The sequence below is a fragment of the Flavobacterium kingsejongi genome (assembly GCF_003076475.1).
In the GTDB taxonomy this organism is placed as follows: domain Bacteria; phylum Bacteroidota; class Bacteroidia; order Flavobacteriales; family Flavobacteriaceae; genus Flavobacterium; species Flavobacterium kingsejongi.
On the sequence record NZ_CP020919.1, the window covers coordinates 2,075,483 to 2,133,153 of the forward strand.

Consider the following 57,671-nt stretch of genomic DNA (forward strand, 5'->3'; position numbering starts at 1 on the left):
GGTATGCCACACGGTTCTTATTCCGATTGACTGCAATACTACATTCCGAAAAATGGATTCAGCATTATAACACTTTACAACAAATCACCTTTCGGAATAATCCTACAGTTAAGGGGTATAGGGAACTTTTGGAGAAAGAGAAATTTAACCTTCTCTTTTTCACACACCAACGCCCACCTTTTATTGCGCCATTGGTCTATCAGGCAGAACAGTTAAAAATAAAAACATGTTCTTTTATTTTTAGCTGGGATAATTTAGCCTCAAAAGGAAGAATGGCGGCTAATTTTGATTATTTTCTGGTATGGAGTACTTTGATGCAACAGGAACTGCAGGAATTTTATTCCAGTGTAAAAATTGAAAATATAAAAGTAGTGGGAACGCCTCAATTTGAACCCTATGTGCTGGAACGGTACCATAGCTCTAAAGAATATTTTTACACCCGATTTAGTATAAATCCGTTAAAAAAGACAATCTGTTTTAGCTGTGGAGATAGTTCGACCAGCCGGAATGATGAATTATATATTACCTGCATTGCCAGAGCAATCCAAAATAAAACCTTACCTGATGTCAATCTGATTGTACGCACATCACCTGCGGAGGATCCCATCCGTTTTTCAGAAATCGTAGCTCAATTTCCTTTTATACAATGGAATTACCCACAATGGAATTTATCCCGTACCGGACATCAGGAATCCTGGTCACAACGTATTCCTTCGGAACAGGACAGTAAGGATTTACGAAGCCTTTTAGAATATTCAGACCTTAATATTAATATGTTATCAACTATGAGCCTGGATTTTATGCAGTTTGATAAGCCTGTTATTAATACCGTTTTCGGGAATGTGGCGAATGGGTTATACAATGACCAACGGTTTTTGGAGTATGCCCATATTATAAATGTGATCAACAGCAATGCGACACGTATTGTAAAAAATGTAACCGAACTTATAGATGCCATAAAAATGGATTTGGAAGTACCGGAATTAAAGCAGAAAGAGCGGACAGCATTAGTAAAACTGCAGGTTGGGGCGCCACTATTGAATACCGGGAAACGAATCGCGACAACTTTATTACAATGGGTGTAGAACGAAAAAAAATAGCCATACTCTGCAATTATCGCCTTTTACCGGACAGGATTGGTGGTATGGATTACTTTTTTTGGCTATTCGATCAGGAATGTAGTGTAAATATGATTGATGTAGATTGGTTTTTCCCCAATGCAGCCCAACATGGAGCCTATAGCAAGATGAATATTATAGCCACTGGCAATGAACCGGAACGATTTTTTATAGCGTATTGTAAAGAACAATCAACTGCCTATACACATGTCATTACTCATTTCATAGCATTATGTACTCCTTTTTTTAAGGAAGTAAAACAACTTACGAAAGCCCGGATTATTGGCGTAGATCATAATCCAAGGCCGGTTGGAGGTTATCCTTTAAGAAAGAAGGTGGAGAAACGAATAAAAGGATTCCTGTTTTCCAGATACATTGATTGTTTTGTTGGAGTTTCGGAATATACAGTTCAAGAACTTACTAAGGATTTTGGACCACAATTATCCCGTAAAACAATTCGAATATACAATGGTGTTTTGATTGACGGTATTAAAAAACATCAGTATCGTAGCGAGCAAGAACCCTTATTTATGGTAGCTTCCCATTTAAGGGAATCCAAAGGGATTCAGGATCTGATAGAAGCTGTTGTATTTCTGCCAGATACTGTGAAAGCGAAATTGAAAATAGACGTATATGGTGATGGACCTTATGGAGCTGTGTTACGTAAAAAAGTGCAGTCCCACAAATTAGATGCTATTTTTTGTTTTAAAGGCAATAGCCCCGATCTTAAATCAACTTATTGTCTTTATGATTATATGTTACAACCCACTCACATGGAGTGTTTTAGCCTGTCAATTTTGGAGAGCCTCGCAGCAAATGTACCCGTTATCACTACAAATGTAGGTGGTAATGAGGAAGTTATCGAAAGTGGAAAAAATGGCTTTGTATATACCGTAAAAGACATAGTAGCTTTAAAAGAGCTGCTTTTAGATTTATTTTCAGGAGAAAAAAGGATTACAATTGATACAAGATCATTAATTGAAGAAGGCTTTTCACTGGAATTAATGGTAAAAAACCACTTTAAACTACTCTCATGAAGATAGCGTTTCTCACTCCCGAATACCCCCATGCTTTGACTACTAAATCCGGAGGCATTGGTACCAGTATTGCAAACCTTGGAAAAGCACTCGCTGCATTGGGCCATGAGATACTCGTAATTGTTTATGGACAAAAAGAAGATACTGAGTTTATGGATCAGGAGGTTCAGGTACATGCAGTAAAAAATATAAAAATGAAAGGCCTGTCCTGGTATTTTACCCGTAAAAAGATTCAAAACAGGATCAATAAATTGGTCCAAGAAAATAAGATTGATATTGTCGAAGCCCCGGACTGGACCGGAATAACTTCTTTTATGAAATTACAGTGTCCTTTGGTCATTCGGGAGAATGGTTCTGATACCTATTTTTGCTATCTTGATAACAGAAAAGTAAAGTGGATCAATAAATTACACGAGCGAAAAGCATTAAAAAATGCAGATGGAATAATTTCTGTAAGTCATTTTACCGGTGAGCTTACGGATGCACTAATGGGACTAAAAAGTGATTTTACGGTGATTCCGAACGGGATTGATGCAAGACTGTTTCATAAAAGAAATATACAGAGTTCCGATACTTTAGCAATATTATACTTTGGAAGCCTCATTCGTAAAAAGGGGCTATTGGAATTACCCGCGATTTTTAATCAGGTCATTGTTCAGTTTCCAAATGCAACACTAAAGTTAATCGGTAAGGATGTTCCAGATATTATTTCTGGAAACCCTTCTACCTGGGCTATGATGCAACCTTTATTTTCAAAGGAAGCTTTAAAGCAGGTGACCTATTTGGGGGGTGTTGAATATAGTGAGATAAAATCTCATATAGAAGATGCTGCAGTTTGTGTCTTTCCGTCTTTTGCAGAAGCATTCCCGGTTTCCTGGCTTGAGGCCATGGCGATGAAAAAGGCGATTGTTGCTTCCAATATAGGATGGGCCACAGAAATGATAACGGATGGGCAGACTGGTTTTTTGGTTCATCCGACCGATCATCACGATTTCGCAGCAAAAATAGTGCGATTGTTGGAAGAGCCTGAACTTCGATTTCAGTTTGGGGAATCTGCCCGAAAAAAAATAGAAGAAGATTTTGACAATATTGTAATAGCCAGGAAAAGCATCCTATTGTATGAATCCATCCTGAATAAAAGGAAATGAGTTTTATGTTAAAAGAATACCGTACAACAAGTGGCGAAATTATTTTATATAATGGGAACCCAAATTTCGAGCACTTAGAAACGCTGATACAAGGTCCGGGAGATATATGGCATAGTTCCTGGGAGCAAGGCTATAAAAATGCCTTTCCTGAAATTGTCTATCAATCAGCAACGTTTTGGTATATCAATGATTTTAATGATCTTGATGAAGCAGTAAGCTGGAGAATCAATCCGTACCAATTTTGTATTCGGAAGTCAGTTTGGAATCTCCTTGGAGGTTTTGATGCTGATTTTGAAAGCCTGCAGGCACAAGCCTTATTTTTGGGATATATGGCAGTACGATACAAGGGCGCTGTTCCTTTGTATGTAAAAGGACTTTTCCAGGATCAGTCAAAGGATGCTGTAGTGGTTTCAGCAAAAGACCGTTATGTTTTTTACCGAAAAAGCTTTAAAACCAGTCATTCCCTTTTTATGTTGTATCGTAAGGGATGGTGGAAATTAAGCGAATGGCGTGCTTTTAACTATACCAGGAATAAAGCAAGGCTATTGCCTAAAAAAACTGTAGTTCCGCCCAGGGAATTACAAGGCATAGTAGGAAAGCCAAAAGTGAGTTATATCATCCCAACAATGTCCCGTCAGGATTTTACATTGCAGTTACTGAAAGACTTAAAAAAACAAACTTATGGTGTTGATGAGGTAATTATTGTAGATGCTACACCAGAGGAAGCAAGAGAGAAATCGTATTATAATTCGGAAGATTATGATTTCCGTTTGATAGTGCAATGGCAGGAAACGAAAGGAAGCTGCCGTGCCCGAAATGAAGCAATCGCCCATTGTAATGGGGATTATATTGTTTTTGGTGATGATGATATCCGGATTCCACCTGATTTTATAGAAAATCATATTCGGTTATTACAAACCTATAATGCCGGAGCTTGCAACGGACTGGATATACGTGCAGATCATCAGCAACAGACATTGGAAGATTTGCAGCAAAAACTCATAAAATTCGACGAACAGCGATGGATTTCCGGAGCTTCACAGAGTTTTAGCAATGCTAATTCTTGTGTCAAAAAAGAATATGTAAATCTGCTAAAAGGCAATGACATTAATTTTGATGGTGGTTATGGGGAAGATAGTGACTTTGGCTTGTCATTAAGCAAATTAGGGGTAACAGTCATGCATAACCCGTTTTCTGCGAACCTGCATCTCAAACCTCCAGTAGGAGGCTATCGCAGTTGGGGTGAACAGGCAAAGATTATCGGAAAGAAGCGAAAAAAACAACCCTGGGAATTGGACACGCCGGTAAAATGGATACGCCCTGTTCCGAGTCCTACGATTATGTATATGATCCTGAAACAATTTACACCACAACAGGTGCAAGAATACAAACAAAAATATTTTATACTTTATCTGTTCAAAGGATCCAAGTGGAAGCTGCCACTACGAATAATCAGATTACCCTATCGCTTATTACAATTTCGGAAATCGGTATTTTATGCCCGTAAATTAATGCAGCTTGGCATACGGATAAAATAATCATTTCAGAAGGATACACCTGTGCTGAAAAGCACTCCACAAATATAAAAGTATAGGATGGTACTGATAGCTGTAGCACCGCTATAAAATTAGTTCGATAGTGGGTGAAGGTTGCCAAAATGGCACGATCCTGATGCAAATTTCTTATATTTGTTCACCAACCTAAAGCAATGAAATTTTCCCTGATTATCTGTACGTATATGCGTCCCGATCCATTACTGAAATTATTACATTCAGTTCGGGAACAATCCGTATATCCAGATCAGATCGTGATTGTAGATGGATCAACAGATTTAGAAACAACAGATAGATTAGCCAAAAATGATTTTGAAAAGGTAGACTATTTTTTAGTACAACCTGAAGAGCGGGGACTAACAAAGCAAAGGAACTTTGGGATTGCCCAAACTGCTGGCGATACAACTATTATCTGTTTTTTGGATGATGATATCATTTTAGAGAAAGACTATTTCAAAAGACTTCTGCAAACCTATGAAGATTTTCCCGAAGCATTAGGTGTTGGGGGGTACATAAATAATGAAGTACATTGGGAAAAAACAGCAGAACGTTATAGCTCCAATAAACAGGAGTTTCATTATGACGGCTGGAAGCGCAAAGACGGCAGTCGTTTTGTATTGCGTAAAAAAATAGGCCTGGATAGCGATCGTCCACCCGGTTTTGCTCCGGATTTCTCCCATGGAAGAAGTGTTAGTTTTTTACCCCCATCAGGTAAAATATACGAAGTAGAGCAGCTAATGGGTGGTGTATCTTCCTTTCGCAAAACAGTATTTGACAGCTTGCAGTTTTCGGAATATTTCGAAGGCTATGGATTGTATGAAGATGCTGATTTTTCATTGCGTGTTGCGAAGAAGGGTAAACTGTATCTGAATACCAATGCCGTATTGGCCCATTACCATAATGCATCCGGAAGGCCCAATCAATACCAATATGGAAAGATGGTTGTGCGCAACGGATGGTATGTCTGGCGCGTTAAAAATCCAAAACCTTCGTTGAGTTCTAAATTAAAGTGGCATGCTATAACAGCACTGCTCACAGCAATACGATTTACCAATATCCTCACGACAAAGCAAAAAAAAGAAGCTTTTACAGAAGCCTTAGGCAGGACAGTAGGTTGGTGGAGCCTGATTATCAGCAAGCCGCAATAATACCTGCGTATAAAAACAAAAAATAGAGATGAAGTTTACTATTATTACACATGTGCCACACGTTCTGGAAAATAAGCAGTATTATGCTTATGGACCGTATGTGAATGAGATGAACCTCTGGTTAAAGCATGTGGATGAGGTAATAGTATGTGCTCCGGTAAGTTCAACGCTAAGAAATCCTATTGATTGTGCCTATGAGCAGGAAAACCTAAGTCTGGTAACACTTCAGGATTTTGATATAAAGTCACTAAGCGGGATAGTAAAAACAATGCTAAAAATTCCCCAAAACATGCTTCATATCTACCGAGCAATGAAAAGGGCAGACCATATACACCTGAGATGTCCCGGAAATATGGGTTTATTGGGATGTATAGTGCAGATTTTATTTCCGAAGAAACCAAAAACCGCAAAATATGCAGGGAATTGGGATCCCAATAGTAAACAGCCCTTTAGCTATAAGCTTCAGAAATGGATCTTGTCCAATACTTTTCTCACTCGAAACATGAAAGTATTGGTCTATGGAGAATGGGCTGGACAAACTGCCAATATTTATCCTTTTTTTACCGCGACTTATTCCGAAGCCGATAAGCAGCCTATCATAGAAAAGAATTTGGGGGGTAAGATAAAATGCCTTTTTGTAGGAACTTTATCAGAAGGCAAAAGACCATTATATGCAGCCGAGATGGTAGCTTCCTTGCTTCAGTCCGGTTATGATGTGACCCTGGATTACTATGGGGAAGGAGACCAAAAGATAATTTTGGAAAATTATAGTACGGCACATAATTTAGAAAGACAAATCAGGCTGCATGGAAATCAGCCTAAAGCGATTATAGAGCACGCTTATCGGGAAGCTCATTTTTTAATACTTCCTTCCAAAAGTGAGGGCTGGCCTAAAGTAATAGCAGAAGCTATGTTCTGGGGATGTTTACCCGTTGCTACTTCAGTATCCTGTGTGCCATTTATGCTGAATCACGGAAACGGGGGGATTTTGTTGACGCTTTCATTAAAGCGGGATAAGGCGAGGTTGCAAAACTATCTTTCGAATCCGGCACTATACCGGCAGCAGGTACTATCCGCTTCGGAATGGTCCAGAAAATATACTACTGATTTTTTTGAGCAGGAAATTAAAGTACTTTTACGCCCATGAGAATAGTACAGTTAATCGACTCTTTGGAACCTGGTGGAGCTGAACGTATGGCGGTAAATTATGCTAATATGCTCAGTGAAACAATTGCTTTTTCAAGTTTAGTAACAACACGGCAGGAGGGGGCTTTGAAAGAAGAGCTGCTGCCTGGAGTTTTTTATCTATTTCTAAAGAAGAAACACACTTTTGATTTTGGAGCTGTATTTCGACTACGGCATTTCATTAAAAAACATAAAATAGCGTTGATTCATGCCCATAGTTCCTCTTTTTTTATGGCAGTGATGACTAAACTGATTTATCCACGGGTAAAAATAATTTGGCATGATCATTATGGTAATAGTAATTTTCTCGAACAACGAAATGCCTCGGTTCTAAAATGGGCTTCTATTTTTTTTGCCGGTATCATTTCAGTAAATAAAGCATTGAAAAATTGGTCAATAGCACAATTACATTGCAATCAAATAGGTGTTCTCCCTAATTTCGTAGTAGAAGAAAAAGTTGGCGTTGTAGAAAATACACTAAAAGGAACCGATGGGAAGAGAATTATAATGGTTGCTAACCTCAGGCCACAAAAAGATCATTTTTTTTTGATTGCCATTGCCGATACATTACGAAAGTATGATCCGGATTGGTCATTTCATCTCATAGGGAAAGACTTTGAAGATGCCTATGCTGACAGAATTAAAAAGGAAATTCGGGATAAGAAACTCGAAAATAGTATATTTATATATGGTGCTCAAAATAAAACTGCAGTTAGTGTTGCAGCTTCCGATATTGCAATATTAACTTCAGAATCAGAAGGATTGCCTTTGGCTCTTTTGGAATACGGTATCCATAGTAAAGCGGTAATTTGTACGGATGTAGGTGATGTTAGTGATGTGATCCATTCTGGAAAAAATGGATATTTAGTTCCTCATGGTGATATTCCTACTTTTGTTAAGCGGTTAATAGAATTAATGGAAGATGTAGAGAGCCGGAGGAATTTTGGGCTACAGCTTCATAAAGAAGTGATTAATAACTATTCAGTTTCGGCAGTGTTTCAATCTTATGTTGATTTTATTACACCTATAGTAGATAATCAGGCGAATGCAAAATAGAAAACTTACATATATTGCTTTAGTAATCATTCATATCCTACTGGCGGGTATACTTTTTACAATTCCAGTAGTATCTAAACTGTACAGCATCTTAATTGTTGTTGCAGGAATAGCTGTGGTAGTAAAATCATCCAATAGGAATAATGAAGTCTTATATGTTGCTGCCTATCTTATAGGATCTGAAGTATTCCTAAGGATGACTGGCGGGAACTTTCTGAATGAATTTACGAAGTATTCTGTCCTGTTATTTATGGTATTAGGGATGTTTTATAGCGGTTTCTCAAAAAATAGCATGCCCTATTGGTTCTATTTAGTACTCCTTATTTCCGGTATTGTAGTGTCTTCTACGACCCTTAACCTGGAAACCGATATCAGGAAAGCTATTGCTTTTAATATTTCAGGGCCGGTATGTCTTGGCGTATCTGCGATTTACTGTTATCGTAGGAAAGTAACGTTGAAGCAACTGAATAATATCATAATGGCTTGTGCTCTGCCAATTCTGAGTACTGCAGTATATTTGTTTCTGTACACGCCCAGTATAAAAGAGGTAGTAATAGGAACAGCTTCCAACTTTGAGACCTCAGGTGGCTTTGGGCCGAATCAGGTGGCGACGATCTTAGGACTGGGGATCTTTTTATTTTTTGTACAAATTATACTCAATTCTTCGTCCCGTAAAATCAATATCATCAATGGGCTTATTTTAGGATTAGTTGCTTATCGGGCGATTGTGACTTTTTCACGTGGGGGAGTAATCACCGGGATTGCGATGATAATATTGCTCCTGGGCGTTTTGTATTTCTTTTCCAATGGGAAAGGTAAATTTAAAGTCGGCATTATAGTTACCTTTAGTGTTATTGCAGCTTTAGGCATATGGACCTATTCCTCGTTACAAACGAGAGGGCTGATTGAAAAAAGATACTCAAATGAAGATGCTATGGGTAGGGCCAAAGAAAGCCAGTTATCGGGTAGGGAAGAATTATTTGAAACGGAAATTCAGATGTTTTTAGACCATCCCTTATTGGGTATTGGTGTAGGGAAAAATAAAGAATACCGGATGCAGCTTACCGGAATTGAAGCGGCATCACACAGTGAAATGACACGGATGCTGGCAGAACATGGGAGCTTGGGTATGCTGGCATTACTCATCCTTCTTTTTACGCCTTTAGTGTTATATCTCGATAATCAGCAGCACATTTACCTGTTGTCTTTTTTTATTTTCTGGCTTCTCACCATTAATCATGCAGCAATGCGTATTGCGGCACCAGCATTTATATATGCACTTTCACTTCTAAAAGTCACTGCGGTTGAAGAAACTACTTTACATAGGGAATAAATTAGCGCAGCATGGTGCAACGCCTACAACCATCGATACGCTTGGAACACTTTTTGAAAAAGAAGGTTACAGTGTAAAGTATGCTTCCACTTACAGGAATAAGGTGTTGCGCCTTGGCGATATGGTAGGGCAGGTTTTTCGGAATAGGAATACTGTTGATTATGTACTTATTGATACCTATAGTACGACTAATTTTTGGTACGCTATACTTGTAGGCCAACTTTGCAGGATGCTGTCACTGAACTATATCCCATTACTCCATGGAGGGAACCTACCCAAGCGATTGGAGCAAAATCCAAAGTGGTGCCAATTGTTTTTTGGAAGAGCGTACCGAATCGTCGCACCTTCAAAATACCTTTTAACAGCTTTTAAATTAAAAGGATTTCCTTGTGAACCTATTCCCAATAGTGTAGAAGTAAATGACTATCCGTTTCAAAAGCGGGAACATATTAGGGCTAAAGTATTGTGGGTACGTTCTTTTGCCAAAATTTACAATCCAGGGATGGCTGTCACCGTAATTCATCAGCTAAAAAAAGAATATCCGGACGCCGAACTATGTATGATCGGGCCGGATAAAGACGGTTCATTAGTGGAAATACAGCAATATGCACAGGAGTTAGGGGTGACCATTGATTTTCCGGGTATGCTTTCTAAAAAAGAATGGATAACGCGTGCAAAGGAATATGATGTTTTTATCAATACCAGCAATTTTGACAATATGCCGGTAAGCCTCATTGAGGCGATGTGTTTGGGCCTACCTGTAGTGAGTACTGATGTAGGTGGGATTTCATATTTGATACATCATGGTGTTAATGGATTGACAGTTCCTGCAAACGATGCCGATGCGATGACAGCTGCAATACAACTATTGATCGGGGACTCGCAACAGGCTCAAGCGATTATTACAACAGCATACTTAGATGCTCAGCAGTACAATTGGGAGTGTATCAGGGATAAATGGTTCGAAATTTTACAGTAAAACCCCCTCTATTTTTCGATAAATAGCTAAATTGCGCTACTATTAAGCTACTATCCCCCTATGTATTCTAAAAAGAAAATTCATTTTGAAATTTCAGAACGAAAGGTTCTTCTCAGAATTTTTGATGTCGTATTTGTCCTGTTGGCATTGTATGGTATTGGTAATCTGTTTGACTTCGATTATTTCAATATTTCAGCAACCAATTTTTACTGGACAATTGTACTGGCATTGTACATTACATTATTTGGGTCTGTTTTCGAAATTTACAATCTTCAGGTCGCAAGTAATCAATTTCAGGTGGTCAAAGGAATTATCCTCACCGCTTCTACAACCGTATTGATTTACCTGTTAACACCAATGTTCACACCGGTACTTCCTTCAAACAGGCTCCAAATCTTATATTTCTTTTTTGCCGTTACCGGGGCATTATTGGCCTGGCGTATTTTTTATGCCGGCTTTCTGGCCTCAACGCGATTTGAAAAGAAAGCAGTCCTGGTCTGCGATAAAAATCAACTGACGGAATTGGTTAATGCACTTGCAAAAGAAGATCCACATTATAAAATTATTGGCTATGTAAACTCCGATTCTGATTCGCAATCAGAAGAAGTAGTAAAATTGAAAAGTATACTTCCGGAAAAGCTGGGCCATTTTGTCAAAAAAAATCAGATTTCTGAAATTGTCATCGCTTCCCAAAAAACGGATGGCATTACGACCATACTGTATTCCCAACTTTTACACCTGTTGGAAAATGGGATTACCATACGCGAGTATACACAGCTTTATGAAACAATAGCCCATCGTATTCCCGTGCAATTTGTATCCCGTGATTTTTACCGGTATTTCCCTTTCAGCAGGAACAATCACAATAAATTATACCTCAGTAGTATCAGGGTGATGGAAGTGCTGACATCCATAATAGGATTAATTGTGGGGGCAGTTCTTGTTCCTTTTATCTGGTTTGGCAATAAGATCAATAATAACGGGCCTTTATTTTATACCCAGGAAAGAGTCGGTAAGAATGGGGTGGTATTTCAGATTTATAAATTCAGGACCATGATCCAAAATGCTGAGAATGGGAAAGAAGCCATATTTGCGATCCAGAATGATGTACGTATTACCCCATTTGGAAAGTTCATGCGTAAAGCCAGGATAGACGAATTCCCACAGTTCCTGAATATTTTAAAAGGGGATATGGGGGTTATTGGGCCACGTCCCGAAAGGCCATTTTTTGTAAAGCAACTAGCAAAAGTAATGCCCTTTTATGAAACCCGGCATGTCATAAAACCCGGACTTACCGGATGGGCACAGGTAAATTATTCCTATGGGGAAAGCATAGAAGAAAGCCTGGTAAAGCTGCAATATGATCTTTATTATATCAAACACCGGAGTATATTCCTGGACACCAATATCATCATTAAAACACTAAGTACCGTAGTATTCTATCGGGGCCAGTAATAGGAAGGTGATTTTTTCCGTCTTGTAATCCCAAAGAGGAAAAGTACAATCATGACCGGAAGCGCCGCATAAGCAATATAATCCCCGAAGCGGACGTAGAATGTCTTTACATCATTCAGGTGAACCAGGCCGCGTAAAGCTGTCTTCTCATTATACTGTGTACGGCTGATAATATCTCCTTTCTGATTGATAAAAGCCGAAATTCCGGTATTGGCACTTCGTGCGATATCACGTCGTGTTTCTATCGCCCGCAGTTGGGCCAGGCTTAAATGCTGTTTATGGCCCTGGGTATCACTCCACCACGCATCGTTCGTGATGATGGCTAAAAATTGCGCATTATTTTTTACATATCCCGTTACATATTCTCCATAAACCGATTCATAGCAAATTACAGGCGCTACTTTCGTTCCATCATCACCCGTGAAAACACTGCGTTCTTTTTGGGTAGTTTTTGTAGAAATTGTACCACCCAAATCAATCATCAGGTTACCAATCAAAGGTTCTAATATTGGTTTATACGGTAAGTTTTCTATTCCTACAACCAGTTTCGACTTCAGGTACTTTTGATACGCGGGATTGCGATTGATAAAAAGAGCCGCATTATAATTGTTGACCCATAAATTGTCCCGGACAAAGTTGGAGGATGGTGTAACCTCTTTCGAATCGTAGACCAGGTCATAAGAATCAATTCCCCAAAGGAATTGCGCTTTAGGATGCAGGTAAATGTAATCCCGGAGCAAAGACCGTACTTCTGAATATTCAAAATTACCAAAAGGGAGATTTTGTGCTAAAACAGTTTCGGGTGCCAGTATGTATTCGGTATTCGGCGTAATCAGGGAATCCGTTTGCTGCAACAGTCCACGTGCTACTTCCAGATTGGGAATCGCATATTTCTCTTTATAGGGATCTACATTCGGCTGCAATACGATTACTTCTTTTGTTTTTCCGGTACTATGATAAGTGGTATACATCCATAACGAAAGCACTAAAGGGATACTGATGATTAGAATGAATTGGGCTGTTTTACGGCTTAGGTTTTGCACTAAGGCATAAAAACCAAAAGCATTGGCAATCCAAATCCAGAGCGTTCCTCCAAAAGTCCCTGTAAATTCATACCATTGTACCCATTGAGGATAATCGGAGAATACATTTCCTAAATTCAGCCATGGCCAGGAGAAATCCCAGATCAGGTGAAGTTTCTCAAAACAAATCCATAAGGTAATAAGAAATATCAGGCTCAGGATCTGGTTCACCCGTTTGGCGATACTATGATACAGCAGGAAAAGGAGGCTCATCAGTAGGGTATTGACCAGATTTGCAAAAAGCATTCCGAAAAGATCGGCATTAATCAGCCACCAGGTCGTGATCAGGTTCCAAATCAGGAAAGCCCAGTAGGCATTTGCCCACACCCGTAGTTTCTTTTGGGTTCCGGATACACGGATGTTCTGCTCCGCCATTAATAGCGGTATAAAAGCAATAAATATAAGGAGTGGAAAGCCATAGGTAGGCCAACTTGCAGCCAGCAATAGTCCCGTGAGGGTTGCAGAAAGAAATGTATTTTTAAATAATTTCATTGTAGGTACGGATTGATCGGGTAGATTTAGCGCCTAAAGATACCCAAATCAACTTTAAGAGAAAAAATATTCGAGTATAATGCCACACTTTGGTCACCAATATCGGTTAAAGCATAATCAATTTCGATGCCTTTGTATTTGAATCCCAAACCAATATTGGGTTGAAAGCCTACTTTTTTAGTATTGTCGAGCTGTACGACATTTTGGAAATTCCCAACTCCGGCACGCAGGAACACCAAGTCCAGGTAGCCCCCTTCAAAGCCTATAGCAGGATCGATACTCACGGCATTCGTAGAAATGATATCATTGGTTCGCGCAAATCGCATGTTGAGGTTGGCAGCGGCCAATAAGCTATAATCGTAATGGAAGATGAATTTTTTGGACATTCCCAGTTGTGCTTTTGGCAATGTTATCTCTGTCGTTTCCGGCAATTCCTGGTTCTCACCCGGAACAGCATCTTTAATTTTATTGTAAGCCGCTTCGTTGATATTCCAGACATTGTATGTCGTGGTGATATCGCGGAGCATTAATCCAAATTTCCAGTCATTACGTTCAAACTGGACGCCAACGTCAAATCCAAATCCCCACGAGCTGGCAAAATCTCCGATGATCCTACGAATCACTTTGGCGTTTACACCATAATTCAGGCCTTCCAGCGGAAGTTTACGCGCATAGGAAAAGGTGATGCCGTAATCGGCGGTAGAAAAAAGGCTAATCCGGTTATAATCGATATTGCCCTGGCTGTCGATTAATTCTGTAGTATTCAGGATATCATCCACCCCAAAACGAATGATCGAAATCCCAAAAGCGCTGCGGTCATCAATCGGTTTCGCAAAAGCCACATAATCATATTTGGCAATATTGGCAAAATAGCTGGCGTGCATCAATGATAACTGGGAGTCTTCCAATGCAGTTAGTCCTGCAGGATTCCAATAGGCAGAATTTACATCCCCGGTACTTGCGGTTACTGCATTGGCCATTCCCAAAGCAGCTGCATCCACACCGATATTCATAAATTCATTGGAATATTTACGTACTGCCTGCCCGTAAACTGCAGAAATACCGAAAAACAGAACGACAAAGGAAATTTTTTTCAAGACCAATTATTTTATACAAATATTAAATAAAATTCTGAGATATTAAACTCTCTTTTAGGTTAACTTATTGTGCAATGTGGTTCTGGGACGGCAAATTAGAATATAAAAAAGAAGGGAAGCACCACTTTTGGTATTTTTAGGCCTCTATACCGGCTGCTTTCCCAAATCTCCCGGAGAAAAACCGGGAGGATTTTCCATTGCATCCGGGCTAATAATCGACCATTGCATTCTATTCAACCGCAGAAAGCGCAAAACTTATGAGTGGCGGGATTTCAAAAGTGCCGTAAAAATTAATACCTTTGCCGGACAAAAACAGATCATGAAAATAAAAGCACAAATCCCAAATATTATTACACTTCTCAACCTTTTTTGCGGATGTATCGCGTTGGTTTTTGCCTTCAGGCTTAATTTTGAGTATGCTTTTTATTTTGTATCCCTTGGGATATTCCTCGATTTTTTTGATGGTTTTTTCGCGCGTCTCCTAAAGGTACAGAGTGCTTTAGGCCTGCAGCTGGATTCCCTGGCCGATATGGTGACCAGCGGCGTCGTGCCGGGAACCGCAATGTTTTTTCTTTTAGCACACAGCCAAAATCCGGGATATGGTTTTTTTCAGCCCGATTTCACGGGTTCTTTACTACCGTTTTTAGGATTTATCATTACGATGGGATCCTGTTACCGCCTGGCAAACTTCAACGTAGATACGCGCCAGACGAGTTCCTTTATCGGGCTTCCAACTCCGGCGAACGCTTTGTTTATCTTGAGTCTTCCCCTGATCGTTGCCTACAACGAATATCCAGTTGTCACAGCCGCACTTTCCAATCAGTGGGTACTGCTTTTTATCACGGCTTTGAGTGCTTATATCCTGAATGCGGAAATTCCTTTATTCGCCTTAAAAATCAAATCCTTTGACCTGAAGAGTAACCTGTTGCAAATTGTTTTTATCCTGATTTCATTGGGATTGATTATTTTCTTTCGTTTTTTAGGAATTCCATTATTGATTATTGTATACATTCTCATGTCGGTCATCAACAATGCCACCCAAAAAGATTAGTCAGGGTACATGAAAAAAATAGTTCCAGCAAAGAAATCCACAGCCAGGCGGCGTAAACCGGCTCCCAAAAAAAGCAAAACCATCCTGACCCTGAAAAGAGTCGGGTATGGCATAATTGTGTTTGTAGTGTTGGGACTTATTGCAGTAGGCTATCATTACCGGGACGGACTGGCCTATTATTTAAGTTACAAAACCGATAAAGTACTCAAAGCTGAAAAAGAAGAAAAGCGCATTTCCGATGTGAGGATTTATGAAGTGTTGAGTAAGCATGATACGAAAGTTATAGGTTTTGATGTGTCTCAGTATCAGGGGAAAATAAAGTGGGATTCTGTAAAAAGCATCAATGATAATTTTAACCTTGGTTTTGTGTTCATCAGGGCTACTGCCGGGAAAAATGCAGCCGATACGCGTTTTGAAGAAAACTGGAAAGCTGCAGGAAAAACGAATATGGTTCGGGGTGCCTATCATTATTATCGGCCTAATGAAAACTCCATTGAACAGGCCGAAAATTTTATCCGTACCGTACGACTCCGTAAAGGAGATTTACCGCCAGTACTCGATATTGAGCAATTACCCAAAAACCAATCCCTGGACAGCCTGAAAAAAGGGCTGGGCAAATGGCTGAAAAGAGTAGAGAAGGCTTACGGCACAAAACCCATAATTTATTCCGGAGAAAGTTATTACAGCGATTTTCTGGAAGAAGAATTCAGTGAATATACCTTTTGGATCGCCAATTATAATTTTTTCGTAGAAAGGATCAAAGACGAATGGTTATTCTGGCAGTTTACAGAAAAAGCTTCCGTAAATGGTATCAAAGGGAATGTAGACGTGAATATCTTCAACGGTACCGAAAACCAGCTTCGAAATATTACTATCGAATAAGGATTGTAAATGATACAAAAAAGCCTTGTATTCTAATAGAAGCAAGGCTTTTTGTAGGCTATTATGATTTTTAAAAATCGAGTTTTTTCTTACGCAATTCGAAATTCTGTCCCAGGTATACTTTTCGAACCATTTCATCCTGAACGAGGTCTTCCGGTATTCCTGCTTTTAGGATCCCTCCTTCAAACATCAGGTACGTCTTATCTGTAATTGCCAGGGTTTCCTGTACGTTGTGATCGGTAATCAGGATTCCAATGTTTTTATTTTTCAATTGGGCAACAATCCTTTGGATATCTTCCACTGCCACCGGGTCAACCCCTGCGAAAGGTTCATCGAGAAGGATGAATTTTGGGTCGGTAGCCAGTGCTCTTGCAATTTCGGTACGTCTTCGTTCCCCACCCGAAAGTAAATCCCCACGATTGGTGCGGATATGTTCCAGGCTGAATTCAGCAATCAGGGATTCCATTTTGGCAATTTGTTCCGCTTTGGATAATTTGGTGAGTTGCAATACACTTAAGATATTATCTTCGATACTTAGTTTCCGGAATACCGATGCCTCCTGTGCCAGGTAGCCAATACCATGTTGGGCCCTTTTATACATCGGATAATCGGTAATATCTATATTGTCCAGGTAGATGTGGCCACTGTTGGGTTTTACCAATCCTACAATCATGTAAAAGGAAGTTGTTTTTCCCGCGCCATTTGGACCTAAAAGTCCTACAATCTCGCCTTGGTTTACTTCTACAGAAATACCCTTTACAACACTGCGCCCTTTATAGGTTTTAACTAAATTATCAGCTCTTAAGATCATATATTCTTTTTAAAAAAATGAAAATAGCAATTTGTAAGTTTCGGAAGACCCGTAATTAGAAATTGCTATTTGCGTTTCCGTTATTATACGGATTCTGTATTGTTTTCGAGAGCATCCCAAAATTCGTAAGCTCTTCTTAAATGAGGAATTACAATAGTACCACCCACAAGTGTAGCGATCCCTAATGCTTCCATTACCTGTTCTTTTGTGAGCCCGATTTTATAACTCGTTTCCAGGTGGTATTTGATACAGTCATCGCAACGCAGTACAGCAGAAGCGACAAGACCCAAAAGTTCTTTTGTTTTTACATCCAGCGCCCCTTCTGTGTAGGCATTCGTGTCCAGATTGAAAATGCGCTTGATGATTTTATTATTGTCTCCAAGAATTTTATCATTCATTTCCTGGCGATAGTCGTTGAATTCTTTAACTAAATTACTCATTTGCTGTTATTATTTCTTCTTTTGGTTCTTTTCGTCTTACCCATTTCACGATAAAAATACTAATTTCATATAACAATACAATCGGAATGGTTACAATGGTCTGGCTTACTACGTCCGGAGGAGTAATAATGGCCGCGATGATCAGGATGATAACGTACGATATTTTACGGTATTTGCGCAGAAAAGCGGCAGATACTACACCCAGTTTCGCCATGAAATACATCAGGATCGGAAGTTCAAAAACCAATCCACATGCTAATGAAGAAGTCTTGATTAGTCCGATATAGGAATCGAGGTCAAAATCATTGTGTACTTCCTTACTGATGGAGTACGTTCCTAGGAAGTTCACGGATAAAGGAGCGATCAGGAAATAGCCGAACAATACACCGACAAAGAAAAGGAATGAAGCAACAATGATGAATGTTCTCGCATTTTTACGTTCGTTTTCATAAAGTGCAGGCGATATAAATTTCCAGAATTCAAAAAGGATGTAAGGGAAACTTATTATAAATCCGGCGGTTATAGCGGTCCACATATCGGCATTAAACTGGCCTCCCATGGTTCTACTCTGTACCGTAAAAGGCATTTCTGTAATGCACATGCTTTCGTCCATATTGAACATTTTTGCCAGATCACAGAAAAAACGATAGGTGATGAAATTAGGGTCTTTAGGGCCAAAAATAATTTTGTCGAAAATAAAATCATTAAAAAAATACGCGACAAGACCACAAATTAATATAGCAATTGTGCTGCGGATAAATAACCATCGTAAGTCCTCGAGATGATCCAGGAAAGACATCTCATTTATGTTTTTTTTCGCCATTATACTATTCCTTCTTTTAAAATATCATGTAAATGCAATACGCCAATGTATTGATTATTTTCCAAAACAACGAGCTGTGTGATCGCAAAATTTTCCAAAATATTCAAAGCATCGACTACCATCGCATCCGATTGAATTGTTTTTGGATTTTTTGTCATGATGTCACGGGCTGTCAAATCACTGAATGAATCCCTTTCGTTGAGCATTCTTCGGATGTCTCCATCTGTGATAATACCTACTACTTCATTGTTGTCTACTACAGCGGTTACACCGAGACGTTTTTCAGAAATTTCAAAAATAGCAGATTTGATACTGGAAGAAGGTAAAACTTCCGGCTTGTGGGACAAGTCAAGCATGTCTTTCACACGAAGCAGTAATTTTTTACCCAAAGCACCACCTGGATGGTATTTTGCAAAATCTTCACTCTTGAAATCCCGTAGTTCCATCAGGCATACTGCGATAGCATCTCCAATAACCAATTGGGCGGTTGTGCTGTTTGTTGGTGCTAAGTTTAACGGACAAGCCTCCTTTTCTACATACGCATTTAATACATAGTCGGATTCTTTTCCCAAAAAAGAAGCTGTATTTCCTGTAATCGCGATCAGGGGATTACCAAATCTTTTCAATAACGGGACCAAAACTTTAATTTCCGGGCTGTTTCCGCTTTTGGAAATACAAATTACAGTGTCTCCGGGCTGAACCATTCCGAGATCACCATGAATCGCTTCAGAGGCATGGAGGAATAGGGAGGGAGTACCAGTAGAATTAAGGGTTGCCACAATTTTCTGGGCAATTATAGCGCTCTTTCCAATTCCGGTAACCACAAGCCTGCCCTTGGATTCGAAGATGATAGTTACAGCTTTTGCAAAGTCATCAGTGACGAGATCCGCCAGTTTGGCGATAGCATGGCTTTCCTCAAGAATTGTCTTTTTTGCAGTAGCTATAAGGTTTTCGTAGTTTGTCAAAACAGATTTTTTATTATAGTTGTGAATATTAAAGAATTTCGTATCTTTATATAATGCAAATTTATGTAAAATACCCTTAATATAAAGAATGAAATCTGTCGAAATTGACTTACACAAAGAGTTAAAAAAGTATTTTGGCTTTAGCCAGTTCAAAGGACTGCAAGAAGATGTTATAAAAAGCATTATCACCGGAAACAATACTTTTGTGATTATGCCTACTGGTGGTGGAAAATCACTTTGTTATCAATTACCCGCACTTATCTTGGATGGAACAGCAATTGTAGTTTCTCCCCTAATTGCATTAATGAAAAATCAGGTTGATGCAATACGAAGCCTATCGTCAGAAAATGGAATTGCCCATGTATTGAATTCATCGCTTACCAAAACAGAAATTGCCCAGGTTAAGAAAGACATTACCTCCGGACTTACAAAACTTTTGTATGTAGCCCCGGAATCCCTTACAAAAGAAGAATATGTCACTTTTTTAAAAGGAGTGCCATTGTCATTTGTAGCGATTGATGAGGCGCATTGTATCTCGGAATGGGGACACGATTTTCGTCCCGAATACAGGAATCTAAGGAGTATTATTAAGCAGTTAGGCGATATACCAATTATCGGGCTGACCGCTACTGCCACGCCTAAAGTGCAGGAAGATATATTGAAAAACCTCGATATGCCCAATGCGAATACTTTTAAGGCATCATTCAACAGGCCCAATTTATATTATGAAATAAAAACAAAAACGAAAAATGTCGAATCGGATATCATTCGTTTTATAAAACAGCATAAAGGAAAATCAGGCGTTATTTATTGCCTGAGCAGAAAAAAAGTAGAAGAAATTGCACATGTGTTACAAGTGAATGGCATTAGTGCTGTTCCATACCATGCCGGATTGGATGCTAAAACCAGAGCCAGACATCAGGATATGTTCCTGATGGAAGATGTGGATGTGGTGGTAGCAACCATTGCTTTCGGGATGGGGATCGATAAACCGGATGTACGGTTTGTGATTCACCATGATATCCCAAAATCACTCGAAAGTTATTATCAGGAAACCGGTAGGGCTGGACGTGATGGTGGGGAAGGGCATTGCCTGGCTTACTATTCGTACAAGGATATCGAGAAATTGGAAAAATTCATGTCCGGTAAACCGGTTGCAGAACAGGAGATCGGTTATGCATTATTGCAGGAAGTAGTAGCCTACGCAGAAACATCCATGTCCAGAAGAAAATTTATACTTCATTATTTCGGGGAAGAATTTGATGGAGAAAACGGTGATGGTGCCGATATGGATGATAATGTACGGAACCCAAAGAAAAAAGTAGAAGCAAAAGAGCAGGTACGCATACTTTTGGAAACGGTGAAGCAAACCAAGCAACTATACAAACCAAAAGAAATTATTTTTACCTTAACCGGTAAAGTTAATGCTGTTATAAAAGCACATAAAACCGATACGCAGCAATTTTTTGGTGCAGGAAAAGACCATGATGATAAATACTGGATGGCTTTAATACGACAGGTATTAGTTGATGGTATGCTGTCTAAGGATATTGAAACGTATGGCGTTGTAAAACTGACCCCCAAAGGAGAGGAATTCATTAAGAATCCACAATCTTTTTTGATGTCGGAAGATCACGAATACAATGAGACGGAAGATGAAGCTATCGTTACGGCTGCTAAATCATCCGGAACTGCCGACGAACAATTGATGGTATACCTGAAAGACCTTCGTAAAAAAGTAGCAAAAAAACTTGGTGTGCCCCCGTTTGTGGTATTCCAGGATCCTTCACTCGAAGACATGGCGCTTAAATATCCGGTTTCTATAGAAGAACTTGGAAATGTTCACGGTGTTGGGGAAGGAAAAGCAAAGAAATACGGAAAAGATTTTGTAGACCTGATCTCAAAATATGTAGAAGAAAACGATATTGTCCGTCCCGACGATTTAGTAGTCAAGTCAACAGGGGCGAATTCTGCACTTAAGTTGTATATTATCCAGAATATTGACCGCAAATTGCCGTTGAATGATATTGCTTCTGCAAAAGGATTGCAAATGGATGCTCTTTTAAAGGAAATGGAGCAAATCGTATACTCGGGAACAAAACTGAATATAAAATATTGGATAGATGATTTGCTGGATGAAGATCAGCAGGAGGAAATTCATGACTATTTTATGGAATCAGAGTCCGATAATATTAAGGATGCCCTTAAGGAGTTTGATGGCGAATATGATTTTGACGAATTACGGCTGATGCGTATTAAATTCATCAGTGAAGTAGCAAATTAAATAAAAAATAAAAACCGGTTTCTGACCGGTTTTTTTATGCTTACTCTTCATATAGTTCCCCGCGATGCGGCTTTAGTGCATCACGTACCGGGATCATTTCAGCATCTGTAACAACCATGTAGGCAATAGCATACATGTCATTAAGTACTTCATGCCCTGTAATGTTTAAGGGGAGTTTTTCAATTGCGATAAATTCTTTAAGGTGGATTTCATGGTGTTCTGCGGTTTTTGCTGCAGCAGGCCCCCGGAAATCCCAAATGAGTTTTATTTGTCTGGACATAAGATAAAGTTCAAAATTAAGAAAGACAAAGTTACAAAGTTTATGAACCTTAGCCTGCAAAAACAAAGATCTAAAATGTAAATTGCTATTTTTGCAAAAAAAAATAAGATATGCCAAGAGAGATACAATTACAAGCTGCGCCTGAAGTAGCGGCCAAACCGGAGCTGTTAGCAGCACATGTCGCAAAATTATTTCAGGTCAGTGTCTCCGAAATTAACCATGTCGTAATATTGAAGCGCTCGATTGATGCACGCCAAAAAGCGATAAAAGTAAACCTCAAAGTAGCGGTATATCTCAATGAGGAATATAAAGAAGAAAATATAGCATTGCCTACCTATAAGGATGTTTCTAATGCACAGGAAATTATCGTGGTTGGTGCGGGTCCGGCAGGATTATTTGCAGGATTAAGGCTGATTGAACTTGGATTAAAGCCTGTGATTATTGAGCGTGGTAAAAATGTAAGGGATCGAAGACGTGACCTGAAAGCGATTAACCGCGATCATATTGTAAACGAAGATTCCAATTATTGCTATGGTGAAGGTGGTGCAGGAACCTACTCTGATGGAAAATTATATACCCGTTCCAAAAAGCGAGGTGATGTGGATCGTATCCTGGAACTCTTTGTAGGTTTTGGAGCTTCGAAAGATATTCTAATTGAAGCGCATCCCCACATAGGAACAAATAAACTGCCTAAAATAATCAGTGATATTCGGGAGAAAATTATCGAATTCGGGGGTAAAGTCCTTTTTGATACCCGGGTAACGGATATATTGGTTAAGAATAATGAGATAGAAGGTGTCGTTACTCAGAATGGGGATACGATACATTCAAAAAAGATTATCCTGGCCACGGGACACTCCGCCCGTGATATTTTTGAACTTTTAGACCGTAAAAAAATACATATTGAGGCCAAGCCATTTGCCATTGGTGTACGTGCCGAACATCCACAGTCTTTAATCGACAGTATTCAGTACAGTTGTGATTTTCGGGGGGAATACCTGCCTCCAGCTCCCTATGCTATCGTAAAACAGGTTGGCGGAAGAGGAATATATTCTTTTTGTATGTGCCCGGGTGGTGTTATTGCGCCTTGTGCAACCAGTCCTGGAGAAGTGGTGACCAATGGATGGTCGCCTTCCAAAAGGGATAGGAGCACGGCAAATTCCGGAATCGTGGTCGAACTGCGTCTGGAAGACTTTAAGCCGTTTGCTAAATTTGGGGCATTGGCGGGAATGGAATTTCAAAAAAGCATTGAACAGAAGGCATGGCATTTAGCGGGGGAAACTCAAAATGTACCCGCACAGCGGATGATTGATTTTACCCAAACCAAAATTTCAACGGATATTCCTAAAACATCCTATGTGCCTGGAACGACTTCAGTTGAATTAGGGCAGGTGTTTCCAGGATTTATTACCCAAACGCTACGGGAAGGTTTTGTTGAATTCGGGAAATCCATGAAAGGCTACCTGACTAATGAAGCTATTTTGCATGCTCCTGAATCCAGGACATCTTCACCGGTCAGAATTCCAAGGGATAATTTTTCTCTGGAGCATGTACAGATTAAAGGATTGTATCCATGTGGTGAGGGAGCCGGTTACGCGGGTGGAATTATTTCGGCAGCGATCGATGGTGAGAAATGCGCTGAAAAAATTGCCGAAAGCCTTGTTCATGTATAGATTCGGGTATCAAGAGTTTATATTTTAAGGGATTTTAACGCAGTATAGGGAGTGAGGATCATTTTCTTTTTTTGTATTTTTGGGGGGTATATATAAGGTATGAAAGAAGAATATGTAATATTGGTTAATGAAAAGGACGAACAGATTGGGTTAATGCCAAAGCTGGAAGCCCATGAAAAAGCACAACTTCATCGTGCGTTTTCAGTATTCATTTTAAATTCCAAAAATGAGATAATGCTACAGCAACGTGCGGTTGAAAAATACCACTCGCCATTATTATGGACGAATACCTGTTGTAGTCATCAGCGGGAAGGTGAAACAAATGTGGAAGCCGGAAGCCGTAGATTGTTTGAAGAAATGGGTTTCAGGACATCGCTGAAAGAGCTGTTCTCGTTCATTTATAAAGCCCCTTTTGATAATGGGCTGACAGAACATGAGCTCGATCATGTTATGATTGGGTATTATGAAGAAAATCCGGAGATTAATAAAGAAGAAGTAGAAGATTGGAAGTGGATGGATATTGATGCCATAAAAGTCGATATGGATAAAAACCCGGAAATCTATACCGTTTGGTTTCGTATTATATTCGATGAATTCTATCATTTCTTAGAATCACATAAAAATTAATATTTTAAAAAAACCTGATAATTTGCCGGCTGTATTTTTAAGATAAACAGCGGTATAGCAACACAATAGAAATGAGAGTAACCGTAAGCCGGAAGGCACATTTTAATGCTGCACACCGTTTGTATCGCAAAGACTGGTCATTTGAAAAAAATGATGCTGTTTTTGGTAAATGCAATAATCCGAACTTTCACGGGCATAACTATGAGTTAACCGTAAGTGTAACCGGGGAAATTGATGCTGAAACAGGTTATGTGATCGATATAAAAGAGTTGCGGGAAATTATAGAACAGGAGGTCGAAAAGCCTTTTGATCATAAAAACCTCAATCTTGACGTTCCTGAATTTGAAGATTTGAATCCAACTGCCGAAAATATAGTAGTGGTAATCTGGAACAAAATCAGGAAAAGGCTTCCATTGACATTAGAATTGGAAGTAATAGTATATGAAACCCCAAGAAATTTTGTCTCCTATCGGGGAGCATAATCATAAATAAATAGCCCAATGAAATTCGAAGCCTATCCAATTCAATTTAATCCGATCCTGAAAGATAAAATCTGGGGAGGTGATAAACTAAAAACAGTATTTCACAAGCCTATTAAAACCGAAACAACCGGCGAGAGTTGGGAAATTTCAGGTGTCAAAGGGGATATCAGTGAAGTGAGTAATGGCATATATGCGGGTAAAAACCTGAATGAATTATTGGATTTGTTTCCTGAAGCTGTTCTTGGAAAAGCTGTTCATGAAAAATTTGGTACAGATTTTCCGCTTTTGTTTAAATTTATTGATGCCAAAGAGGATTTGTCTATTCAGGTGCATCCTAATGATGAACTTGCCCAAAAACGACACCATTCTTTTGGTAAAACCGAAATGTGGTACATTATGCAGGCCGATCCGGGTTCCAGATTGATTGTAGGATTCAAAGAAGATTCCAATGCATCAGAATATATCCAAAATCTCGAAAATAAAACGCTACTTAGCATTTTAGATGAAGTTCCTGTGGGAGAAGGTGATGCTTTCTTTTTGGAAACAGGAACGATACATGCAATTGGTGCCGGAATTGTTTTGGCAGAAATTCAGCAGACTTCTGATATTACGTATAGAATATACGATTGGGATCGTGTGGATGCGGAAGGTAAGGGACGTGAATTGCACACCGAACTTGCGTTGGAAGCGATGAACTACAATAAAACAGCAACTCAAAGAAAATACAGTACAGCAAAAAATCAGAGCAATTCAATTGTGGATTGCAAATATTTCACAACCAATATTATTCCTTTGGATGGAAAATTGGAAGTGGTACGCTCGACAGATAGCTTTACAGTATATATGTGTGTTGATGGGAATTTTGAATTGCGTTGGGATAATGGAGCCCAAAGTTATGGTAAAGGAGATACTATTCTGATTCCCGCATATTTGGATCATTATACTTTAGAAGGAAATGCTTCATTGTTAGAAATTTATATTTCATAGTCTGTATTAGAAAGATTATATGTAGTTTTGCACCCAATTAAAATTAAAATAAAATGGCGAACATTAAGAATTTAAAAAAAGACATCAATTACGTATTAGGAGATATTATTGAAGCAGTTTATATCTGGGAGCTTACTACTACTGGAAAACCAACAACTGAATCAGAATCTTTAATCGACGAAGCTATCGGAACTTTTGATGCATTGATCACTAAAGTGAATGCTAAAAACGTAGAAAATAAAAAAACGCATTTCAAACAAATCAACACTGAATTGGAAGCGGCTGCAAATCAATTGGTTGCTAAGATCAATAATTTGTAAGAAAAAAAATCAATAAAAAAGTGCAGATTTTTTTTGGAAATTCAAAATTCACTCTTATATTTGCACCCGTATTGAGAACGCCGGTGTAGCTCAGCTGGCTAGAGCAGCTGATTTGTAATCAGCAGGTCGTGGGTTCGAGTCCCTCTATCGGCTCAATAAAAAAACCGCTAAACATTGTTTAGCGGTTTTTTGGTTTTATAGCATTTTGATTTTGTGCTTTAATGATGCTATTGTCTTTCGTTGGGAATGTGTTAGGGAAAAGCTAAAGAAGTTATCCCGTAAAGATGGCCAGGTTTTGGTGAAGCTGATGAACCGCCAGACGGGTACTACTACTTTTGCTTTGATCAAGGATTTGAAAAGCGGCTGGAAAGCTTTTTGGTTCAATCAAACGGCCAAGCTTTTTAATATTAACCTAAAAACTTCGTACGAACCTGAAAGTAATCTTGAGGATTACCAGATAGAGCTGATTTTGCTTCGTGCTTTCGCAGAGCGCAAACTGGAACAACAGGCTCCTTTTAAGAAAATTGATATTATGGAATTGAGCCGTGTTTGGGAATCCAGGCGTGTAGCGAGTGAGGCTGAAAAGCAATAAGCGCAAAACGAATACTGCTTATACTATATATAGTAGTGTAAAAATACAGCAATCCCCTTTTTGATTCAGATCAAAAAGGGGATTTTGTTTTAGGGTAGTAGCTGGAGTTGCCTATTATATAGGAGTGGTACTGTTGTTAAAACAGAAATCAACGCACGGCTGAAGAAAGTTTCAAAACCTTCCTGTGGTTAGTTTATTGTTTTCCAGCGGATTAAAATATAATATTAAATAAAACCTAAAAAAAGGGTATTAAAGGCTAGGAAAAGCGGAAAAAGGGGTTACTTTTGCACCCGCAATAAGGGCGAGTTCATAATTATATTGAGATGAGTTGTAGTACAAGGATTGAAAAAATACTTTACAAAAAGCTTGTCAGAAATAAAGAGATGATTTACCTTTGCGCTCCGCAAAACACGGGAAGTTCGTTGAAAGATTGAGTAAGTAATAGAAGGAAAAGGAGGTATTAAATCTTCCGAAAAAAAAACTTCAAAAAAAGCTTGCGAGATAGAAACGAAAGATGTAGTTTTGCAGCCGCTTTGAGAGACAAGCGAAACACAAGAAGACACGTTCATAGACATATTGAATTGACAGCAAATAAGAGAGAGTAAGGCTACTATAAGTAGTAAAGAATACGCTAAAATTTTCGTCGACAAATTATTAAAATTATACGATGAAGAGTTTGATCCTGGCTCAGGATGAACGCTAGCGGCAGGCTTAACACATGCAAGTCGAGGGGTATGGTTCTTCGGAACCAGAGACCGGCGCACGGGTGCGTAACGCGTATGCAATCTACCTTTTACAAAGGGATAGCCCAGAGAAATTTGGATTAATACCTTATAGTATTATTGAGTGGCATCATTTAATAATTAAAGATTTATCGGTAAAAGATGAGCATGCGTCCCATTAGCTAGTTGGTATGGTAACGGCATACCAAGGCAACGATGGGTAGGGGTCCTGAGAGGGAGATCCCCCACACTGGTACTGAGACACGGACCAGACTCCTACGGGAGGCAGCAGTGAGGAATATTGGACAATGGGCGCAAGCCTGATCCAGCCATGCCGCGTGCAGGATGACGGTCCTATGGATTGTAAACTGCTTTTATACGGGAAGAAACCCTGGCTCGTGAGCCAGATTGACGGTACCGTAGGAATAAGGATCGGCTAACTCCGTGCCAGCAGCCGCGGTAATACGGAGGATCCAAGCGTTATCCGGAATCATTGGGTTTAAAGGGTCCGTAGGCGGCCTCGTAAGTCAGTGGTGAAATCTCCCGGCTCAACCGGGAAATTGCCATTGATACTGCAGGGCTTGAATTATTAGGAAGTAACTAGAATATGTAGTGTAGCGGTGAAATGCTTAGATATTACATGGAATACCGATTGCGAAGGCAGGTTACTACTAATATATTGACGCTGATGGACGAAAGCGTGGGTAGCGAACAGGATTAGATACCCTGGTAGTCCACGCCGTAAACGATGGATACTAGCTGTTCGGGTGCAAATCTGAGTGGCTAAGCGAAAGTGATAAGTATCCCACCTGGGGAGTACGTTCGCAAGAATGAAACTCAAAGGAATTGACGGGGGCCCGCACAAGCGGTGGAGCATGTGGTTTAATTCGATGATACGCGAGGAACCTTACCAAGGCTTAAATGTAGATTGACAGGACTGGAAACAGTTTTTTCTTCGGACAATTTACAAGGTGCTGCATGGTTGTCGTCAGCTCGTGCCGTGAGGTGTCAGGTTAAGTCCTATAACGAGCGCAACCCCTGTCGTTAGTTGCCAGCGAGTCATGTCGGGAACTCTAACGAGACTGCCAGTGCAAACTGAGAGGAAGGTGGGGATGACGTCAAATCATCACGGCCCTTACGCCTTGGGCTACACACGTGCTACAATGGACGGTACAGAGAGCAGCCACTGGGCGACCAGGAGCGAATCTATAAAACCGTTCACAGTTCGGATCGGAGTCTGCAACTCGACTCCGTGAAGCTGGAATCGCTAGTAATCGGATATCAGCCATGATCCGGTGAATACGTTCCCGGGCCTTGTACACACCGCCCGTCAAGCCATGGAAGCTGGGGGTACCTGAAGTCGGTGACCGCAAGGAGCTGCCTAGGGTAAAACTGGTAACTGGGGCTAAGTCGTAACAAGGTAGCCGTACCGGAAGGTGCGGCTGGAACACCTCCTTTCTAGAGAAAGACGTAAAATGAAGCTCTTTATGATGTATATGATGCATTACTCTCGCTGTTAGTTCAAATAATACAAATTAAGCAAAAAAACAGAGTCTCGTAGCTCAGCTGGTTAGAGTACTACACTGATAATGTAGGGGTCGGCAGTTCGAGTCTGCCCGGGACTACTATTTTAAGCTTAATTAAAAGGAAATTTTAGAAGTATGAGTATGAATTACCATTAATTCAAAATTCAACATTCATAATTTAAAATTAGGAAATGGGGGATTAGCTCAGCTGGCTAGAGCGCCTGCCTTGCACGCAGGAGGTCATCGGTTCGACTCCGATATTCTCCACAATTCACGTAGAGTGAAAAAAGTTCATTGACATATTGAGATAAGAAAAATATTAAAAAGTAGAAAGCACAATTTTTTACATAGTAATATGTAAAGAGAAAGTACAATAAGCAAAATAAGGGCGTATGGGGAATGCCTAGGCTCTCAGAGGCGATGAAGGACGTGATAAGCTGCGAAAAGCTACGGGGATCGGCACACACGACTTGATCCGTAGATATCCGAATGGGGCAACCCGGTATGTTGAAGACATGCCACACCGATAGGTGAGCAAACCCGCTGAACTGAAACATCTAAGTAGGCGGAGGAGAAGAAAACAAAAGTGATTCCGTAAGTAGTGGCGAGCGAACGCGGATTAGCCCAAACCAAAGTTGTTACGGCAATTTTGGGGTTGTAGGACCACGCGATTTCTTGCGGATAGAATAAGAATTAACTGGAAAGTTAAACCATAGAGGGTGATAGTCCCGTATTAGTAATAGAAGATAAGAATAGTGGTATCCTGAGTAGGGCGGGGCACGTGAAACCCTGTCTGAATTTGGCGGGACCATCCGCTAAGGCTAAATACTCCTGAGAGACCGATAGTGAACCAGTACCGTGAGGGAAAGGTGAAAAGAACCGTGAATAACGGAGTGAAATAGATCCTGAAACCATACGCTTACAAGCGGTCGGAGCCCTTTCGTGGGGTGACGGCGTGCCTTTTGCATAATGAGCCTACGAGTTAACGTTGCTGGCAAGGATAAGTGGTTAAGCCACGGATCCGTAGCGAAAGCGAGTCTGAATAGGGCGCTTTAGTCAGTAGTGTTAGACGCGAAACCGTGTGATCTACCCATGGGCAGGATGAAGCTGTGGTAACACATAGTGGAGGTCCGAACCGGTTGACGTTGAAAAGTCTTCGGATGACCTGTGGGTAGGGGTGAAAGGCCAATCAAACTCGGAAATAGCTCGTACTCCCCGAAATGCATTTAGGTGCAGCGTTAGTTATAAAGTTATATAGAGGTAGAGCTACTGATTGGATGCGGGGGCTTCACCGCCTACCAATTCCTGACAAACTCCGAATGCTATATAATGTTCACTAACAGTGAGGGCATGGGTGCTAAGGTCCATGTCCGAGAGGGAAAGAACCCAGACCATCAGCTAAGGTCCCCAAATATATGCTAAGTTGAAAAAACGAGGTTTGTCTGCCCAGACAGCTAGGATGTTGGCTTGGAAGCAGCCATTCATTTAAAGAGTGCGTAACAGCTCACTAGTCGAGCGGACGAGCATGGATAATAATCGGGCATAAGCATATTACCGAAGCTATGGATTTGTAATTTATTACAAGTGGTAGGGGAGCATTCTAACAGGGCCGAAGGTGTATCGTGAGGTATGCTGGACCGGTTAGAAAAGAAAATGTAGGCATAAGTAACGATAATGCGGGCGAGAAACCCGCACACCGAAAGACTAAGGTTTCCTCAGCTATGCTAATCAGCTGAGGGTTAGTCGGGTCCTAAGGCGAACCCGAAAGGGACAGTCGATGGCCAACGGGTTAATATTCCCGTACTACTGATAACTGTGATGGGGTGACGGAGTGATGAAAGTGTCGCGAACTGACGGAATAGTTCGTTGAAGGCTGTAGCTATATTCTCGATAGGCAAATCCGTTGAGAATGGCAAAGGCCGATAGTACTCGGAGTCTTCGGACAAAGAGATAGTACACCTAAGGGCTTCCAAGAAAAACCTCTAAACTTCAGGTTATTAGTACCCGTACCGTAAACCGACACAGGTAGTCGAGGAGAGAATCCTAAGGTGCTCGAGAGATTCATGGCTAAGGAATTAGGCAAAATAGACCTGTAACTTCGGGAGAAAGGTCGCCAGCGCAAGCTGGCCGCAGTGAAGAGGTCCAGGCGACTGTTTATCAAAAACACAGGGCTCTGCAAAATCGTAAGATGAAGTATAGGGCCTGACACCTGCCCGGTGCTGGAAGGTTAAGAGGAGATGTTATCTTCGGAGAAGCATTGAATTGAAGCCCCAGTAAACGGCGGCCGTAACTATAACGGTCCTAAGGTAGCGAAATTCCTTGTCGGGTAAGTTCCGACCTGCACGAATGGTGTAACGATCTGGACACTGTCTCAGCCATGAGCTCGGTGAAATTGTAGTATCGGTGAAGATGCCGATTACCCGCAGTGGGACGAAAAGACCCTGTGCACCTTTACTATAGCTTAGTATTGACTTTGGATAAGTGATGTGTAGGATAGGTGGGAGACTTCGATCCAGCGTCGCCAGGCGTTGGTTAGTCATTGTTGAAATACCACCCTTTGCTTATCTGAAGCCTAACCCCGTATTGCGGGGGACATTGCTTGGTGGGTAGTTTGACTGGGGTGGTCGCCTCCAAAAGAGTAACGGAGGCTTCTAAAGGTTCCCTCAGTACGCTTGGTAACCGTGCGTAGAGTGCAATGGCATAAGGGAGCTTGACTGAGAGACATACAGGTCGATCAGGTACGAAAGTAGAGCATAGTGATCCGGTGGTTCCGCATGGAAGGGCCATCGCTCAAAGGATAAAAGGTACGCCGGGGATAACAGGCTGATCTCCCCCAAGAGCTCATATCGACGGGGGGTTTGGCACCTCGATGTCGGCTCGTCACATCCTGGGGCTGGAGAAGGTCCCAAGGGTTGGGCTGTTCGCCCATTAAAGTGGCACGCGAGCTGGGTTCAGAACGTCGTGAGACAGTTCGGTCTCTATCTACTGTGGGCGTTAGAAATTTGAGTGGATCTGACTCTAGTACGAGAGGACCGAGTTGGACAAACCTCTAGTGTATCTGTTGTCCCGCCAGGGGCATCGCAGAGTAGCTACGTTTGGAAGGGATAAGCGCTGAAAGCATATAAGCGCGAAACCCACCACAAGATGAGATTTCTTTTAAGGGTCGTGGAAGATGACCACGTTGATAGGCTATAGATGTAAAGGCAGTAATGTCATAGTCGAGTAGTACTAATAACCCGTAAGCTTATGTACGAATCCTCCCGGGGAACCGGGAGGGTGCAACTTTCTAAAAATAGTAAATAAAAATACTTTCTTTATCTCAGTATGTTAAGATATTGTCTGTTGTTTTGCATCAATTTATGGTGTATTAATAATAGAAAGATTGCCCAAAGCAATTGTAACGACTTAAGGTGGTTATTGCGGCGGGGCTCACCTCTTCCCATCCCGAACAGAGAAGTTAAGCCCGCCTGCGCAGATGGTACTGCAGTTATGTGGGAGAGTATGTCGTCGCCTTTCTTTTAAAAACCCTTCATCTATGATGAAGGGTTTTTTGTTTTACAAACTTCTGTACAACAAAACAAAACAAAACAAAACAAAACAAAACAAAACAAAACAAAACAAAACAAAACAAAACAAAACAAAACAAAACTAGGATCAAACGCAAAGCTTGGGGATTACCCAAAAAGATTAGATAATCTAAATAAGAAGAAATCTACTTTACGCACTCCTCTAAATTGACTTCTAAATGCTTTTACTTTAGCATTAAAAGATTCTGCTGAAGCATTTGTACTTCTATTGTCAAAATAGTTTAAGATTGACTGGATCAAACGCAAAGCTTGGGGATTACCCAAAAAGATTAGATAATCTAAATAAGAAGAAATCTACTTTACGCACTCCTCTAAATTGACTTCTAAATGCTTTTACTTTAGCATTAAAAGATTCTGCTGAAGCATTTGTACTTCTATTGTCAAAATAGTTTAAGATTGACTGGTAATTAACCGTTATAGTATTTAAAAGGATATTAAAATTTTTAAACCCTGACTCCTCTACATTCCTGTACCAATGTGCCAGTTTTGTCATCGCAACGTGTTTATTGTTATGATTGTTGTAAATACCTCGTAGTTGTTGGGTTAAACTGTATGCTTTTTTAATATCGGGATATAAGCTAAATAACAATTGGGCTCGTTCATTTTGTCTTTCGGTCCATTTATTGCGGGATTTATAAAGAACATATCTACTTCTGGCGAGCAACTGTTTTACAGAGTCTCCATTAGATAAAAGATCTGGGCGATAAGTTTTGTTTTCTCTTTTCGCTTGTAATATCAATCGATTCTCAGTATCCATCGCTTCCCAACGATATTTTATTCTAATCTCCTGTAATGCTTCTAGAGCCAATTTTTGAACATGAAATCTATCGGTCACCTGTACCGCTTTTGGAAAACATTTTTTGGAAATCAACTTCATGGAATTAGCCATGTCAAGTGTTATTTCTTGAACCCAACTTCTTTTTTTGTAATCAATTTTACAGATATGTTCAATGACCTGATCTGCCTTTGTCCCTGCAACAATAGCAACTAGGCAACCTTTTTTACCTCTAGCTTCCTTATTGGTTACAATAGTAAAAAGCTCACCCTGAGACAAGGCTACTTCATCAATTGACAAGTGGGTACCTATATTTTCAGGATAAATAATCCACTCATGTGCATGTTCACGTGGAGCCCACGTACTAAAGGAGCTTAAATATTTTTTGTATTGTCTTTGTAATTTTTTCCCATTGACTCCAAAGAAACCTCCAATGGTATGACAGTCAATAGCAGTTTTATCTATTAATTTCTTTTAAAAAAGCCGCAAACTCCTGAGTCATGCGGGTTCCCTTGGCAACTAGATTCCAATCTCTTTTAACGATCTCACTTGTGTCTTTATTGGTCCAGCGACGTCTTTTGATGTGTAGATACACAAACTTCCCTCTCAAAGGAAAGTCCTGAATAGTGATCTCATCCTGGAAACCCTTTGAGATTAACTGAAGTCCATTAAATTCTGACGGAGGTTTGGCATGCTCTTCAAAGTATAGGTGTAATATTTCTTCTGTATTAGTAGAAGAAACCACTTCAAAATGGTCAACTAAAAAATCAGGAAGCATAAACTTCAAAAGCTCTATAGGGGTCATATCAAATTCTTAGATTGCAAATTTCTGATTTTATTTTGACATTCCTCCCCAAGTTTTGTTCTTGATCCCTTTTGTGTACTGCTTCCACATAGTGTAGAAATAAAACTGCTTTTTTAGATTTCAATATATCGCACGAAAATGCCATAAAGCGCTGTAATATAGCTATTAAGTAAGTGGCTTTAATAAAACGGAATGCTTTGGTATAGTTCTTTCATACTGATTATACAGAGAACAAGTATAATCTTAAAATATAGCATTATGAAAAATTTATTTTTAACAGCCGCTTTAGTAATCGCCTTATCGTTTAATGCCTCTGCTAACACAGTAACTGAATCCACAACTACCAACACTACTATCCATCAGGAGAAAGAATATAAAAGAATCGACGGATCGGAAGTATCCCAGGAAGCGCTTCAGAATATCTCTAAAAAATATGGAGGTTACAGCATGGAAGAAGCGTATGTAGCTGCTGATGGAGAATACAAATTAGTACTCTCGAAAGACGGACAAAAAGTAACGGCTCTCTTCACCGCTGCCGGTGAATTTGTGAAGGAAGCTTAAAAAAAAGCACTAACAGTTCTAACCAAACAACAGAAAAGCCAATGATCGAAATCATTGGCTTTTCTGTTGTTTGGAAACTATCTATAATCTTGCTTTGAATTCAAATAGAAAAAGCCCTCTTTTTTAATTAAAGAGGGCTTTTGGTATAGAGGTATAAATGGTACTTTAAGGCTTGGCGATTTCCTTGGCTTTGGAGGCTGCAGTATCATCTTTCTTACGGTCTGCAACAAACTTCGTAAGTAATTTTCCATATTTGGATGCTGCTACTTTTGGAGACATTGTTTTTTGAATGGTATCCAAATACTTCGTATTCATATCATAGATCTCAGATAAAGCTAAATAAGGGGCAATTTCATAGTTGCCATGCGTTAGTGCATAGTTAGCCGTAAAACGATAGGTTCTGATCGTTAATTTGTCCTGTTCTTTATTGATACTGTCTAAAGTGGCTGTATCATTTTTCATCGAGGCCCGTATTCCTTTTTCTACTAAAGCCAGATTTTGATCATTGAAGCGGGATTTCATTTTTTTGAATTCCTCAAATAGTTTCTGGTTTTCAGATCCTGTAATTTTAGCTTTAGTCAGGAAACCTTCCAATTCAGTTTGTATGTTCATTTTCCCAGGTTCAGCAAAGAAAAGAATACTGTTGTCTAATGAATTGGTGACACCTCTGTCTAAAAATAGATAGTATAATTCAGGTGTTTCCACATACAGATCAGCTTTGAAATTGGAATCACCATCAATTTTTATGGTGTCAAGACTTACTAAGACACTATCCTGTATTTTCTTGATGTATAATGTTCCCTGTGTAAGGCCTTTTACATTTCCGGTGAGGTGTAAATTAGTCTTCTCTTTAGTACAGGCGATAAATGTGCATAAAGCCAATAAGGCTATAAATGTCTTTTTCATAAAGTATTAAATTTCCTTTTTAATTGGCTGCAAAATAAGCAAAATAATTGGAATGTTCTTATACCAAAATCCTTGAAGTTGTAGTGCTAAAACTTATTCTATTTCTCTTTTAATGGATAGAGAGCTGGTTTGGAAATGAATTTTTGGATTTGCAATCAATTATGATCTTTAGCACCTGATAGGTTAAAAATGATACTAAATAAAACACCCGGATAGTGTGAACTATCCGGGTGCTGTATAATCTAACAGGAATTAAAATTATCCTTTTAGCCAGGACTCTCTTAGTGCTGTTTTGGCATTATCTGTTGCCTGGAGGCCTTTGGAATCAACCATGCTTAACTTGGCTTTGCCTTTAAGTACTATTTCTTTTCCATTGCGTTTTACGGTAACTGTTACAGGATCATTCTGCTTTAAGTTTTCGCTGGACATAATCATTTCATAAATCGTGTCCTGATTATAACTTGTGCCATTGAAAGAAGCCAAAATATCTCCACCTTTAGCGCCTAAAGTGGTAAAAAATTCATTTAATGGTGCGCCAGGTACAAAAAGAATTTCTTTAGTATCCGGATTGATCGTGATGAAAGGAGAACCGTCTTTTAGGAAAACATTTTCAGGTACTTTCGTTGTCGCCTCGCTAACGCCCATTTTAGCAAAATAGGTGGCATAAGGAATCGGTGTATTGCCTGCAACATATTTATCCAGGAAAGCGCCCACTTCAGGATAGGTAAGCTCGGTAACTTTTGCAAATAACTCGCTGTCATTAAAAGGCTTGCTGTTACCGTATTCTTTAGACAATTTTTGCATTAAATCTAAGATTCCTCTTTGGCCATTGCTGCTTTCGCGAATCTGTATATCAAGGCACATTGCGATTAGGGCTCCTTTTTCATATACGTTGGCATAAGCATCTTTATAGGGCTTTTTCAAAACGTCCCGGCTCATTTTTGTAAAGGGCATGGTGTCATCATAACGTTTTGAATTGACTATTTTTTCTGCCATGCGGTGGTAAAAATCATCTTCCGTAATCAATCCCTGATTTACCTGAAAAAGATTGGCGAAATATTCTGTGATGCCTTCATACATCCATAAATGCTCTGACATTTTCGGATTGTTATAATCGAAATACTGAATTTCTTTGGAATGGATGCTCAAAGGTGTAACAATATGGAAAAACTCATGGGATACAATATCTTTTAAACTCTCTACAAGTTGGTCTTTCGGCATGGCTTCCGGCATAACAACCGTTGTAGCTGTAGGATGTTCTAATGCACCAAATCCGTGTGCATCGCTTTTTTCCATATCAGAAAGGTAAATAAGGACGCTGTATTTTTTTGTAGCATTGAATTTGCCTAAAAACCGTTTTTGTGCCGTTATCATAGTTTTCATCTCCGGAGTGATGCTTTCTGCCGTAATCAGGCCATTAGGAGAATAAACGCTGATCAGGATATCCATTCCTTCAACAGTGAAAGTAGTATAATCCGGTTTCGCATACATGATAGGATTTTCTACCAGCTCAGCATAACGCGCTGTGGTAAAAACATCCGATGTTGTACTGGCATCGGTATCGGTCATAGAAGTGGCACCCCAAAGTGTTGTCGGGTGCAATACCGTAAGTTGGTAGGGTGTTTCTGTTTTGGTGTCAAAATACCCTATAAAACCATGAGTATTGATCATATAATTGTCCGGGGAGATATTTGTTCCGGCAGGAGAAAAAATCTCATGTGTCGTTTCAATATCGTAAGTGTCGTTAACAAGGTAGGTGATTTTAGTTAATGCTTTTGCATTGGATACGGTCCAGGTATTCACATCACCTTTGGTTACTGTAAGTAAATTGCCTTTGGCATCGTAAGCTTTCAGATCATCGATAAAGCGGCCATAATCATCTTCGGAATAGGTTCCGGGAACAATTTTGGGAAGATGATAGGTAGCCTGTTCGGTAGTGAATTTTGGTGTAATGACGGTAACGGCCACTTTATCATCTTTGACATTTTGCAGATCGAGAGTAACCTGTACTTCGTCGGATTTTGAAGTGCCTGATGTTGTCTGTTGACCAGGTTTACAACTCCATAGCATCGATAAAAGTGCAGCAGTATACAGTATTTTTTTCATGTTTTGATTTTTATAAATAAGTAGGTGATAGTGCTTAATTGTTACAAATTAACAGCAATTTTTAGAGAACAAAATTAGAAAGGGCAATAATATTTTCCTAAAATGTAATTTCAGCTATAGATAGTACGTGTTTTAACAAAAAGGCCTGCAATATATAGTATTACAGGCCTTGAAGGAATTAATCCAATTTATTTTTTATATAGTATTTACCATCCAGATCATCATCAAAATTATCACGGGACAGTGGTTTGGGTTTTTTAGGCGCATTTTTTTTCTTCCAGAGGGTATAATTATCAGGGGAAAGTTTTTTCTGCATCAGATCAGAAACTTCTTTCTCATTAATTCCATATTCCTTTTTAAGGAGCTCAAAAGGTTTTTTTTCCTCCAAGGCTATTTTGATAACTTTCTCGATCTGTTCGTTATCAAGTTCTACTATTTTACTTTTTTTCATTGCGCGAATAATTAATCCGGATCACTTTTTTTAATTGTTAATTATTCCCAATATTAATAAAAAAAATAATCACTTTGCAAAAAGTTAAAAAAAATATTTAAGTCGTAAGAACCAGTGTTTTGGTGCCTAATTACAGCTGATTTTATTGAAATAAAAACGCTATAATGTGCAGGTACAATTCAGCAGTTTTTTATAATAATTTCGTTCTTGCAATTATGGATTAGGTATAAAGATACGCCCAATACATGAGTACTAATTGAAGGGGCAGCCGAACGATTAGCAGCCATTTGGGCAGTCCCAATGCGGCTTTGTGATCGGTTAGCATTTGGATATTGGCAGGAAACACTGCAATTAGCAACAGTATGATACCCCAGGCTGAATAGCTTGAAATAGCAGGAATACACAAGGCGATGCCCAGTATAATCTCTGCGGCACCACTCAGTTGGTTCATTAATACGGGGGATTTAATATAGGGCGGGATCATTTTTGCATACAGGCGTGGTACACGAAAATGGTTAAGGCCTGCAAAAAAATAAATGAAGGCCATAAGATAAAGATGCCAGGGAAGCGTCATACGGGATGGTTTTTAAGTATAAATATAACCAATTAAATTCAGGAGTAAGGGTATGACAGCGCTGTATTTTATTTTTGCTATGCCCTTACAATAGGAATTGTACCGTGAAAACAGAACCTTTGCCGACCTAGCTTTGTACTGAAATTCTACCTTTCATATTTTCAATTTGCGTCTTCACAATGAAAAGGCCTATACCTTTTGCTTCAGGATGATTGTGGAATATCTGTTTCATTCCGAAGAGTTTCGATCCATTTTTAGACATATCAATGCCCAGTCCATTATCACTTACATGTAATAGTATGGTTTGCTTCGTTATTTCTGTATGAATTGTGATTTCCGGTCTTCGATTAGGATCCCGGTATTTCAGCGCATTACTGATGAGATTCTGAAAAATACTTTCGAGGTATATTTTAGAATACATGATGGAATTGATCTGGGAAAAATCAGCCTTGATAAGGGCATTGGATTTTAGGATTTCTCCCTGTAAAGATTCAATAGTACGGGAATAACAATCCTGAAAGACTAATAATTCCTGTTGTATGATTTTATTCTTTTTGAGGTGCAGCACCTCGATAAGCTGGTTCAGTGATTCATTTAGATTTTGTGCCACTTTTCGTAGCATTGAAAAAATCACTTTGTATTCTTCCAGCGTACTGTCCTGTTCCATTGTTGCTACTAAGGAAGTAATATTGCCAGCTGGTGATCTTAAATCGTGAATGGTAATATTGGCGAAGTCATTCAGCTGCTGATTTTGTACTGTAAGCTCTGTCATCAGGTTGGTCTGTATGATTTTTTCTAAAATCAGGCGTTCTGTATTTTTACGGATTTGAAGGTAAGCGAAAAATAGAATTGCAAAAGTACAGATTGCAAAAAGGGTAAAATTCCAATTGCGGGATTTGACATGAACTTCCGATTGATTCAGGTTGGCAGAAAGTAATTTTACCGACTGATTCTGATAGGCGGCCACAGATTTTCGGATAGAATCCATAATTTCTTTGCCCCGTCCTGCTTTTGTTATGGCAGCAGCAGCGTCCATTCCCGATTCTTTACGGGTTTTAATGGTGAGGGCGCTAATTTGTTTTTTGGATTCAATGAGGCGTTCCAAAGTATCGAGCTTAAGCACCTGGCCCCTGTTGAGCTCATTCATAGCGCGAAGCGAATCGAGCCATATTTCGAGATTTTTATGCCCCTGGTTGTATACTTCCAGGTAATTTTCATTTCCTGTAATAGTATATCCACGGCTTCCGGTTTCTAAATCAATAGTACTGGATAATATTTTTTCGAGTACCGTATTAATGGAACTTGTATGATGTACAATCATCCGGCTATCCCGTGCAAGCTGGGATTGATTGCGGGTAGAATATACCAGAATCGCAAAAATCCCGATAATAATGATAAAAATAAAATCTACTTTACTTTTAAGAGACAGTTTTGTCATAGAACAGCGTGGAATTATTTATTTCAGATAGGTAATAGGTGAGAATAGAAATGCAAAATAAAGTTTTTATTCTCAATGTATTATAGAAATCATTAAAACAAATTTAAATTTAACCACTGTTTAAAGGAGCCAAAACGTATAAATTGAATTAGTATAAAAAAAGCAACGGGTGATCAGGCTTGTCGTTTCCCAAATCGGATATTCATAATCACAATTGCCAGTAATATTAATACGATCCCTAACCATTGCAATGCGTTTACAGGTTCTTTAAGGAGTACATAGGCCATCATGACAGAAACCGGGAGTTCCAATGAGGAAACAATACTTCCCAGTCCGATTCCGGTTTTGGGAAAACCTGCCGTCAACAACATTGGAGGGATGATGGTACCAAATAAGGATAAGATAATACCCCATCGCAGGAGGATGTCAAAGTTGAAGGAACCTTCATAGCTGTAGATGGCAAAGCCCGTAATCACTACTGATCCACCAATAAGCATGAACAGGCTTCGTTGTGCAGAAGATAACTCTGTTGCAATCCTGTTGGATGTAAACATAGTCATAGTAAACGAAACAGCAGCCATAACGCCCCACATGATTCCTCTCCAGTCCAGTGCAACTTCGTTTTTAAGAATATTGGTCGCTAAAACAGTACCGGCGAGTACAATGAGGGTAGAGACGATTTTTTGTACAGAAGGTAATTTTTTAGTCAGGGTCATTTCCAATACGACACTCATCCAAACGGTTTGCATCAATAAGACAATACCAATAGATACCGGAATATAACGTACTGCCAAATAATAGAAGAGGCTGGTAAAACCCAAAGAAGTTCCGGCAGCCATAAGCTGAATGATATTTTTGCGTGTAGGGGCAATGACAGTGTTTTTTTTGCGGCTGCGTTGTACCAGATTGATAAGCAGCATACCGAGTATACCTAGGGCAAATTGGGATAGCGTAACTTCTGAAGTAGTGTAGCCTTCATCATAAGCCATTTTTACAAAAGTGGCCAGCATTCCATAACTGGATGCTCCTAATGCGACTAATAGTATTCCCTTAAAAGTAGTATTTCCTGACATGTTTTTTCAAATTAAAAAGCCGACAAAGATAGTCAGATAAGTTTGTTTTACTGAAGAATCCTTACAGTTTATTCCTATGAGGATATAATTGAAATCAATTTAAGAAAAAAGGAAATAATGTATTATAATTTAAGATAAAATGGATTAAAAAGCGAGTGCTGCCCTAAGATTGCACTTCTTGCAGCCAGAATGTTAATCCTGTATTTTGTAAAGGCAAAACAATAAATAAGCCCTACTTTTAAAGGCTTAATTAGAATCACTTTACTTCAAAATTTTATTTCATGAAAAAAATTATGATGATGCTCGCTGTTTTGGTGGCGGGATTGTACACAGTTCATGCTCAAAATCAGGGTATGGAATGGCTGAATCAGCCGAAAAAATGGTCAGGAGATGCAAAAAAATTAACGTATACTGTGGAACCTGATACTGACTTCTGGCAAGTGACACATTATGGGTTCAAGCGGGACAATGGGCCTTTTTATTACGTCGAGACCAAAGGCGATTTTGAAGTGAGTGTAAAAGTAAGTGGGAACTATTCAGAGCTCTTTCACCAGGCCGGGATCATGCTACGAATTGACGAAAAGAACTGGATTAAAACCGGGATTGAATTTGTAGATGGGAAACAAAACATCAGTGCGGTAGTAACCCGTGATGTTTCAGACTGGTCGGTGGTACCCCGGAATAATAGCCCGAAATCGGTATGGCTGAAAGTACTGCGCAAAGGAGATTATGCAGAAATAAAATACTCATTCGACGGAGAAAAATATGAAATGCTTCGTCTCGCTTATTTTCCTCCGGGTGTTCCGGTAAAAGTAGGGATGGTCGCTGCTGCTCCAGGTAAGGTATCGTTTCCGGTAACTTTTGAAAATTTTGAAATAAAAGCCATTTAATAACAACTGAAAACAAATAAATAATAAAAGAAAAGAATACACATGAATAAGTTACTTACAATTTTTATGCTTTTAAGCACCGTATTAGGACTTCAGGCACAAGAACTATCCTCGCCGGATAAAAATCTAAAATTTAAATTCAGTTTGCAGGACAACGGTGTTCCAACCTATGAGCTGAGCTACAAAAACAAACCCATAATCAAATCCAGTAAATTGGGAATTGAAACCAAAGATGTTCCTTCTTTTCTGAATGGTTTTGTAATCAGTAATGCAGTACAGACGTCATTTGACGAATCCTGGAATCCGGTATTGGGCGAACAGAAAACAATACGGAACCACTATAATGAATTATTGGTAACCCTGGCACAGCCTTCAGTAAAAGACCGTTATATTCGAATTCGCTTTCGTCTTTTTGATGATGGCCTTGGGTTCCGATATGAGTTTCCAGAACAGAAAAACCTGAGTTATTTTATCATTAAAGAAGAGAAAACACAATTTGCCCTGGCAGGAGATCATAAAGCATTTTGGCTTCCAGGGGATTTTGATACCCAGGAATATAGTACGGTAACCTCCAATCTTTCGGAAGTACGTGGAAAAATGAAAGCAGCGGTTACGCCGAATGCTTCACAGACTACTTTTTCTCCTACGGGACTGCAAACGCCGTTAATGATGAAAAGTAAAGATGGTTTATACATTAATATTCATGAAGCCGCTTTGGTAGATTATTCGTGCATGTCCCTTAATCTAAATGATAGCAATTTTGTATTGGAATCTTTCCTTACACCGGATGCCATTGGTGATAAAGGATACCTTCAGGCTCCAGCCCAATCTCCCTGGCGTACGATCATTGTAAGTGATAAAGCAACAGATATTTTAGCTTCCAAATTGATATTGAATTTAAATGAGCCTACAAAATATGCTGACGTTTCCTGGATTAAACCTGTCAAATATGTAGGGGTATGGTGGGAAATGATTACAGGCAAAAGTACCTGGGCTTATAATGATCTGGAAAGTGTACAGCTTGGCGTGACCGATTATTCTAAAACGAAACCGAATGGCAAACATGCCGCTAACACACAACACGTAAAAGAATACATTGATTTTGCCGCAGCAAATGGATTTGATGCTGTACTGGTAGAAGGATGGAATGAAGGATGGGAAGACTGGTTTGGAAAAACAAAAGATTATGTTTTTGATTTTATAACACCGTATCCGGATTTTGATGTGCAGGAATTGCACCGTTATGCAGCCTCAAAAAATGTAAAAATGATGATGCATCATGAGACTTCGGGATCCGTACGTAATTATGAGCGTCACATGGATGATGCGTATAAATTCATGATAGACAATGGCTACAACTCTGTGAAAAGCGGATATGTAGGAAATATCATTCCCCGTGGAGAACACCATTATGGACAATGGCTCGTGAACCACTACTTGTATGCGATAACCAAAGCGGCAGATTATAAAATTATGGTCAATGCTCACGAAGCAGTACGTCCAACGGGGCTTAACAGGACTTACCCTAACCTATTGGCGAATGAATCCGCCCGTGGAACGGAATATGAATCTTTTGGTGGGAATAACCCCGATCATACGACCATCCTGCCATTTACAAGATTAATGGGGGGGCCGATGGATTATACTCCTGGGATTTTTCAGACTAAAATTAGTGCCTACAATCCGGAAAATACTTCTTTTGTCCACAGTACACTGGTACATCAATTGGCATTATATGTTACGATGTACAGTCCGTTACAAATGGCAGCCGACCTTCCGGAAACCTATGCTAAATTTATGGATGCTTTTCAGTTTATTAAAGATGTTGCTGCCGATTGGGATGAAACAGTAATATTAGAAGCAGAACCTGGGGATTATATTAGTATTGCCCGAAAAGCGAAGAATAAAGATGAATGGTATATCGGTAGTATTACCGATGAAAATCCAAGAACAGCGACGATCACTTTTGAATACCTTCCGAAAGGAAAGAATTATGAGGCAGTAATTTATGCTGACGGTAAAACGGCAAGCTACGACAAGAATCCTCAGAGTTATACGATCCGTAAAATGAAAATAAACTCAAAAACAAAAGTAAAAGTAAACCTGGCTTCGGGTGGAGGTGCTGCAATTAGTGTAAAACCAATAAAATAGGTTACTTTCTTAATCGTATAAAAATAAGCGAGAGTCCCATTCCTGTAAAGGTATGGGGCTCTTGAATTTTATAGTAGTGTGGATAATAGAGCAGAAGGATTGAAGTTCATCAATATCTTAAAATATCAGGAAATAATGGGAATACAAAGTGCTGTTAGGCACTGCAAATGCATGGATTGTAATTTTTTTATTGCTCATTCATTATAATTTTATTTTTTAGTTTAATGTTGTGTTTATTTTTAGTATTTTGATTGTTTTGTGCTTTATATGTTAATGATTTTAACAAATTTGTGATATATTGTGTAATGGTCTTTATTTGGAATTTATAAATAGTTTAAATTAAAATTAATTAGGTAGTTTCGTGTTAACGAGGCTGTAATCGATTGATCAGTAATGCTTTATTTTAGTATGATATGCTTATCAAATTCATAACTGGAAAAATGGATCTGCACTTCGCAAACACCTTATTAACCCTAATTTTTTATGTATGAAAAGACTATTACACTATTTTTTTTTAACATTATTATCTACAGGGGCTTATGCCCAGGAATACACTGTACTGCAGATTGCTTCGGGGTATAATGCCGATGTTATTGCTAATGGAATCGGTTCTTCTGCTGTATCAACTACTATTGGGGTTGATAATGCCAATTTTGCTTACATTACCGCGGATTTTCAGTCAACAGGAACCACGGCTGTAACTCCTAATGGTTTACCGGTTAGTGGCTTATTTACAAGTGCAGCCAATGCAGCAGTCCAATTTCAAATGGGACCTTATTCGGGTAATAATTCCCTGCGTTTTGTGGCGCAGAACGAGGGGGGAACCCTAACGTTCAGCAATCAGCTCAACGTTTCTAAACTCTACCTCATGGTTACTTCGGGAAGTGGGAATGCCACTGTGACCGGAACATTAAACTTTTCCGATAATACCACACAGGCTATTACGGCTTCCACCGTGCCTGACTGGTATAATTCTACAACATTGCCAGTAGCAATTTCAGGAATTGGACGTGTGAACCGTGCGAACAATGTGGTTGATAATCCGTCAGGAAATCCAAGGATTTATCAAATGACTGTAAATGTGTTAGCGGCAAATCAAAGTAAACTCCTGACCGGAGTAACATTGACCAAAACTTCTACAGCAGAAGGCGTGGTGAACATATTTGGTGCAAGTGCTGAAATAATACCTACCTGTCCATCTCCTACAGCCTTGGTAGCCACTACTACCGCTACAGGGGCTACGGTTTCATGGACCGGACCTACTACAGCACCCGCTGCCGGTTATGATTATTATTATGCGCAATCGGCAACGGCTCCTACGACAACGACGGTACCTACCGGAAATGTTACCGTCAATACAGTGACCTTTTCAGAATTGGCTACTGGTCAATTGTATTATTTCTGGGTACGTTCCAATTGCAGTGCTACCGATAAAGGGATCTGGAAACCGATTACCTTCACGACAGGACAATTGACTACGACTTATACTGGAGCGGATATTTCTACAGATAAAGTAACTACAAATACTATTACTTCTCCAACGACATGTCCGGGAGTGCTTACTGTGAATGTTCCGGCAGGGTATCAGATTGTTAGTACCGCAACAACCTATTCCATGCAAACGGCATCTGATGGCTATATGTCAGAACAACGGTCTCTTTTAGTATGTACTACTACGGGATTATCAGAGGGGGCTTTAGCTTCCGGCGTAGGATCAAGTGGTGGTACTTATCAATACAACCGTTCCAACCTGAATATTGCGAACGGGGCAACTGGTGCTGTCGCATTTGAGTTAAGAGCCTGGAGAACCTATGGTGGGTCAGGCTGTAATGTTACCTATAATAAAGTGGTGACTGGCACCTGGAAAGTAACGATAACCTACGCTCTACTTCCGTGTACTACTCCAGCTGCACCTACAGCAGTTGCCCAGTCTTTCTGTAGTCCGGCTACAGTATCAAATTTGCAGGCTACCGGAACTACCGGGTCCACGCTACGCTGGTATGCTGCTGCAGAAGGCGGAACAGCCTTGGCTACCACAGCTGCAATAACGACTGGTAATTATTATGTATCCCAGCAGGTACAGACTTGTGAGAGTACCCGAACGGCAGTGGCAGTAACCGTTACTACAGTAAGTACACCCATTGTTGCTTCTCAGATTTTTTGCCAGCAGGGAACAGTTGCAGGCCTTGTCGCTAACGGAACTGCAGGCGCTACATTTAATTGGTATGCTGATGCGACGAATGTTACTGCGTTGAGTGGTACAACAGCATTGAGCACCGGTACTTATTATGTTTCAGAACAGATAGGCACTTGTGAGAGTTCCCGTGTAGCGGTTGAGATCATAGTGAGTAATGTACCTGCTCCAGTAGCAACAGCACAAACAGTATGCGTGGGAGGCACTTTATCTGAACTAAGTGTAACAGGGCTGGATGGTGCTGTTTACAACTGGTATCCTACTGCTACTGGTACTGGAGTGCTTGCGCTGACGACACCACTTGCAACAGGAACGTATTATGTATCCCAGCAATTGGGTGATTGTGAGAGTGTGTTGTTGCCGGTACAGGTTACGATCAACGTGGTAGCAGTACCACAGGGAGCAGCTACACAGCAGTTCCTGCCCGGTGCTACGGTTGCCGGACTTACAGTTACTACTACTGCAGGTGCTACGGTGCAATGGTACTTGTTGAATGAATCTTCAGACCTGGTTCCGGTAGCACTGAATACTGCTTTGCAGGATGGTGTGACCTATTATGTAACACAGAGTCTTTCGGGTTGTGAAAGTGCTCCTTATGGAGTAACTGCGGTACAAACTTTAGGAACGGGAGATTTTTCAGAAGCAACAGTACATCTATATCCCAATCCTGTAACTACGGTATTGAACATTTCAAGTGTAGCAGTTATCGAAGATGTCCGTATTTATAATGCTATCGGGCAGTTGGTATTACAACAGTACGGCAAAGCTACCACAACAACAATTGATGTTTCAGAACTTGCAGCAGGGCAGTATAATGTGGTTCTTAAAAATGAATCAGGCGCTCAAAAAGCATTTCGTATTATCAAGAAATAAAAAGCAGGATACAGTATACGAGAAAGGATGCCGATGGGCATCCTTTTTTTATGGGTTTTAGTGTATTCCGGATTGGACATAAAAAAACTGCAGGCTATAGGCCTGCAGTTTAAATCGCCGAAGCGAAAATTTATTTAATCAGGTCAAAACTTCTTTTTACAAAAGCAGTAAGCTCTTCCCCTTTAAGCAGGTTTTGAGAAAGTTTTGCCAGGTCTAAAGCCTGTTTTACTAACGCTTCCTGGTGTGACTTGTCGGTTGAATTTAATAGCGTGGTTGCTAATTCATGGTTGGTATTCACCACAAGATTATACATCTCTGGCATATTACCCATTCCAAACATACCACCGCCACCGGACTGGCTCATTTCTTTCATACGACGCAGGAATTCCGGCTGTGTAATCACAAAAGGAGCAGACTGGCTGTCCAAAGCTTCAAGCTGAACGGTATATTTTTTATCTGAAATTACACTTTCCAATTCTGTTTTAAGTTTTTCTTTTTCGGTATCAGACAGTTTCGAAATGGCTTCTTCGTCTTTTTTGATCAGGTTGTTCACGTGGTCTGAATCCACACGTGTAAATGTCAGGTTTTCATTGTCTGCTTCCAGTTTCTGGATCAGGTGTGAAATGATAGGAGAATCCAGTAACAGGACCTCATATCCTTTATCCTGTGCTGCCGCAATATAACTGTGTTGTGCATCTTTATTGGAAGTATACAACAAGACCAGTTTGCCATCTTTATCAGTTTGGTTTGGAGCTGTTTTTTCTTTCAGTTCTTCCAAAGTATAGTACTTGCCGTCCATGGTAGGATACAACGTAAAGGCACCAGCTTTTTCATAGAATTTTGGTTCAGAAAGCATACCGTATTCCAGTACGATTTTGATGTCATTCCATTTTTGTTCAAAATCTTCCCGGTTTTCGGAGAACAATGATTTTAATTTATCAGCGACTTTACGGGTAATGTAATTCGAGATTTTCTTAACGGCACCATCTGCCTGCAGGTAAGATCGGGATACATTTAATGGAATGTCCGGAGAATCGATTACCCCTTTTAGCATGGTTAGGAATTCCGGTACGATTCCTTCTACGTTATCGGTCACATATACCTGGTTTTGGTACAGTTGGATTTTATCTTTTTGGATTTGAAGATCTCCAGTCATTTTCGGGAAATATAAAATTCCGGTAAGATTGAACGGATAATCTACATTCAGGTGGATGTTGAATAAAGGCTCTTCAAACTGCATTGGGTACAGCTCCCTGTAAAAACTTTTATAATCTTCGTCCGATAATTCGCTTGGCTGTTTTGTCCAGGCTGGATTTGGATTGTTGATGATATTGTCAACTTCAACGGTTGTGAAGGTATTGTCTTTGTCTTCTGTTGCGACAAATTCTCCGACTTTTTGCTCGATTTTTTCTGAGCGTGTTCCAAATTTAATCGGAACCGGCATGAATTTATTATATTTGTTCAGCAACTCACTGATTTTTCCATCTTCGAGGAATTCCAAAGAATCTTCTGCAATGTGCAGTATAATCTCTGTGCCGCGGGTAGTTTTGTCAGATGGCTCTAAGGTGAACTCAGGGCTTCCATCACAGGTCCAGTGTGCTGCAGGTGCGTCTTTATAGGATTTAGTGATGATTTCTACTTTTTCAGCGACCATAAAAGCAGAATAAAATCCAAGGCCGAAATGGCCAATAATTCCCGAGTCTTTAGCGGAATCTTTGTATTTGTCCAAAAATTCTTCCGCACCGGAAAAGGCAACCTGATTGATATATTTTTCTACTTCTTCTGCAGTCATTCCTAATCCCTGGTCAATGATGTGCAGTTTCTTGCCTTCTTTGTCAATTTTGACTTCGATGATGGGATTACCGTATTCTACTACTGCTTCACCAATACTGGTCAGGTGCTTTAATTTCAGGGTTGCATCGGTTGCATTTGAAACTAATTCCCGAAGAAAAATTTCGTGATCGCTGTATAAGAATTTTTTGATTAAGGGAAAGATGTTCTCTACTGATACATTAATTTTTCCTGTTGTCATAATTATTTTGAATTTAGGGTTGAAATTTTATTTGTGGAGTCAAATAATGTACCTATTCTGTAAACGTGACAAAATGACATTTTGAAAACAGTATTCGATCCAAATGTTAAAATTTATTTTTAGGCAACCAAAAATTAATTCCTGTAGAAATTAATTTTAACAGATTTAAAATCAATGAAAGATATCTCGCCTTTTGTTTTTAAATAGTCGGTTATTTATCAAAATGGTGTTAAAATTCTTAATTCTTTTTGTGTGTATGGTTTTAAAATTCATAACTTTAACCTATTCTAATCAATACAAATTACTATGAAAAAACTATTGTTTTTGGGAGTTTTACTCCTTACGATAATGACATCATGCTCTTCGCTGGACACAAAATCTCAGGTAGGCATCAAAGGAAATTGGACTATTGGCAGTGTGACATATCCAAATTCCCAATACATAAAAGTAACTTCATTCGATATTGCCGATTCACAGTGTTTTGTAGGAAGCAGCTGGAACTTTATTTCCAACAATAACAAAGGGAGCATGACATTAACAAACAGCAGTTGCCCGGCTTTCTCAAGCCCTATTGTATGGACAGTAACCAAAGCGGGCGATTTTACACTTAAAATTACCGAAGGCGATAAAGCGAAGCGTGTTACTCAGGGCTATTTCCTAAAATTAAGAAACCAGACAGAAACCTCTTTCGAATTGGTTGATAATGTGGCTGTAGGCGGTAAAAATACAGAAGTGGTTTACCATTTTCAAAAACAATAAAAAAACACAATCATAAACTAAATACAGAACTAACATGAAAAATTTAAGAGTATATATTTTGGCTTCGGCTATGGCTTTTGGGACATTATTTACAAGCTGTGAGGCTGTGAAAAATACTAATAATACGCAAAGAGGTGCCGGAATTGGTGCTGCTGGTGGTGCATTAATCGGAGGTATCCTGGGAAATAACATCGGAAAAGGTGGCAATACAGCTTTAGGTGCTATTATTGGTGGTGTAGTAGGTGGTACTGCCGGTGGACTGATCGGGAACAAAATGGACAAACAGGCGCAGAAAATTGATGAAGCACTTCCAGGTGCTGAAGTTGTACGTGTAGGAGAAGGAATTAAATTAGTATTAGGCGAAAATGCCGTACGATTTGATACTAATAAATCTACTCTTACAGCTTCTGCTAAAACAAATCTTGATAAATTAGTTCCTGTATTCAAAGAATATCCGGATACTAACATCGATATCTATGGTTATACTGATAATACAGGTAAAGCAGAATACAATCTTACTTTATCAGGTCAACGTGCTGAGTCTGTAAAATCATATTTAGCAGCCAAAGGAATTGCTGCTTCCCGTTTCAATATCAAAGGTATGGGAATTGCTGATCCTATCGCTTCTAATGAAAGTGTAGACGGAAGAAGCCAAAACCGTCGTGTGGAATTTGCTATTACTGCAAACCAGAAAATGGTTGATGATGCTAAAAAAGAAGCGCAGAAATAATCTGCTCTAAAACCTCAAATAGATTAAAAAAAGCTACCAGTAATGGTAGCTTTTTTTTTGAAAGATTTTTAACAGAAGTTTCTATATTCTCTTTTATACACATTGTACCTTTACCTGACAATCAAATTAAAGTAGTATGGCAAGTCCAAAAAAAATAAAGGAAACACAAGAGATTATCGATGATAATGTTATCATTTCTAGGTATATGAATGATGTGCTGGAACGCAACGCTACTCCGTTGAATGTTTTTACATTCTGTAAACAGCACCATATCGATGAGGTTGATTTTTATTCTTTTTTTAGTTCCCTGGAAAGTGTGCAGAGTGCTATTTGGGTTAAGTTTTTCGAAAATACCTTAGAAGTACTTCATAAAGATGTTTCCTATCCGGGATATTCAAATCGCAACAAAATGCTAACCTTGTATTTTACTCTTTTTGAAATCCTGACCCTCAATAGAAGTTATGTTTATTTTACGCTCAAAGAAAATAAACAGGGATTGAAAAACCTCAGGCAATTGCGGGAACTTCGTAATCGTTTCCGGGATTATATTGGGATGTTGATTGCCGAAGAAAATGCTACAAACGAAGGAAAGCAGAAATTACAAAAAATAACCAAGCCCGTATTTGCGGAAGGTGCCTGGGTTCAGTTTCTTTTTATATTAAAATTTTGGCTGGATGATACGTCTGCAGGATTTGAAAAAACAGATATCATGATTGAGAAAACAGTGAAAGCAGGTTTCGACGTCATGGATATTACACCTTTGGAAAGTTTATTGGATTTGGGTAAATTCATCTGGAAAGAGCAAAATTAGTCCGGGATGGATTTACGTGAGGGATGGACGCTGGCTACCGAAATAGCGCAGACAGCCCGGCCTCTTTTAAAAAAAGGAGCATTTATACGCATTCCGAATAGGCTCCTTTTTTTAAAAAGAGGACACGCCCCAATTGAATGATTGCAATGCGCATTACCATTCATTCTACATTGCTTTCAAAAAAACACAACACATGAAAACATTAGATAAAATTCCTACTGGAAAAATAGAACGTGCCGGGCAGTTGGTAAAAACCGGGATAAAAGTTGGCGGTAATTATATTGCTTATTATGGAGAGAAAATTGTCAATCCTTCGTTAACCCGGGAGAAACTGAACGACAGCAATGCAGAAGATATTTATGATGGGCTGAAAAACCTGAAAGGCAGTGCGCTTAAAGTGGCACAAATGCTGAGTATGGAAAAAAATATCATGCCGAAAGCCTATGTTGAAAAGTTCTCCTTAGCCCAATTTTCTGTCCCTCCTTTATCGGCGCCGCTGGTTCGGAAAACATTCCGGAAATACCTTGGTAAATATCCTGAGGAAATCTATGACACTTTTACGCCGGATTCCATAAATGCAGCCAGTATTGGGCAGGTGCATAAAGCGGAAAAAGACGGTAAAAAATTGGCTGTAAAAATACAATATCCCGGTGTGGCCGACAGTATCAGTTCCGACCTGGCTATAGTAAAGCCGTTTGCTATAAAAATGTTTAACCTCCAGGGCAAAGATTCTGAAAAGTATTTTATGGAAGTGGAGGCCAAATTACTAGAAGAGACCGACTATAAGCTGGAACTGCGACAAGGAATGGAAATGGCCAAAGCCTGTGCGCCAATAGCCAATTTACGATTTCCGGAATATTACCCGGAATTGTCCTCCGAAAAAATAATTACAATGGACTGGATGGAAGGGGAACACCTTTCTGAATTTACAGCTCATAATACAGATATGGAAAAGTCTAACCGGATTGGGCAGGCCTTATGGGATTTTTATATGTTCCAGATGCACGGCCTAAGGCAGATTCATGCCGATCCTCATCCTGGTAATTTCCTAATTGATGCGGATTCCAATCTTATTGCGATTGATTTTGGCTGTATCAAACATGTGCCTGAAGATTTTTATGTTCCGTATTTTGAACTCGCCAATCCGGCAATTATCGATAATGCTGAAATTTTCAATCGTAAGCTGTACGAGCTGGAGATTTTGCGCACAGACGATACACCTAAGGAAATTGCTTATTTTACAGAAATGTTCCATGAATTGCTGAGTTTGTTTACACGCCCTTTTCATGGTGATTATTTCGATTTTTCAGATGATGAATTTTTTGGAAATATCGCAGCAATGGGGGAACGACTCACCAAAGATACCGAGTTGCGAAAAATGAATGGGAATCGTGGTTCCAAACATTTTTTATATGTAAACCGGACTTTCTTTGGACTGTACAACCTGCTTCATGACCTGAAAGCAAAAATACATACACAGACATTCCGGAAATATATGGTGTGATTTAGATACTATATAACTACCATAAGGTGTATTTCTAATTTTGAAATGCACCTTTTTTAATTTGGGATAGCCCTAAAAAATGCATAAAATATTGGTATTTGCGTTGGCGGTAAGGCTTCAATTAATACCTTTGTTTTCAGAATACTGCCTACTAACCCCGAAATACTACAATTCCATTTTCAGATGCTTCAGATTAATTCCATTTCATTTTCTTACGATTCCATTCCTGTTATCAATAACCTCAGTTTCCAGATTAAGAAAGGCCAGAATTTTGCGGTGATTGGTGAAAGTGGCTGTGGAAAAAGTACGCTGCTAAAACTGATTTATGGATTGCATGATTTGGATAAAGGTGCGATATTATGGGAAGGTAGCCCTGTTTTAGGGCCGAAATACAATTTGGTTCCCGGAGCACCTTTTATGAAATACCTCGCACAGGATTTTGACTTGATGCCGTATATTACAGTAGCAGAGAATGTAGGTAAATTTCTGTCCAACTTTTATCCGGAAGAGAAAAAAAGGCGTGTGGCTGATTTATTGGATATGGTCGAAATGACTGCGTTTGCCAATACACAAGCACAATACCTGAGCGGAGGACAGATGCAGCGTGTCGCATTGGCACGCGTATTGGCTGTCAAGCCTGAAATATTATTGTTGGATGAGCCTTTTAGCCATATTGATAATTTCAGGAAAAATGCCTTACGGAGAAATTTATTCGATTACCTCAAAACGAACAATATTGCCTGTATTATTGCAACCCATGATAATGGGGATGCCCTTTCTTTTGCGGATGAAATTGTAGTGATGAAAAAAGGTGAAATTGTACTCCAAAAAACACCGGAACAGGTCTATAAAAATCCTGAAAACCGGTATGTAGCTTCTTTATTTGGAGAAGTAAATGAAATTCCTGCTATCATTTTTAATCCAATTGCTGAAGAGGGTGAAATGATGTTAGTCTATCCGCAACATCTCAAAGTTGTAGATGAGTCCAATATGAAGGTGGTAGTAAAACGTTCTTATTTTAAAGGCAATTACTATCTGATAAAATCGGCATTTATGGGGAAAGCACTTTTCTTTAATCACCCGGTAGGACTTGAATTTAACGAAGAAGTCTTTTTGCAGCTTTTTTAGAGATTTTAATGTAATTATCCCTTTCTATTTTATTATTGTAATACGCGATCTATCGGATTAGAAGCTCGAAAGCTTTTCTGCGTGCGTTTTAATCATATTTTTCTGTTAATAATTCTCATAAAGAGATTTTTTTAAATAAAAACCTTTCTAATTATCTCAAAATGTATATAGATTAAGTCAATTTAATCGCAAAATGTATGTAAATTTATGGTGTTTTTAAATACAGGCACCATGATACAGCATTACATCAGTAGTATATGTCTCAAAAAGAGATTTTTTAGAGACATTGAAGAATGGTATTATAATCTTTTGAATAGTAGTGTAAGGCAGCATCTTTTTTATGTTTTACTATGCTTGTTCGTCTTTTCAGCAAAAGGGCATGCGCAGGTCAATAATTATATTTTTATTCCAAGTTCAGGAACTTATACCGAAATAACAGGTACCGATGTACTGAATACTTCGAACACCTTTTATAATGGTATTCCACTTGGTTTTAATTTTGTGTTTAATGGGACATCTTATAGTTATGTACATATATCCAGTAATGGATGGATGACTTTGGGGACTTCTGCAACTAATAATACAATTACAAATGCCACACCCGCTAATAATATTGCTACAGGAACTGTACGGCCTATTATAGCACCTTTATGGGATCAGCTTTTTTTTATTCTTTATTGGGCACCACGGGTAAAGTGACCTATCTGATGCAGCAGACAGGTTCAGGAAAAGTGATGACGATACAGTACTCAAAAGTGTGCTGGAGCACGGTTTCCTTATTGGGTGCTAATATTGAGTTCCAGGTTAAATTGTATGAAAATTCCAATAGGATTGATTTTGTATATAACCAGGTTAATATTGGGGTCAATATCGGATTATTAACAATTAGTGCCTCTGTCGGTATTGGGGGAGCGAGTGGCAATTACTTGTCTTTGGATGGTTTAGGCACAGCTCCAAATGCGAGTTCCACTACAGAAACAGCAACGCTTAGTGGGAGCCGCCCTGCGATAGGGCAGGTATATACCTGGTATCCTTGCGCTTTTACAGTGACCACCACATCCAATTCCATATGTGGTCCAGGAACCGTAAATCTTGGCGCTTCGGCGGCAGGAGCAGCACCCGTCACGGGATACCGCTGGTATTCGGATATTTCCGGAGGAACGCCTTTAGCGACCACAGCTACCGGAAGCTGGACCACGCCTTCGATAAGCAGTACTACAGCTTATTTTGTTTCCGCCTATAATGGAAATTGTGAATCAGCCAGGACAGTAGTAACAGCAACTGTGAATCCATTGCCGTCTGCAATTACAGTTGGTCCTTCTGCGACGGCAGATCTTTGTAATGGTACGACTCCGTTTACCGTAAGTGGAAATATTTCAGGAGGTTTACAAACGTTGTTCTCTGAAAATTTTGAACTATCGAGTGTCCAGATGAGTAATTTTTCATTTACAAATCCTGCGACTGCAGTATGGGCATTGTACCCAAGCCCATCTACGATATGGGTAGCGGGAGTTTCCTCCGGTACAAAATATGCGGGGATAACCTCAACTGCTGTCACTGCAGTAAATTGTGCCTTAACGATGAATGCAATGTTGAATACGAATAATTATAGCAGCCTGACGCTTTCCTTCCGGCACTATTTTAATTATAAAGGTACTGCAGCTCCCGATCAGGCTGTGGTAGAAGTCTATACCGTTTCGGGCGGATGGGTTGCTGTAAAAACATATAGCTCCAATCAGGGGCTTCCCGGAACATTTACTACAGAAACGATTAATCTTAATGCTTATATTAATCAACCGGCATTTCAGGTTCGTTTTCGCTACAATAGCGGTACCAATTATGGGTGGGCAATTGATGACGTCAGTATTACAGGGAACGCTTTGCCTTCTACAGTTACCTGGACTCCGATAGCGGGATTATATACGGACGCTGCTGCTACTGTGCCTTACGTGGCTAATGCTAATGCAGCCACTGTATATGCTAATCCGGATACCGGTACTGTGTATACTGCTACAGTGACCAATGCAACGGGCTGTCAGCTTACTACAACAGCAAGTGTTACAGGAGTAGGAACAGTATGGAATGGCACATCCTGGAGTATACCCCCCACATCGGGGCAGAAACTTATTTTTAGAGGAAATTACAGTCAGGGAGTAAACCTAAATGGATGTTCATTAACAGTGGAAAGTGGAAATGTCACGATACCAGCCGGCAATAATGCGGTGATTCAAAATACAGTAAAGGTAAATTCTGCCGGAGGTGCGACATTTACTTTGGAGAATACTGCGAGTTTGGTGCAGGTGAGTACAACGGCTAATAGCAACACCGGAAATATTATTGTCAAAAAGAACAGTCAGCCGATGAAACGTACGGATTATACTTATTGGTCCTCCCCGGTGATTGGTCAAACTTTAGTGGGTTTTTCTCCCTTGACTTTAAGTACAAAATATTATAATTGGGATGCTGTCGCGCAACAATGGGTCGCGCATAATGGAGGTACAGATGTTATGATTCCGGCAGTAGGTTATATCATTAGAGGGCCGCAAAGTTTTTCGGTTACAACACCGGCAATTTATTCGGGCCAGTTTGTTGGAGTTCCTAATAATGGGACAATTGCTGTCGCTGTACAGGGAACATCTTCTGCCGTTCCCGCAAATTATAAATGGAACCTTATTGGGAATCCCTATCCTTCTGCGATTTTTATTAATAGTTTTTTGAGCGATTCCGAAAACATAAGTGGTATTTCGGGCACGGTATATTTATGGACACACAATACACCACCCAGTGGAGCTTCAACAGTATATGGGTATTCTTCCAGCGATTACGCAGCTTATAATTTAACCGGATCTACAGTAACTGCTACAGCAGCATTATCGACAGGAAGTAATACTAATGCTCCTGCTGGCTATATTGCATCCGGGCAGTCTTTTTTTATCCGTGGACTTGCAAACCAATCTGTGAAGTTTAAAAATAGTATGCGTGTTTCGAGTCAGAACAGTCAATTTTTTAGGATGGCAACAGACGGAGATGTTATTCCTGCTCCGGTAGAAGATTATACTGAGAAATACCGATTTTGGCTGAATCTTACTAATGAGGACGGGGCCTTTAACCAGGCATTAATCGGTTATGTACAGGGGGCGACAAATGGACTTGACCAAAGTTATGATGGTGATGT

47 protein-coding genes, 3 tRNA genes and 3 rRNA genes (2 of these 53 running past the window's edge) are annotated in these 57,671 nt (G+C 39.6%); 36 read left to right on the forward strand and 17 right to left on the reverse strand.

The window, feature by feature from the left end; translation table 11 throughout:
* The 10 genes from FK004_RS09090 to FK004_RS09135 all read left to right on the forward strand — a co-directional run.
* Window positions 1–1,085, forward strand: partial view of a hypothetical protein gene (locus FK004_RS09090; protein WP_108736990.1) — the 3' portion only. Its footprint begins 307 nt before the window's first position; only the last 1,085 of its 1,392 coding nucleotides appear in the window; the start codon falls outside the window, past its left edge; it ends in the stop codon at window positions 1,083–1,085.
* A gap of 104 nt (window positions 1,086–1,189) precedes the next feature.
* Complete coding sequence (locus FK004_RS09095) at window positions 1,190–2,155, forward strand: glycosyltransferase family 4 protein (protein ID WP_227871697.1); 966 nt, start codon at window positions 1,190–1,192, stop codon at window positions 2,153–2,155.
* Entirely contained in the window at window positions 2,152–3,303 is a 1,152-nt protein-coding gene (locus FK004_RS09100; protein WP_108736991.1) for a glycosyltransferase family 4 protein, read from the forward strand. The genes FK004_RS09095 and FK004_RS09100 overlap by 4 nt, the downstream gene beginning before the upstream one ends.
* Window positions 3,300–4,841 carry a glycosyltransferase family 2 protein gene (locus FK004_RS09105; RefSeq protein WP_108736992.1) on the forward strand — a complete coding sequence of 514 codons (1,542 nt, stop codon included), beginning with the start codon at window positions 3,300–3,302 and terminating at the stop codon, window positions 4,839–4,841. Before FK004_RS09100 ends, FK004_RS09105 begins: the two co-directional genes overlap by 4 nt.
* A gap of 170 nt (window positions 4,842–5,011) precedes the next feature.
* The gene (locus FK004_RS09110; protein ID WP_108736993.1) at window positions 5,012–6,004 is read left to right on the forward strand and encodes a glycosyltransferase family 2 protein; all 993 of its coding nucleotides are present in this window, start codon (window positions 5,012–5,014) and stop codon (window positions 6,002–6,004) included.
* Between the two features lie 28 nt (window positions 6,005–6,032).
* Window positions 6,033–7,151, forward strand: coding sequence for a glycosyltransferase (locus FK004_RS09115; RefSeq protein ID WP_108736994.1), 1,119 nt, complete (start codon window positions 6,033–6,035; stop codon window positions 7,149–7,151).
* Window positions 7,148–8,245, forward strand: a complete 1,098-nt coding sequence (locus FK004_RS09120) for a glycosyltransferase (protein ID WP_108736995.1) — start codon at window positions 7,148–7,150, stop codon at window positions 8,243–8,245. The genes FK004_RS09115 and FK004_RS09120 overlap by 4 nt, the downstream gene beginning before the upstream one ends.
* On the forward strand, window positions 8,235–9,578 hold the full coding sequence (locus FK004_RS09125; protein WP_108736996.1) for an O-antigen ligase family protein: 1,344 nt from the start codon (window positions 8,235–8,237) through the stop codon (window positions 9,576–9,578). Before FK004_RS09120 ends, FK004_RS09125 begins: the two co-directional genes overlap by 11 nt.
* Entirely contained in the window at window positions 9,550–10,557 is a 1,008-nt protein-coding gene (locus FK004_RS09130; RefSeq protein ID WP_108736997.1) for a glycosyltransferase family 4 protein, read from the forward strand. Before FK004_RS09125 ends, FK004_RS09130 begins: the two co-directional genes overlap by 29 nt.
* A 60-nt stretch (window positions 10,558–10,617) precedes the next feature.
* Window positions 10,618–12,012: a sugar transferase gene (locus tag FK004_RS09135; protein ID WP_108736998.1), complete on the forward strand. Its 1,395-nt coding sequence runs from the start codon at window positions 10,618–10,620 to the stop codon at window positions 12,010–12,012.
* Here FK004_RS09135 and lnt read toward each other — a convergent pair.
* Entirely contained in the window at window positions 11,997–13,586 is a 1,590-nt protein-coding gene (lnt, locus tag FK004_RS09140) for an apolipoprotein N-acyltransferase (RefSeq protein WP_108736999.1), read from the reverse strand. The genes FK004_RS09135 and lnt overlap by 16 nt on opposite strands.
* A 26-nt stretch (window positions 13,587–13,612) precedes the next feature.
* Window positions 13,613–14,683, reverse strand: coding sequence for a putative type IX sorting system protein PorV2 (locus FK004_RS09145; protein ID WP_475404854.1), 1,071 nt, complete (start codon window positions 14,681–14,683; stop codon window positions 13,613–13,615).
* Window positions 14,684–15,002: 319 nt separating this feature from the next.
* On the opposite strand from FK004_RS09145, the gene FK004_RS09150 reads away from it, so the two are divergent.
* Window positions 15,003–15,734, forward strand: coding sequence for a CDP-alcohol phosphatidyltransferase family protein (locus FK004_RS09150; protein WP_108738799.1), 732 nt, complete (start codon window positions 15,003–15,005; stop codon window positions 15,732–15,734).
* 9 nt (window positions 15,735–15,743) lie between these two features.
* Window positions 15,744–16,616: a glycoside hydrolase family 25 protein gene (locus FK004_RS09155; RefSeq protein ID WP_108737000.1), complete on the forward strand. Its 873-nt coding sequence runs from the start codon at window positions 15,744–15,746 to the stop codon at window positions 16,614–16,616.
* Window positions 16,617–16,686: 70 nt separating this feature from the next.
* Here the strand turns inward: FK004_RS09155 and lptB are convergent, their stop codons facing one another.
* From lptB to FK004_RS09175, 4 genes are all read right to left on the reverse strand, one after another.
* Window positions 16,687–17,427 (reverse strand): LPS export ABC transporter ATP-binding protein, encoded by a 741-nt coding sequence (gene lptB / locus FK004_RS09160; RefSeq protein WP_108737001.1) that lies wholly within the window; start codon window positions 17,425–17,427, stop codon window positions 16,687–16,689.
* 83 nt (window positions 17,428–17,510) lie between these two features.
* Window positions 17,511–17,867, reverse strand: a complete 357-nt coding sequence (locus FK004_RS09165) for a carboxymuconolactone decarboxylase family protein (protein ID WP_108737002.1) — start codon at window positions 17,865–17,867, stop codon at window positions 17,511–17,513.
* Window positions 17,860–18,690 carry a twin-arginine translocase subunit TatC gene (tatC, locus tag FK004_RS09170; protein WP_108737003.1) on the reverse strand — a complete coding sequence of 277 codons (831 nt, stop codon included), beginning with the start codon at window positions 18,688–18,690 and terminating at the stop codon, window positions 17,860–17,862. Before tatC ends, FK004_RS09165 begins: the two co-directional genes overlap by 8 nt.
* Window positions 18,690–19,655, reverse strand: a complete 966-nt coding sequence (locus FK004_RS09175) for a KpsF/GutQ family sugar-phosphate isomerase (protein WP_170108552.1) — start codon at window positions 19,653–19,655, stop codon at window positions 18,690–18,692. Before FK004_RS09175 ends, tatC begins: the two co-directional genes overlap by 1 nt.
* A gap of 88 nt (window positions 19,656–19,743) precedes the next feature.
* Between FK004_RS09175 and recQ the strand changes: the two genes are divergently transcribed.
* Entirely contained in the window at window positions 19,744–21,939 is a 2,196-nt protein-coding gene (gene recQ / locus FK004_RS09180) for a DNA helicase RecQ (RefSeq protein WP_108737004.1), read from the forward strand.
* Window positions 21,940–21,979: 40 nt separating this feature from the next.
* Here recQ and FK004_RS09185 read toward each other — a convergent pair whose 3' ends face one another.
* The gene (locus FK004_RS09185) at window positions 21,980–22,219 is read right to left on the reverse strand and encodes a hypothetical protein (protein WP_108737005.1); all 240 of its coding nucleotides are present in this window, start codon (window positions 22,217–22,219) and stop codon (window positions 21,980–21,982) included.
* 110 nt (window positions 22,220–22,329) lie between these two features.
* On the opposite strand from FK004_RS09185, the gene FK004_RS09190 reads away from it, so the two are divergent.
* From FK004_RS09190 to rrf, 12 genes are all read left to right on the forward strand, one after another.
* Window positions 22,330–23,892, forward strand: a complete 1,563-nt coding sequence (locus FK004_RS09190) for an NAD(P)/FAD-dependent oxidoreductase (RefSeq protein WP_108737006.1) — start codon at window positions 22,330–22,332, stop codon at window positions 23,890–23,892.
* A gap of 99 nt (window positions 23,893–23,991) precedes the next feature.
* Window positions 23,992–24,519, forward strand: coding sequence for an isopentenyl-diphosphate Delta-isomerase (gene idi, locus FK004_RS09195; protein WP_108737007.1), 528 nt, complete (start codon window positions 23,992–23,994; stop codon window positions 24,517–24,519).
* Window positions 24,520–24,590: 71 nt separating this feature from the next.
* Window positions 24,591–25,001: a 6-pyruvoyl trahydropterin synthase family protein gene (locus tag FK004_RS09200; protein WP_108737008.1), complete on the forward strand. Its 411-nt coding sequence runs from the start codon at window positions 24,591–24,593 to the stop codon at window positions 24,999–25,001.
* Between the two features lie 18 nt (window positions 25,002–25,019).
* The gene (locus FK004_RS09205; RefSeq protein WP_108737009.1) at window positions 25,020–25,988 is read left to right on the forward strand and encodes a type I phosphomannose isomerase catalytic subunit; all 969 of its coding nucleotides are present in this window, start codon (window positions 25,020–25,022) and stop codon (window positions 25,986–25,988) included.
* Window positions 25,989–26,041: 53 nt separating this feature from the next.
* The gene (locus tag FK004_RS09210; RefSeq protein WP_108737010.1) at window positions 26,042–26,308 is read left to right on the forward strand and encodes a hypothetical protein; all 267 of its coding nucleotides are present in this window, start codon (window positions 26,042–26,044) and stop codon (window positions 26,306–26,308) included.
* Between the two features lie 79 nt (window positions 26,309–26,387).
* Window positions 26,388–26,461: transfer RNA gene (locus tag FK004_RS09215), tRNA-Thr, on the forward strand.
* A gap of 58 nt (window positions 26,462–26,519) precedes the next feature.
* The gene (locus FK004_RS09220; RefSeq protein ID WP_227871698.1) at window positions 26,520–26,900 is read left to right on the forward strand and encodes a DUF4294 domain-containing protein; all 381 of its coding nucleotides are present in this window, start codon (window positions 26,520–26,522) and stop codon (window positions 26,898–26,900) included.
* Between the two features lie 664 nt (window positions 26,901–27,564).
* Window positions 27,565–29,080, forward strand: a 16S ribosomal RNA gene (locus FK004_RS09225).
* 93 nt (window positions 29,081–29,173) lie between these two features.
* Window positions 29,174–29,247 (forward strand) — tRNA-Ile (locus FK004_RS09230).
* A 94-nt stretch (window positions 29,248–29,341) separates the two neighbouring features.
* Window positions 29,342–29,415: transfer RNA gene (locus tag FK004_RS09235), tRNA-Ala, on the forward strand.
* A 104-nt stretch (window positions 29,416–29,519) separates the two neighbouring features.
* Window positions 29,520–32,400, forward strand: a 23S ribosomal RNA gene (locus tag FK004_RS09240).
* Window positions 32,401–32,554: 154 nt separating this feature from the next.
* Window positions 32,555–32,664: ribosomal RNA gene (gene rrf, locus FK004_RS09245) — 5S ribosomal RNA — on the forward strand.
* Together the 16S, 23S and 5S rRNA genes with 2 tRNA genes alongside form the textbook arrangement of a ribosomal RNA operon.
* Before the next feature lie 158 nt (window positions 32,665–32,822).
* On the opposite strand, the gene FK004_RS09250 is transcribed toward rrf, so the two are convergent.
* Genes FK004_RS09250 through FK004_RS09260 form a run of 3 tightly spaced genes read right to left on the reverse strand, consistent with a single transcriptional unit; the run spans window position 32,823 to window position 34,315 of the window.
* Window positions 32,823–32,999: a transposase gene (locus tag FK004_RS09250; protein ID WP_317046935.1), complete on the reverse strand. Its 177-nt coding sequence runs from the start codon at window positions 32,997–32,999 to the stop codon at window positions 32,823–32,825.
* Window positions 32,992–33,975 carry an ISAon1 family transposase gene (locus FK004_RS09255; RefSeq protein WP_108736800.1) on the reverse strand — a complete coding sequence of 328 codons (984 nt, stop codon included), beginning with the start codon at window positions 33,973–33,975 and terminating at the stop codon, window positions 32,992–32,994. The genes FK004_RS09250 and FK004_RS09255 overlap by 8 nt, the downstream gene beginning before the upstream one ends.
* On the reverse strand, window positions 33,968–34,315 hold the full coding sequence (locus FK004_RS09260) for an ISAon1 family transposase N-terminal region protein (protein ID WP_108737012.1): 348 nt from the start codon (window positions 34,313–34,315) through the stop codon (window positions 33,968–33,970). The genes FK004_RS09255 and FK004_RS09260 overlap by 8 nt, the downstream gene beginning before the upstream one ends.
* Before the next feature lie 258 nt (window positions 34,316–34,573).
* On the opposite strand from FK004_RS09260, the gene FK004_RS09265 reads away from it, so the two are divergent.
* The gene (locus tag FK004_RS09265) at window positions 34,574–34,876 is read left to right on the forward strand and encodes a hypothetical protein (protein ID WP_108737013.1); all 303 of its coding nucleotides are present in this window, start codon (window positions 34,574–34,576) and stop codon (window positions 34,874–34,876) included.
* 165 nt (window positions 34,877–35,041) lie between these two features.
* Here the strand turns inward: FK004_RS09265 and FK004_RS09270 are convergent, their stop codons facing one another.
* The 6 genes from FK004_RS09270 to FK004_RS09295 all read right to left on the reverse strand — a co-directional run bounded on the left by FK004_RS09270 (window position 35,042) and on the right by FK004_RS09295 (window position 41,424).
* Complete coding sequence (locus tag FK004_RS09270) at window positions 35,042–35,782, reverse strand: DUF4369 domain-containing protein (RefSeq protein WP_108737014.1); 741 nt, start codon at window positions 35,780–35,782, stop codon at window positions 35,042–35,044.
* Between the two features lie 258 nt (window positions 35,783–36,040).
* The gene (locus FK004_RS09275; RefSeq protein WP_108737015.1) at window positions 36,041–37,888 is read right to left on the reverse strand and encodes a M61 family metallopeptidase; all 1,848 of its coding nucleotides are present in this window, start codon (window positions 37,886–37,888) and stop codon (window positions 36,041–36,043) included.
* 178 nt (window positions 37,889–38,066) lie between these two features.
* The gene (locus tag FK004_RS09280; protein ID WP_108737016.1) at window positions 38,067–38,339 is read right to left on the reverse strand and encodes a DUF2805 domain-containing protein; all 273 of its coding nucleotides are present in this window, start codon (window positions 38,337–38,339) and stop codon (window positions 38,067–38,069) included.
* A 220-nt stretch (window positions 38,340–38,559) separates the two neighbouring features.
* Window positions 38,560–38,913: a DoxX family protein gene (locus FK004_RS09285; RefSeq protein WP_108737017.1), complete on the reverse strand. Its 354-nt coding sequence runs from the start codon at window positions 38,911–38,913 to the stop codon at window positions 38,560–38,562.
* A 127-nt stretch (window positions 38,914–39,040) separates the two neighbouring features.
* The gene (locus FK004_RS09290) at window positions 39,041–40,351 is read right to left on the reverse strand and encodes a sensor histidine kinase (RefSeq protein ID WP_108737018.1); all 1,311 of its coding nucleotides are present in this window, start codon (window positions 40,349–40,351) and stop codon (window positions 39,041–39,043) included.
* 173 nt (window positions 40,352–40,524) lie between these two features.
* A complete protein-coding gene (locus tag FK004_RS09295) occupies window positions 40,525–41,424 on the reverse strand; it encodes an EamA family transporter (protein ID WP_108737019.1) in 900 nt (299 codons plus the stop codon).
* Between the two features lie 281 nt (window positions 41,425–41,705).
* Here FK004_RS09295 and FK004_RS09300 point away from each other — a divergent pair, with 281 nt between their 5' ends.
* The 3 genes from FK004_RS09300 (at window position 41,706) to FK004_RS09310 (ending at window position 47,532) form a co-directional block, all read left to right on the forward strand.
* Window positions 41,706–42,314 carry a DUF1349 domain-containing protein gene (locus FK004_RS09300; RefSeq protein ID WP_227871572.1) on the forward strand — a complete coding sequence of 203 codons (609 nt, stop codon included), beginning with the start codon at window positions 41,706–41,708 and terminating at the stop codon, window positions 42,312–42,314.
* A gap of 42 nt (window positions 42,315–42,356) precedes the next feature.
* Window positions 42,357–44,465: a glycoside hydrolase family 97 protein gene (locus FK004_RS09305; protein WP_108737020.1), complete on the forward strand. Its 2,109-nt coding sequence runs from the start codon at window positions 42,357–42,359 to the stop codon at window positions 44,463–44,465.
* Window positions 44,466–44,952: 487 nt separating this feature from the next.
* Complete coding sequence (locus tag FK004_RS09310) at window positions 44,953–47,532, forward strand: T9SS type A sorting domain-containing protein (protein WP_108737021.1); 2,580 nt, start codon at window positions 44,953–44,955, stop codon at window positions 47,530–47,532.
* Window positions 47,533–47,662: 130 nt separating this feature from the next.
* Here FK004_RS09310 and htpG read toward each other — a convergent pair whose 3' ends face one another.
* Complete coding sequence (gene htpG, locus FK004_RS09315; protein ID WP_108737022.1) at window positions 47,663–49,564, reverse strand: molecular chaperone HtpG; 1,902 nt, start codon at window positions 49,562–49,564, stop codon at window positions 47,663–47,665.
* A gap of 306 nt (window positions 49,565–49,870) precedes the next feature.
* Between htpG and FK004_RS09320 the strand changes: the two genes are divergently transcribed.
* The 7 genes from FK004_RS09320 to FK004_RS09350 form a co-directional block, all read left to right on the forward strand.
* Entirely contained in the window at window positions 49,871–50,323 is a 453-nt protein-coding gene (locus FK004_RS09320; protein ID WP_108737023.1) for a lipocalin family protein, read from the forward strand.
* A 34-nt stretch (window positions 50,324–50,357) separates the two neighbouring features.
* Window positions 50,358–51,053, forward strand: a complete 696-nt coding sequence (locus FK004_RS09325) for a YiaD family glycine zipper/OmpA-like lipoprotein (RefSeq protein ID WP_108737024.1) — start codon at window positions 50,358–50,360, stop codon at window positions 51,051–51,053.
* A gap of 136 nt (window positions 51,054–51,189) precedes the next feature.
* The gene (locus FK004_RS09330; protein ID WP_108737025.1) at window positions 51,190–51,864 is read left to right on the forward strand and encodes a TetR family transcriptional regulator C-terminal domain-containing protein; all 675 of its coding nucleotides are present in this window, start codon (window positions 51,190–51,192) and stop codon (window positions 51,862–51,864) included.
* A gap of 193 nt (window positions 51,865–52,057) precedes the next feature.
* Window positions 52,058–53,368 (forward strand): ABC1 kinase family protein, encoded by a 1,311-nt coding sequence (locus FK004_RS09335; protein WP_108738802.1) that lies wholly within the window; start codon window positions 52,058–52,060, stop codon window positions 53,366–53,368.
* Between the two features lie 183 nt (window positions 53,369–53,551).
* Window positions 53,552–54,496 carry an ABC transporter ATP-binding protein gene (locus tag FK004_RS09340; RefSeq protein ID WP_108737026.1) on the forward strand — a complete coding sequence of 315 codons (945 nt, stop codon included), beginning with the start codon at window positions 53,552–53,554 and terminating at the stop codon, window positions 54,494–54,496.
* A 231-nt stretch (window positions 54,497–54,727) separates the two neighbouring features.
* On the forward strand, window positions 54,728–55,195 hold the full coding sequence (locus FK004_RS09345; protein ID WP_157956064.1) for a hypothetical protein: 468 nt from the start codon (window positions 54,728–54,730) through the stop codon (window positions 55,193–55,195).
* Window positions 55,147–57,671, forward strand: the 5' portion of a protein-coding gene (locus FK004_RS09350) for an Ig-like domain-containing protein (protein WP_157956065.1). Its footprint extends 559 nt past the window's final position; the window shows 2,525 of its 3,084 coding nt (coding positions 1–2,525); its start codon is at window positions 55,147–55,149; the stop codon falls past the right edge of the window. The genes FK004_RS09345 and FK004_RS09350 overlap by 49 nt, the downstream gene beginning before the upstream one ends.

Excerpts from the sequence above, each read along its gene's own strand:
- FK004_RS09095 (WP_227871697.1), top strand. The coding sequence starts at position 1,190 with ATGATTGATGTAGATTGGTTTTTCCCCAATGCAGCCCAACATGGAGCC.
- FK004_RS09100 (WP_108736991.1), top strand. The coding sequence starts at position 2,152 with ATGAAGATAGCGTTTCTCACTCCCGAATACCCCCATGCTTTGACTACT.
- FK004_RS09105 (WP_108736992.1), top strand. The coding sequence starts at position 3,300 with ATGAGTTTTATGTTAAAAGAATACCGTACAACAAGTGGCGAAATTATT.
- FK004_RS09110 (WP_108736993.1), top strand. The coding sequence starts at position 5,012 with ATGAAATTTTCCCTGATTATCTGTACGTATATGCGTCCCGATCCATTA.
- FK004_RS09115 (WP_108736994.1), top strand. The coding sequence starts at position 6,033 with ATGAAGTTTACTATTATTACACATGTGCCACACGTTCTGGAAAATAAG.
- FK004_RS09120 (WP_108736995.1), top strand. The coding sequence starts at position 7,148 with ATGAGAATAGTACAGTTAATCGACTCTTTGGAACCTGGTGGAGCTGAA.
- FK004_RS09125 (WP_108736996.1), top strand. The coding sequence starts at position 8,235 with ATGCAAAATAGAAAACTTACATATATTGCTTTAGTAATCATTCATATC.
- FK004_RS09135 (WP_108736998.1), top strand. The coding sequence starts at position 10,618 with ATGTATTCTAAAAAGAAAATTCATTTTGAAATTTCAGAACGAAAGGTT.
- lnt (WP_108736999.1), bottom strand. The coding sequence starts at position 13,586 with ATGAAATTATTTAAAAATACATTTCTTTCTGCAACCCTCACGGGACTA.
- FK004_RS09150 (WP_108738799.1), top strand. The coding sequence starts at position 15,003 with ATGAAAATAAAAGCACAAATCCCAAATATTATTACACTTCTCAACCTT.
- FK004_RS09155 (WP_108737000.1), top strand. The coding sequence starts at position 15,744 with ATGAAAAAAATAGTTCCAGCAAAGAAATCCACAGCCAGGCGGCGTAAA.
- lptB (WP_108737001.1), bottom strand. The coding sequence starts at position 17,427 with ATGATCTTAAGAGCTGATAATTTAGTTAAAACCTATAAAGGGCGCAGT.
- FK004_RS09165 (WP_108737002.1), bottom strand. The coding sequence starts at position 17,867 with ATGAGTAATTTAGTTAAAGAATTCAACGACTATCGCCAGGAAATGAAT.
- tatC (WP_108737003.1), bottom strand. The coding sequence starts at position 18,690 with ATGGCGAAAAAAAACATAAATGAGATGTCTTTCCTGGATCATCTCGAG.
- recQ (WP_108737004.1), top strand. The coding sequence starts at position 19,744 with ATGAAATCTGTCGAAATTGACTTACACAAAGAGTTAAAAAAGTATTTT.
- FK004_RS09185 (WP_108737005.1), bottom strand. The coding sequence starts at position 22,219 with ATGTCCAGACAAATAAAACTCATTTGGGATTTCCGGGGGCCTGCTGCA.
- FK004_RS09190 (WP_108737006.1), top strand. The coding sequence starts at position 22,330 with ATGCCAAGAGAGATACAATTACAAGCTGCGCCTGAAGTAGCGGCCAAA.
- idi (WP_108737007.1), top strand. The coding sequence starts at position 23,992 with ATGAAAGAAGAATATGTAATATTGGTTAATGAAAAGGACGAACAGATT.
- FK004_RS09200 (WP_108737008.1), top strand. The coding sequence starts at position 24,591 with ATGAGAGTAACCGTAAGCCGGAAGGCACATTTTAATGCTGCACACCGT.
- FK004_RS09205 (WP_108737009.1), top strand. The coding sequence starts at position 25,020 with ATGAAATTCGAAGCCTATCCAATTCAATTTAATCCGATCCTGAAAGAT.
- FK004_RS09210 (WP_108737010.1), top strand. The coding sequence starts at position 26,042 with ATGGCGAACATTAAGAATTTAAAAAAAGACATCAATTACGTATTAGGA.
- FK004_RS09260 (WP_108737012.1), bottom strand. The coding sequence starts at position 34,315 with ATGACCCCTATAGAGCTTTTGAAGTTTATGCTTCCTGATTTTTTAGTT.
- FK004_RS09265 (WP_108737013.1), top strand. The coding sequence starts at position 34,574 with ATGAAAAATTTATTTTTAACAGCCGCTTTAGTAATCGCCTTATCGTTT.
- FK004_RS09270 (WP_108737014.1), bottom strand. The coding sequence starts at position 35,782 with ATGAAAAAGACATTTATAGCCTTATTGGCTTTATGCACATTTATCGCC.
- FK004_RS09275 (WP_108737015.1), bottom strand. The coding sequence starts at position 37,888 with ATGAAAAAAATACTGTATACTGCTGCACTTTTATCGATGCTATGGAGT.
- FK004_RS09280 (WP_108737016.1), bottom strand. The coding sequence starts at position 38,339 with ATGAAAAAAAGTAAAATAGTAGAACTTGATAACGAACAGATCGAGAAA.
- FK004_RS09285 (WP_108737017.1), bottom strand. The coding sequence starts at position 38,913 with ATGACGCTTCCCTGGCATCTTTATCTTATGGCCTTCATTTATTTTTTT.
- FK004_RS09290 (WP_108737018.1), bottom strand. The coding sequence starts at position 40,351 with ATGACAAAACTGTCTCTTAAAAGTAAAGTAGATTTTATTTTTATCATT.
- FK004_RS09295 (WP_108737019.1), bottom strand. The coding sequence starts at position 41,424 with ATGTCAGGAAATACTACTTTTAAGGGAATACTATTAGTCGCATTAGGA.
- FK004_RS09300 (WP_227871572.1), top strand. The coding sequence starts at position 41,706 with ATGAAAAAAATTATGATGATGCTCGCTGTTTTGGTGGCGGGATTGTAC.
- FK004_RS09305 (WP_108737020.1), top strand. The coding sequence starts at position 42,357 with ATGAATAAGTTACTTACAATTTTTATGCTTTTAAGCACCGTATTAGGA.
- FK004_RS09310 (WP_108737021.1), top strand. The coding sequence starts at position 44,953 with ATGAAAAGACTATTACACTATTTTTTTTTAACATTATTATCTACAGGG.
- htpG (WP_108737022.1), bottom strand. The coding sequence starts at position 49,564 with ATGACAACAGGAAAAATTAATGTATCAGTAGAGAACATCTTTCCCTTA.
- FK004_RS09320 (WP_108737023.1), top strand. The coding sequence starts at position 49,871 with ATGAAAAAACTATTGTTTTTGGGAGTTTTACTCCTTACGATAATGACA.
- FK004_RS09325 (WP_108737024.1), top strand. The coding sequence starts at position 50,358 with ATGAAAAATTTAAGAGTATATATTTTGGCTTCGGCTATGGCTTTTGGG.
- FK004_RS09330 (WP_108737025.1), top strand. The coding sequence starts at position 51,190 with ATGGCAAGTCCAAAAAAAATAAAGGAAACACAAGAGATTATCGATGAT.
- FK004_RS09335 (WP_108738802.1), top strand. The coding sequence starts at position 52,058 with ATGAAAACATTAGATAAAATTCCTACTGGAAAAATAGAACGTGCCGGG.
- FK004_RS09340 (WP_108737026.1), top strand. The coding sequence starts at position 53,552 with ATGCTTCAGATTAATTCCATTTCATTTTCTTACGATTCCATTCCTGTT.
- FK004_RS09345 (WP_157956064.1), top strand. The coding sequence starts at position 54,728 with ATGATACAGCATTACATCAGTAGTATATGTCTCAAAAAGAGATTTTTT.